We start from the raw sequence: 57,455 nt of genomic DNA on the forward strand, positions 1-57,455 counted from the left end.
ATTAAAAAGATCAATCCGTCAAGCGTGCTCGTCCCGGCGACGACGATAGGGCGCTCTGTATTCTCCAGAGTCGCTGCCCGCCTTGGCTGCGGCCTTACGGCGGACTGTACGGAGCTGCTCGTAGATAAGCGGGAGGACGGAAGCTTTTACATCAAGCAGAATAAACCTTCCTTCGGAGAAAATGTATTTGTCACGATTGTGACGAAAGAAGGCTTCTATCCCCAGATGATGACCGTAAGGCCCGGCGTGTATACGCCTTACGAGGCAGCCGCAGATGGCAAGGCCAAAGTGGAATATCTGGACGATATCGTCCTTCCGGAATCTGGCATAGAGGTAGTGGGCGTCCGGCCTGCTTCCAGTGATACGGACAGCATCCTCTCGGCTGAGGTGGTAGTCGTGGGAGGCCGGGGAGCAGAAAGCGAAGAGAATTTTGCACTGCTTGAAAAGTTTGCCGATAAGCTTGAAGCGGCAATCGGGGGCACGAGGCCTCTGGCGGATACCGGAATGATTCCGTTTGAACACCAGATCGGGCAGACCGGATTTACGATACGGCCGCGTATCTGCATCTCCCTTGGCGTATCGGGGGCTATCCAGCATACGGAAGGAATCAAAGACACGAAGCTGTTTGTCGCGATTAATGAGGATGAGAACGCACCTATCTTCAATGTATCCGATTATGGTATCATCGGCGATATGAAAGAAGTGCTGCAGTCCTATCTGGAGCTATGACAGTACGTCTGATTGACGGATCCCTCCAGAAGATATAATATAGACGTATACCAGACCAGGGAGAGATATCTTGCATATAGATATCTTTTTCTGGTTCAACGTCAGATAGATAATGAAAGGAAGTAGATGAGATGGATTTATTAGAAGTTATGAGGAAACGACGCAGTATCAGGAATTATACGGACGAGCCGGTAAAGGAAGCAGACCTGCAGAAAATCATACAGGCCGCCCTGCTGTCAGAATCAGGAAAGGCAAAGCGCCCGTGGGAATTTATCGTCGTCCGCAATAAGGAAGTGCTGGAGTGCCTGTCCCTGTGCAGGGAAGGCGGAGTAAAAATGCTGAAGGAGGCACAGTGCGCCATAGTAGTGGTCGGGGATGCCGATATGCAGGACGTATGGGTAGAAGACTGTTCCGTCGCCATGGCACATATGCATCTGATGGCCTCCAGCCTCGGTGTTGGGAGCTGCTGGATACAGGGCAGGCTAAGGAAGTCAGAAGAGGGTACGACGACAGAAGAATACGTCAGGGAGAAGCTTGGATTCCCGGAGAATTTCAAGCTGGAGGCGATACTGTCTCTTGGAATGCCTGCCGTGAAAATGCCGGCTTATGATCTGGAAGAGCTGCCGATGGAGAAAGTCCGGATAGTTGAGTAAATAGAAGTTTAAGTAAAGTGGCTGCGGACTGGGAGCCGGGTGGCATCTGCTCCGATGCGTCCGAAGCTCCGACTAGTCCACGGTCTCCTAACTTTGCGGGAGAGTCGCTGATAGCAGCTCCTCTCCCGCAAACCAAGGATTCCGGGACGGATTCCCGCCTCTACCGCTTACACCTGCGCATCTCCCACCCGGCTCCCCGCCCGCTATCTACTTCACTTAACAAGGGCGAGGGCGGCTGTGTGATGTTACTGGCCAGCGGATGGCCGCTGGCTGCGTCAGTTGAGTGATAAAATATCGCAAGCTTAATGTGAATAACACAAAGAGCAGATGAATGATAAGAGTTTTGCTAGTCCAGATGAATCAGGCTGGCGAATATGTTCGTTGTTAAGCATTTGCAGCGAGGCGCGCACACCGTTGCTGCAAAAAGAGCCGGAACCAGGCAGGGGATGTCATCTCATATGACATCCCCGTACCTGATTCCGGCTCTTCTTCATTACGATTACTTTCAACTAAGGTTAACAACCTGCTTAGCCCCTTATCATTATGCTGACACGACGAAAGCCCTTCCATCAGCCAATCGTGTTACACATCCACCCCCGCCCGTGCCAGTAAAGCAGATAGCCGAGGGGGAGGTATGGGACAGATGCGAAGGTGTAAGCGGGAGGGGCGGAGAATCCTCACCAGATTCCTTGGCTTGTGGGGTGAGAGCCGTTGTCGGCGAACATCCCACAAGCTTAGGAATCTGTGTGATAGTCGCAGTTCCCGGACGCATCGGAGCATCTGTCCCATACCTCCCCCTCGGCGTCTTAGTTTACTAAACTCCCATTACAGGAGGAAACAGGAGCTGTATGTGGAGCATGCCTTCTGCATACATCACTTTTATGCTGCCGCCCATCTGTTCTGTGAGCGTTTTGGCTATGGACAGGCCTAGTCCTGTAGATTTGTTTGCTGTCTTGACCGTATAATACCGGTCAAGCAGTCTGCCTGCCTGAATTTCGTCGAGGTCTTCGGCATGGTTGGTAAACTCGATATTGCCTGATTCATATAAGGTGATCAGCAGATTTCCGTCACTGTACTTGACTGCGTTGCTTATTATATTGCCGAATATACGGTATAACGCGTTTTTGTCAAGCCCACGTATAACGGCTTTTTCGGGTATGGCGACGGATGGTGTTATTTTACAGCCTTTCAGTACGGCGTAATATGCCGATATGCTTTCTTCAAGAATACGGTTGAGACTTACAGGCTCGCTGTTTTGCGCTATATGGCCGGACGTGGTGACCGAGTAGTGGAAGAGCTCTTGTGTCATCTGATTCAGGACGTCAGTGCGGTCTCCAATAATAGAAAGGCAGCGCCGGACCTCTTCAGGCATCTCTTTCTGGTCCAGCATATCCAGGTAGCCTCGTATGGCGGTAAGCGGTGTCCTGATATCATGAGATATGTTTGCTATGGCATCCTTCACATTCGCGTCGCCCTGTTGGAAACGCTGCCTTTCGTCTCTGAGAAGACGAAGCTGCGAATTGATAGTATCGGCCAGTTCTCTCATATACGGGTCACGGCTCGAGATGTCGATAAGCGTATTCGTCTCAGTTTCAAGCTTTTCTGAAAAGGCTTCTTTTATTTCCGCGGCTGATTTATGCAGTACGTGTATTTTGTACGATAGCAGGATGACTATGATAATGAGGATGACAGCCAGGACACACAACAGGATTGTCATAGGAGCTCCTTTACTTGATATCTTTTTGGCGGAACACGATGATTCCGGCGCCGGTTGTAACGATTGTAATTATAACAGAGTATACTGGAAGCTGCCAGAGATGTACGGCAGACATAGAGGAATACTGCAGGCTCTGGCCCGTGGGCAGGATATCCATAAGTGCTTCATACACTTTGCGCTTCGTGCCGGACACGTAGGCCGGGTTGGGATGGGCCTCCTGTTCCACGACATTTCCGTCATCATCTGTGTAAGAATAGCCTTCGTACATCTCAGGGGAGTTGAGGGCGGAGAAGAGGTATATCGCGGTAAACAGCAGGATGAACACAGTCATCACTACGGTTACGGCTGCAACGGCCTTGTTCTGGATCATCATGCTGAGGAAGGTGAAGACAGAAGTGAAGGCGATCACCATGATGAGCGTTCCGGACAGGATGGCAAGCACGGTCTCTGGTTTTGTATGAAAAAAGCCGAATAAAGGGATGCCTATGCCTGCGGCAGTGATAAGGAACGCCAACGTCATAAGAAGCCCCGCGGCTGTACATACGATCAGGTCGGCTAGGTATATACGCCCTCGCGTATGGCCGACCATAAGCTTATTGCGGATGGTGCCCTCACTGTATTCGGTACCGAGAAACAAGCAGCAGAATACGGCGGAGGTGATTCCAACGATTATGGCATATGAGAAAAAGGCATCGTCGATATAAAACTTTTTACCATATCTTATGGAATCCATGTAATTGCCAAACATGATGAAAGCTCCGTAACCGGCCATAAATAGCATACCGAGCCAGAATACTCTATCTTTTTTCAGACGTGCAAAGTTAGCACATAATAATCTATTCATATCTATTACCTCCCAGCAGACTGATATAATAGCTCTCCAGCGTTTCATCGTGCTGGTGTATGGCAGATACGCTGCAGCGTTCCTCCGCAAGCGCCAGTACGAGGGCCGTGATATCGACGGCGGAAAAGATATCTGCGCCCGTATCGGACAGCACCTGATATTCGAGATGCATATGGTCTAGCATTCGTGTGAGTACGTTGATGTCAGTCACTTCCATGCGGGTACATTTCCTGCACGCCGCATCGAGTTCCTGGGCGCTTATCTCCTTTACCATGCAGCCCCGGTCGATGAAGCCATAATGAGTTGCCAGGCGGGACAGCTCGTCGAGGATATGGCTAGATATGAGGACGGTAATCTGCCGTTCCCGGTTCAGCTTCAGGATGAGTTCGCGTATCTCTATGATTCCTTGTGGATCCAGTCCGTTGACCGGTTCGTCAAGCACGAGGAAGTCTGGGCTTCCGGCCAGTGCCACTGCGATTCCGAGCCGCTGGCGCATGCCGAGGGAGAAGTTCTTGGCTTTCTTTTTCCCTGTACCTTCAAGGCCGACCAGCATTAAAAGATCTGGGATGTCATCAAATGACGGCAGGCCGAGGATACGGTACTGTTCTCTTATATTGTCTTCAGCGCTCATATCAGGATAGATGGACGGCGTCTCCACGACGGCCCCCATCCTCCTTCTGCATCTGGAGATCTCTTTATCTGTATCTTTGGTGCCATACAGCCGGTATCCGCCTGATGTGCATTGCTGCAGTCCGCATATGAGCCGGATCAGGGTCGTCTTTCCGGCTCCGTTTTTGCCTATGAATCCGTATATGGCCCCTTTTGGCACATGCATGGTCAGACGGTCCAGCGCCTTAAAATGTTTGTAATGCTTGCTCAATGAATCTGTAGTCAGAACATAATCCATGTGTTAAGCCTCCTTCTTTGTTGATACAGACAGTTTAGCTTATAATGGTTAAGGAAGCGGTTAAGAGAAGGGTAAAGATATCGTTAAGATATCAGTCTTCTTTCATTTTAAAGCCAATGCCCCACACAGATTCGATGCAGTCTCTGCTGCCCGCATCCAGAAGCTTTTTCCTTATATTGCTCATATGCACCTTCAGGGAACTTTCGGTGCAGTCCGGCGTGTCTTCGCTTATGCGTTCCAGTATGGCAGACTTGGTACATACGTGCGATGGATTCTGCATCAATAACTTTAAGATGGCGTATTCGGTCCGTGTCATCCTGACCGGCCGCCCGCATACAGCGACCGTGTGCGATGCCGTATCCACGGTTATATCGTCAAATACCAAGTTCGGGGACATGTCCTTGGCGGCTGCGTTCCGAAGCTGTACGGTGATTCTCGCCAGCAGCTCCTTCGTGTCAAAAGGCTTTGTGATATAATCGGCAGCTCCGCGAAGCAGCAGAGATACCTTGTCTTCTACCTCTGCTTTGGCGCTCATGATAATCACAGGTATCCCTTTGATTCGGGGCAGCACTTCCTCACCGCTCAGGCCGGGCAGCATCAGGTCAAGGAGAATCAGGTCCGGCCTGCAGGCGGACAGAAGGAGCAGCGCCTCTGTTCCGGAATAAGCGAGGGTTACACGGTAGCCCTCGCTGCCCAGCAGCTCTTCGAGCATGGTTCCTATATGCATATCGTCGTCGACAATCAGTATGTGTTTCATTGCGGTTTCCTCCATCCGGTACGAGACCTTGCAGGCATGGCGGGCCTGCATAAATAATTTCCTATATCAGGATACTATACTTGTTTTAGCAGGTCAAATAAAGTAAACTGGATAAGGGACATAAACCATATTTTCCGTAAAAGAGACACTTGACAAAAACACAATAAATTGATATCATTAAAAAACAGAACGCACTCTGTTTTAGTGGTGGAAGAAAAGAGGTGCAGTATGCAGAGAGTATATTCATTGCTGGTAGACAATAATCCAGGTGTGCTAAGCCGGATTGCCGGATTGTTCAGCCGACGCGGCTACAGTATCGACAGTATCACGGCAGGCGTGACAGCAGATCCGAGGTTTACGAGGATCACGATAGTGGCAAGCGGGGATGAGCTGATTCTATCCCAGATCGAGAAGCAGGTCAGAAAGCTTGAGGATGTAATTGAAATCAAGGTTCTGAAGCCGGAAGATTCCGTCTACCGGGAGCTTATCATGGTCAAGATACTTGCAGACCCCGCACAGCGGGCAGAAATCGTATCGCTGGCCGACATTTTCCGGGCGAAGATCGTGGATGTGGAGAAGGAGTCTCTCATGGTGGAACTGACCGGAACCCAGTCCAAGCTGGAGGCGTTCCTGAATCTGCTGGACGGATACGAGATACTGGAACTGGCGAGAACCGGAATAACCGGGCTGTCACGCGGCATCAAAGACGTGACGATCATAGAGTAGCATGAACAATTGGAAGCTAAAGGAATCACCCTTTAACGATAAAAGTAATGAAAGCAGGAGGAATACATATGTCAGCAAAAATTTATTATCAGGAAGACTGTAATTTATCCTTATTAGAAGGAAAGACGATTGCCGTCATCGGTTACGGGAGCCAGGGACATGCGCATGCCCTTAACTTAAAAGAATCCGGATGCAATGTAATCATCGGTCTTTATGAAGGAAGCAAGTCATGGGCCAAAGCAGAGGCTCAGGGGTTCGAGGTGTTTACAGCGGCAGAAGCGGCAAAGAAAGCAGACATCATCATGATTCTCATCAATGATGAAAAGCAGGCTGCCATGTACAAGAATGACATCGAGCCGAACCTGGAAGAAGGCAACATGCTCATGTTCGCACATGGCTTTGCAATTCATTTCGGACAGATCGTAGCGCCAAAGAATGTAGACGTTACGATGATTGCTCCAAAAGGGCCTGGGCACACGGTAAGAAGCGAATATCAGGCAGGAAAAGGTGTTCCTTGCCTCGTTGCGGTAGAGCAGGACGCTTCCGGCAAAGCACTTGACAAAGCGCTTGCATATGCACTTGGAATCGGCGGAGCAAGGGCAGGCGTGCTGGAGACGACATTCAGGACCGAGACCGAGACCGACCTCTTCGGAGAGCAGGCCGTATTGTGCGGAGGCGTGTGCGCATTGATGCAGGCAGGCTTCGAGACACTGTGCGAGGCAGGATATGACGCGAGAAACGCATACTTTGAGTGTATCCATGAGATGAAGCTGATTGTGGACCTGATCTATCAGTCAGGATTTGAAGGGATGAGATACTCCATCTCCAATACGGCAGAGTACGGCGATTACATAACAGGGCCGAAGATTATCACAGACGACACGAAGAAAGCGATGAAGAAGATCTTAAGCGATATCCAGGACGGCACATTCGCCAAAGACTGGCTGACAGAAAACGCTTGCGGTGCACCACATTTCAGAGCAATGAGAAAACTGGCCACCGAACATCCGTCAGAAAAGATAGGAGCAGAGATTAGAAAGCTCTACAGCTGGAGCGACGAAGACAAGTTAATCAACAATTAATTTTGAAAGGGGTCAGACCCCTGCGTATGCAGGGGGTCTGACCCCTTTCAAAATTCCCGCCGTTTTCTGAATACTTACATAGACATATCTACAGTCAAATGCCGGTGCAATAATGCGAGGGAAGCGGCCCGGGTGCTGGCGGAGCCGTATCTATCGTCGACACAGGTCGATACGGTCGTCTGTCTGGACGGCATGGAGACGGTCGGAGCGTTTCTGGCCGAAGTGCTGATGGAGCCGGGTTCGATATCTGTCAATGGCGGAAGCAACATATCAGTCGTCGCGCCGGAGCAGAACCAGCTCGGTCAGATGATGTTCCGGGACAACACGAAGCGGATGATACGCCGTCCCTTCCCCGGAAGGAATAGACTTCACATCAATGAGAGGCAGCAAAAAAACAGCCACTGACGGGATGGCTGTTCTTTATAGATTCTCTATTCTAATTAAGCAATCGTGTTTACAGCTTTTGTTAAACGGGAAATCTTTCTTGAGCAGGTATTCTTGTGATATACGCCTTTGCCGCCTGCCTTGTTGATCTCTCTGATTGCAGTCTTAAGAGCGTCTGCAGCTACAGCCGCATCTTTATTAGCAACAGCAGTCTCAACTTTCTTGACACAGGTCTTAACTTTAGATTTGATTGCCTTATTTCTAGCAGCTTTCGTTTCGTTTACTAAGATTCTTTTCTTTGCAGATTTGATATTAGCCAACTCGTCCACCTCCAATATCTTATAAATTCTTTTTTTTCGATTTCATATTCGTTAGATCCGGACACGGACGTTCTAACGGAACATACTCATTTATTTTATTCCAAGGAATACATAATGTCAATACATATTTCTCAAAATATTGTAAAAACTAGCACTTAAATGACGACTAAAGCGAGGGTGTGGAAATGATTGAGAAGTATAGCATCAGAACAGACCTGGCATTGGAACAGAAAGAGCGTTTCGAGTCAGATAATGTTGAAGTACAAGGGGTTGTATTAGAAGAAAGTTATGATGAAGAACGTGAGATAAGGATTACCACGGTTAAGATCGAGACAGAAAAGGGTGCCAAGACGATGGGAAAGCCTGTCGGAACCTATATTACGATGGAAGCGCCGAATCTGGCCGTCCCGGATGAGGGGTATCACGAGGAAGTGTCCGAAGAGCTCATGAAGTTCCTCCAGAAGTTCATCGATAAGGACAAAAAGGATTATTCTGTCCTTGTGGTCGGGCTCGGCAACCGTATGGTCACGCCGGACGCACTTGGCCCTTATGTAGCCGATAATCTTAACATCACGAGGCATATCGTGAAGGAGTACGGGAAATATGCCATGGGGGAAGAAGAGGTACATCTTATCAGCGCCATCGTACCTGGCGTCATGGCCCAGACCGGCATGGAGACGGTAGAGATAATCCGGGGCGTAGTCAAAGAGACAGAACCGGATATTATCATCGCGATTGACGCGCTTGCCGCAAGAAGTTCAAAGCGTCTCAACCGTACGATTCAGATCGCGGATACGGGCATCAATCCGGGTTCCGGAGTGGGGAACCACAGGAACGCGATAACAGAAGAGACAGTGGGCGTCCCGGTCATAGCAATCGGCGTTCCGACCGTAGTAGATGCGGCCACGATCGTAAACGATACGATGGAGAACCTTATCGCCGCGCTGGAGACCTCAGAGACGCTTCGGGGAGTGGGCGTCGTGATGCAGGGATACAATGCCGCGGAGAAGTATGAGCTCGTAAAAGAACTCATATCCCCCCATCTGAACGGGATGTTCGTGACGCCGAAAGATATCGATGAGACGGTCAAGCGGATCAGCTTTACCATATCAGAGGCGCTGAACATGCTGTTTGCATAAAGGCGGCACCGGTGCCCGCAGGCCCAGGCACCAGCTGCTGCAGTGCAGATGGAGGTTTATTGCTGAGGACATGCACATAATCACGATGACAGCATCATATAGTGTTAAAACAGCAATAAATTGAAATCAGAGTAGGTGCGTGGTTTAATTTTGAAAGTAAGACATCGGTTCAATAAAATAGTCATTGCAGTGCCCGTATGCATTCTGGCAGTCTATGCCGGGATGCATACGCATATAGACCCGGCGGGAAAGGTCAAGTATGAACTGAGCGAGATGCTCATGGAAGAATCACAGCAGATATATCTCCCTGGATTTGCTTATACCCAGGGGAGCAGGGGAAGTTCCTTCAGAGACTGGGTGACGACGGCAGCCATGAATATGATGCCGCTCGGCACCTATGTAGAAGGAAAGTCAAACATACATACGGATGTAGAAGATAAAGAGACGTACGAGATGATACTGGCACAGCAGGCCAACGACGAGAATGCGGTCGATGAAAACGGCAAGCTAATCCAGAATGACGAAAAAGCGCAGAACGAAGAGGCCGTACAGACGTCGGGGACTAAGATTGATACATCTATAGAAAAGCTGAAGAACTTCGAGTATCTCGTCGGCAATTTCTATGTGATCGACGGTGGTACGATGACCTCGGCAGATGAGCTGAATGCAGAGAAGCTGATGGCAAAGGATATGAAGATAGACGAGAAGTCCGACGGTCCAAAGGTCCTCATCTACCATACCCATTCACAGGAAGCATTTGCAGACTCGACAGATGGGGATACGAGCACGACCATCATGGGCATGGGCGACTATCTGTCCAGTCTTCTGAATGACAAGTACGGCATCCAGACGATGCACCATGAAGGTGTCTACGACCTCGTGGACGGCGAGCTGGACAGGAGCAAGGCTTATCAATTGGCAGAGCCGGAGGTCCAGAAGATCCTGGAGGAGAATCCGAGCATAGAAGTTGTCATCGACCTGCACCGGGACGGCGTGGCGGAAGGGACGCATCTCGTGACGGAGGTAAACGGAAAGCCGACGGCCCAGATAATGTTTTTTAACGGTCTGAGCAGAACGAAAGCCAACGGGAACATAGACTACCTGAAGAACCCGTACATAGAGGATAATCTTGCATTTTCACTTCAGATGCAGGTTTCCGCCGCAAACAAATACCCCGGGTTCACGAGACGGATATACCTGAGGGGATATCGTTATAATATGCACCTGAAGCCAAAGACGCTGCTCATAGAGGCAGGGGCGCAGACAAACACGGTGGAAGAGATGAGAAATGCGATGGAAGTCCTGGCGGACACACTAGATAATGTGCTGACAAAGTAAAATGTGTTTGATTAACCCTATATTTTGTGCTACTATAATGAAAGTATGGAATTTTCTGCCGTTTTGGAGGCGGAAATTGATGAAGATACACATGAAAGGAACCAGAGGGAATGACAAAGAAAAATATATATGATGCTGACAGTATTTCTATATTGGAAGGGCTTGAGGCAGTCCGGAAAAGACCAGGCATGTATATTGGAAGTGTCTCCACGAAAGGGCTGAACCACCTGATCTACGAGATCGTAGACAATGCGGTGGATGAACATCTGGCAGGCTGCTGTGATGAGATACATGTGACGCTGGAAAAAGACGGTTCGGCAACCGTAACTGACAATGGTCGAGGCGTCCCGATAGGGCTTCACGCGAAAGGAGTATCGGCAGAGCGTATCGTATATACCACGCTTCATGCAGGAGGCAAGTTTGACGATTCATCGTACAAGACGAGCGGGGGGCTGCATGGCGTGGGGTCTTCTGTCGTAAACGCGCTTTCTGCTTATATGGATGTGCAGGTAAGCAGGGAAGGATATATCCACCATGACCGTTACGAGCGCGGCAAGCCTGTCATAGAGCTTAAGGACGGCCTTCTTCCGACCATCGGGAAGACGAAGAAGACCGGCACGAAGGTGAATTTCCTTCCGGATGATACCATATTTGAAAAGACGAGGTTCCGCGCGGATGAAGTTAAGAGCCGGATGCACGAGACCGCCTATCTGAACCCGGCGCTTACGATTATCTTTGATGATCTGCGGGGAGAGGCTCCCGAGCATATCGTGTATCATGAGCCGGACGGTATCCTTGGCTTTATCAAGGAGCTGAACCAGAAGAATGAAGCCATCCACGAGCCGGTGTATTACAAAGGGACGGCTGACGGCATCGAGGTGGAAGCCGCATTCCAGTATGTCAATGAGTTCCATGAGAATGTGCTCGGCTTCTGCAACAATATATATAATGCCGAGGGCGGCACCCACCTGACCGGATTTAAGACGACATTCACGACCGTCATGAACCAGTATGCGAGGGAGCTCGGTATCCTGAAGGAGAAGGATGCCAATTTTACAGGTGCGGATATACGTAACGGCATGACGGCTATCGTCTCGATCAAGCATCCGGATCCGAGGTTTGAAGGCCAGACGAAGACGAAGCTGGACAACCCCGATGCCGCCAAAGCAGTCAGCAAAGTGACGAACGATGAGATAACAAGATACTTCGACCGGAATCTGGACAACCTTAAGAAAGTCATCTCATGCGCGGAAAAGGCGGCCAAGATTCGTAAGACCGAAGAGAAGGCCAAGACGAACCTTCTAACCAAGCAGAAATATTCCTTCGACAGCAATGGTAAGCTTGCCAACTGTGAGAGCAGGGATGCCGGGAAGTGCGAGATCTTCATCGTGGAGGGAGACTCCGCCGGAGGCTCCGCAAAGACAGCGAGAGACCGGATGTTCCAGGCCATACTTCCGATTCGAGGTAAGATCCTTAACGTGGAGAAGGCGAGCATAGACAAGATACTTGCCAATGCGGAGATCAAGACGATGATCAATGCATTCGGGTGCGGATTTTCGGAAGGGTACGGCAATGATTTCGATATCAGCGGCCTGCGCTATGATAAGATTATCATCATGGCGGATGCCGATGTGGACGGCGCCCATATCTCCACGCTGCTTCTGACCTTGTTCTACCGGTTCATGCCGGAGCTTATCTACGAAGGCCATGTATATGTAGCTATGCCTCCGCTCTACAAAGCCATACCGAAGAAGGGGGAAGAAGAATACCTGTACGACGACAAGGCATTGGAGCGCTACCGCAGGTCGCACGAAGGCCCGTTTACGCTGCAGCGTTACAAAGGTCTTGGCGAGATGGATGCACAGCAGCTCTGGGAGACGACCCTGAATCCGGAGACACGGCTGCTGAAGCGTATAGAGATTGAAGATGCCAGGATGGCGTCCGGCGTGACCGAGATGCTCATGGGGACGGAAGTTCCTCCGAGAAGGACATTCATCTATGAAAATGCGACCGAGGCAGAACTGGATATATAAGAGGAGAAGATAAAATGCAGGATTCACAAATCATAAGAACCGAATACTCGGATCTGATGAAGAAATCATATATCGATTATGCGATGAGCGTCATCGTGGCCAGAGCCCTGCCTGATGTGCGGGACGGGCTGAAGCCGGTACAGAGGAGGACGCTCTACGATATGCACGAGCTCGGTATCCGCTATGACAGGCCATACCGGAAATGTGCCCGTATCGTGGGAGATACGATGGGCAAATACCACCCCCACGGCGACAGCTCGATCTATGACGCGCTTGTAGTCATGGCGCAGGAGTTTAAAAAAGGCATGATTCTTGTAGACGGCCACGGGAACTTCGGATCGATCGAGGGAGACGGCGCGGCCGCCATGAGGTATACGGAAGCACGCCTGGCCAAGCTCACGCAGGATGCATATCTGGCGGATCTTGACAAGGATATTGTAGACTTCGTCCCAAACTTTGACGAGACGGAGAGGGAGCCGGAGGTGCTGCCCGTGCGCGTTCCCAACCTGCTCATCAATGGGGCGGAAGGTATCGCGGTGGGTATGGCGACAAGCATTCCGACCCATAACCTGGGGGAAGTGGTCGATGCCGTAAAGGCATACATGAAAAATGATGAAATCAGCACAAAGCAGCTGATGAGATATATAAAGGGGCCGGATTTCCCTACCGGAGGGATCGTGGTCAATAAGGACGAACTGCCGGACATCTATGAGAGCGGGGCAGGCAAGATCAAAGTCCGGGGAAAAGTTGAGACAGAGGATATGAAGGGCGGCAAGAAGCGGCTTGTGGTGACAGAGATTCCTTATACGATGATCGGAGCAGGAATCGGCAAGTTCCTCAATGACGTGTGCTCCCTTGTGGAGTCGAAGAAGACGAATGACATCGTCGATATCTCGAACCAGTCATCCAAAGAAGGGATACGTATCGTCATCGAGTTGAAAAAGGGCGCGGATGTAGAGAATCTGACGAATATGCTCTACAAGAAGACACGTCTGGAAGACACGTTCGGCGTCAATATGCTTGCAGTCGCCGGAGGCAGGCCGGAGACGATGGGGCTTAAGCAGATCATCGAACACCACGTGGACTTCCAGTTCGAGCTGGCCACCCGCAAGTACAAGAACCTTCTCGCAAAAGAGCTGGACAGAAAAGAAATCCAGGAAGGGCTTATCAAAGCATGTGATGTCATCGATCTCATTATAGAGATTCTGAGGGGAAGCCAGTCGGTCAGGGATGCGAAGGCATGTCTTACGAAGGGCGTGACAGAGAACATCAGATTCAAGACATCCATATCTAAAAAGATGGCAGCCATGCTCCGCTTTACCGAACGCCAGGCATCCGCAATATTGGAGATGCGGCTATACAAGCTGATCGGACTGGAAATAGAAGCGCTCCAGAAGGAACACGAAGAGACGCTTAAGAATATTGCCGCATATGAAGATATCCTGAATAATTATGACTCCATGTCAGAAGTCATCATGGAAGATCTGGACAGAATCAAGAAAGAATATGGGCGGCCCCGGCGCACGGCAGTCGAAAATGCCGCGGCGGCGGTATTTGAAGAAAAGAAGATAGAAGAGCAGGAAGTCGTGTTCCTTATGGACCGCTTTGGCTATGCAAAGACCGTAGACAATGCGGTATATGAGCGGAATAAAGACGCGGCCGATGCAGAGAACCGGTATGTGCTCTCCTGCATGAATACAGGGAAGATCTGCATCTTTACCAACACAGGCAGGATGCACCAGATAAAAGTGCTGGACCTGCCTCACGGCAAATTCCGGGACAAAGGCCTGCCGGTCGATAATGTGAGCAATTATGACAGCACGCAGGAGACGATAGTCTATCTGTGCGATGCGCAGCAGATGCAGATTGCCAGGCTGCTGTTCGTGACGAAGGCCGGGATGGTCAAGAAGGTGGACGGCATGGAATTCCAGGTTGCCAAGCGTACGATTGCGGCCACGAAGCTCCAGGACGGGGACGAGCTGGTAAGCGTGCAGGTGATAAATGACTGCCAGAATATCGTCCTGCAGACGACAGACGGCTATTTTCTGCGTTTCCCCGCGGCAGAAGTGTCGGAGAAGAAGAAGGGGGCTATCGGCGTCAGAGGAATCAAGCTCCACAGGAACGACGAAGTGGAACATGCCTATCTCTTTGAAGAAGGAACGGAGGCTAAAGTGGTGTACAAGGAGAAAGAAGTGACGCTCAACAGGCTGAAGCCAGGTAAGAGAGATACGCAGGGAGTGAAAAACAGAGGATAAAATCGGCGGGGGATACCTCCCCTGTGCCGGAAGCTGCCAGGAAAGTAAAGTTTTTCCTGTATTTCCTTGCATTTACGCTGAAACGGTGCTATACTAAGTAACAGTTACATAAAGAAGACGGCAGAAGAGTGAACGGAAGTTCACTCTTCTTTGTTGGTAGGAAAGGAAGTTGGAATTGTCAAAGAGAGAAATATACGAACAGAAGACGGAAGAGATCCTTCTCCCGATAGTGGAAGAATACGGGTTTGAGCTGGTGGATGTCGAGTATGTGAAGGAAGGCAGTACATGGTATCTGCGTGCATACATCGACAAGCCGGGCGGCATCAATATCGATGACTGCGAGAAGGTGAGCCGAAGGCTGTCCGATATACTGGATGAAAAAGATTACATGGATGACGCTTATATTATGGAAGTAAGCTCCCCGGGGCTCGGGCGTCCGCTGAAGAAGGAAAAAGACTTCAGGAGGAGCCTTGGAGAGGAAGTCGAGATAAGGACCTACCGCATGATGGATAAACAGAAGGAATTTTTCGGGATACTGAAAGATTATGATGACAGTACAGTTACGATATTGCAGGAAGACGAGACCTTAAAAACATTTGCCAAAAGCGACATCGCGCTTATTCGCTTAGCGTTCGATTTTTAGATTTCAGGAGGAGAAAAAGTAATGAACACAGAGTTATTAGAAGCGTTAAATATTTTGGAAAAAGAAAAGGATATCAGCAAAGAGACACTGTTGGATGCAATTGAAAATTCATTGCTGAATGCTTGTAAGAACCATTTCGGAAAAGCGGACAATATAAAAGTCATCATGGACAGGGAGACATGTGATTATAAATTATTTGCCGAGAAGACGGTAGTGGAGGAAGTGGAGGATGACCTGGAGCAGATAAGCCTTGAGAAGGCGAGAGAGATTGACAGTACCTTTGAGCTTGGCGATATCGTGCAGATTCCGATAGAATCCAAATCTTTCGGCCGGATTGCCACGCAGAATGCAAAGAACCTGATCCTGCAGAAAATCCGGGAAGAAGAGAGAAAAGTCGTATACGACCAGTACTTTGAGAAAGAAAAAGATATCGTGACAGGTATCGTCCAGCGCTATGTAGGCAAAAATATCAGCATTAACCTCGGCAAAGCAGATGCCATGCTTACGGAAAACGAGCAGGTCAAAGGTGAAGTGTTCAAGCCGACAGAACGCATCAAGCTGTATGTCGTGGAAGTGAAGAATACGACCAAAGGGCCGAAGATCCTCGTCTCCCGTACACACCCCGAGCTTGTGAAGCGACTTTTCGAGTCCGAGGTGACGGAGGTCAAGGACGGCACGGTCGAGATCAAGAGCATTGCAAGAGAAGCCGGAAGCAGGACGAAGATAGCCGTGTGGTCTAATGACCCGGATGTGGATCCGGTAGGGGCCTGCGTCGGAATGAACGGGGCGAGGGTGAATACGATCGTCAACGAGCTCCGCGGTGAGAAGATCGACATCATCAACTGGAGCGACAATCCGGCTATTCTGATAGAGAATGCCTTAAGCCCCGCCAAGGTCATCTCCGTTATGGCAGATCCGGACGAAAAAGCGGCAAGCGTCATCGTTCCGGATTACCAGCTGTCCCTGGCAATCGGTAGAGAGGGGCAGAACGCGAGGCTTGCAGCCAGGCTTACGGGCTATAAGATTGATATCAAGAGCGAGACGCAGGCAATCGAGTCAGGGGAACTGCCTGAGAATTATATGGAACTGAGTGAAGGTGTCTATGAAGAAGAGATGTATGAGGACGGCTTTGACGGCGAATATGCCGAGGAGTATCCGGAAGATTATGAGGAAGGCACCGAAGAGATAGAATTTACAGAAGCAGAGGATTAGGGTGATCGTTTGAGCAGCAATAGGAAAGTGCCTATGCGCAAATGCGTAGGTTGTCAGGAAATGAAGGGTAAAAAGGAAATGATTCGGGTTATCCGCACGGAAGAAGGAGACTTTCTTCTGGACGCGACCGGCAAGAAGAACGGAAGGGGCGCTTATGTATGCCCGACGAGAGGGTGTCTTGAAAAAGCGGTTAAAAATAAAGGCCTGGAGCGTTCGTTTAAACAGTCTATTCCAAGAGAAGTATACGAAAAACTGGAAAAGGAGATGGAATCGCTTGGGCCAGAATAAGATATTGTCTCTGATAGGGATCGCCACGAAAGCCGGCAAGACGGCAAGCGGCGAATTCTGTACGGAGAAGGAAGTAAAGTCGGGGAGAGCCGCGCTGGTGATCGTGGCAGGGGATGCATCTGATAACACGAAGAAAAAATTTCAGAACATGTGTGACTTCTATGAAGTGCCAATCTATTTTTATAAAGATAAAGATACCTTGGGGCATGCAATGGGAAAAGAATTCCGGGCATCTCTTGCGGTACTTGACGAGGGATTTGCAAAAGGAATCAGGAAACATATGGATACGGAAGATGATACGATTGCATAAAGGAGGTAGTTAGTATGTCAAAAATCAAAGTGTATGAATTAGCAAAGGAGCTTGATGTCCACAGTAAGGATATCATCGAGTTCCTGGGCAAGAAAAATATAGAAGTTAAGAGCCATATGAGCACGCTGGAGGATACAGACGCGGATATGGTGAAAAAGGGCATGGGAAAAGCGGAGTCGCAGGATAAAGAGGCAGCTGCGCCGAAAAAGAAAAATATCGTGCATGTGTTCCGTCCGCAGAACACGCAGAATGCCGGCAGGCATGGAAACCGGCAGGGCGGAAGACAAGGGCAGCAGGCACAGGGCAGGCCGATGCAGGTGAACAATGGACGTCCGGCGAAGCAGCAGCAAGGTACGCGTCCGGCACAGGGGCAGGACAGACCGCAGGGTACGCGTCCGGTACAGAACCAGGACAGACCGCAGGGGACACGTCCGGTACAGGGGCAAGACAGGTCGCAGAACGCGCGTCCGCCACAGTCTCACGACAGGCCGCAGGGTTCCCGTCCGACACAGGGACAGGACAGATCACAGGGCAGCCGTCCGTCACAGAATTACGACAGGCCGCAGGGAGGACGCCCGGCACAGGGGGCAGACAGGAATAACGGCCGTGGTGAACGCCAGGGCAGCCGTCCGCAGAATGGCCGTCCGCAGAATGGCAGGCCGCAGGGAGGACGCCCACAGGGTGACAGGCCGCAGGGGAGCCGTACGGGACGTCCACAGAGCAGTGACAGGCCGTCTTATCAGAACGACAGGAACCAGGGCAGAAGACCAGGTGAGAGATACGACCGCCCCGGCGATAAGAAGAACACATCCAGCCCTTCTCCCGCACTGGAAGGCCAGAAGCCGCAGCGCAGCAAGGGCAAGGGAAAAGATGACTATAAGAAGAAAGATTACCGCCGTAACGAGGACGGCAGGAATAAAGGCAAGAAGCAGAAGGCTGACAACAAGAAAGATATCCAGAAGCCACAGCAGAAAGTAGTAAAGGTGGAGGAAGAAATCAAGGCAATCATCATTCCGGAAGTTCTTACGATCAAAGAGCTGGCTGATAAGATGAAGATTGTTCCTTCTGTCATCGTGAAAAAGCTGTTCCTCCAGGGGAAGATAGTCACGGTGAACCAGGAGATCGACTACGCTACCGCGGAAGAGATTGCACTCGAGTTTGATGTGCTCTGTGAAAAAGAAGAGCAGATTGATGTAATCGAAGAGCTTCTAAAAGAAGAAGACGAAGATGAGAAGAAGATGAAGAAACGTCCGCCGGTCGTATGTGTCATGGGCCATGTCGACCATGGCAAGACGTCCCTTCTGGACGCCATAAGGCACACCAATGTGATAGACCGCGAAGCAGGTGGAATCACGCAGCATATCGGCGCCTATGTCGTGGAGGTGAACGGAGAACGTATCACGTTCCTTGACACACCGGGACATGAGGCATTTACGGCCATGCGTATGCGGGGTGCCAGCTCTACAGATATCGCGATACTCGTGGTTGCGGCGGATGACGGTGTGATGCCACAGACAGTGGAGGCTATCAACCATGCCAAAGCTGCCGGAATCGAGATCGTGGTGGCGGTCAACAAGATAGATAAGCCGAGTGCCAACATAGACAGGGTAAAACAGGAACTGGCTGAATACGAGCTGATTCCGGAGGACTGGGGCGGAAGCACGGTATTCGTGCCGGTATCTGCGAAGTCCGGTGAAGGGATTGCAGAGCTGATGGAGATGATCATCCTCACGGCAGAAGTCATGGAACTCAAAGCGAATGCGAACAGACGTGCCAGAGGGCTCATCATCGAGGCGGAACTCGACAAAGGCAAAGGGCCGGTGGCAACGGTACTTGTACAGAAAGGGACGCTTCATGTGGGAGATTCTATCGCAGCCGGCTGTGCCTATGGAAAAGTACGTGCTATGATGGACGACAAGGGCAGACGTGTCAAAGAGGCAGGCCCGTCCGTTCCGGTAGAAATTCTCGGACTGAACGATGTGCCGAATGCAGGAGAAGTATTCGTTGGCTGTGCAAATGATAAAGAGGCAAGAAGCTTTGCGGAGACATTCATCTCACAGGGCAAGGTGAAGCTGCTAGACGAGACAAAAGCAAAGCTGTCGCTGGATGATCTGTTCACACAGATTAAGGAAGGCAACCTGAAGGAACTGGGCATCGTTGTCAAGGCGGACGTCCAAGGCTCCGTCGAGGCGCTGAAGCAAAGCCTTCTGAAGCTTTCAAATGAGGAAGTGGTTGTAAAGATCATCCATGGCGGCGTAGGAGCGATCAATGAATCTGATGTGAGCCTTGCATCCGCGTCTAACGCGATTATCATCGGGTTCAACGTACGTCCGGATGCGACTGCCAAAGAGACGGCGGAACGCGAAGGTGTTGACCTGAGGCTCTACCGTGTCATTTACAATGCGATAGAAGATGTAGAAGCGGCGATGAAGGGTCTGCTGGATCCGGTATTCGAAGAGAAGGTTCTCGGCCATGCCGAAGTCCGACAGACATTCAAGGCATCCGGCGTCGGTACGATTGCCGGCTCCTATGTTCTGGACGGTACTTTTGAACGTGACTGTTCCGTAAGGATCACAAGAGACGGAATCGTCATCTTTGACGGACCTCTTGCATCTCTGAAACGTTTCAAAGATGATGTAAAAGAAGTAAGAGCAGGATATGAATGTGGATTTTTATTCCAGAATTTCAATGATATCAAAGAAGGGGATCTGGTAGAATCCTTCAAGATGGTTGAAATACCGAGATAATGCATGGGACTGCTCTGGAAAAGAGGAGTAAATAATGAAAAAAAGAAGTATCAAGAATACAAGGGTAAATACAGAAGTGCAGAGGGAACTGAGCAGTATCATAAGGGGCGGCATCAAAGATCCAAGAGTGGCGCCCTGGACCTCTGTCGTAGCGGCCGAAGTCGCTCCTGACCTGAAGACATGCAAGGCATATATAAGCGTACTTGGAGATGAAGAGGCTCAGAAGGAGACGATAAAAGGGCTGCAGAGCGCAGAGGGATATATACGCAGGGAACTGGCGAGGACCCTCAACATGCGCAATACTCCTGAGATAAGATTTATCCTTGATCAGTCGATAGAGTATGGCGTAAACATGTCAAAGAAGATCGATGAAGTGACAAAAACAACAGTAAAGGATGAGACAGATGCTGAATAAGTTGTTGGCTCAGGCAGACTCTATCGCAATCGGCGGGCACGTACGGCCTGACGGAGACTGTGTAGGCTCCTGTATGGGGCTTTACCAGTATATCCGGGAGACATATGTGGATAAAGAGGTAGATGTATATCTGGAGGACATTCCGGATGTTCACAAGTTCATAGAGGCGTCAAAGGATATCCGGCATGAAATTGAACACGGAAAGATATACGACCTTTTCATCTGCCTCGACTGCGGGGATGAGGACAGGCTTGGCTTTTCACTGCCCCTGTTCCAATCCGCCAAAAGGACGTTCTGCGTAGACCACCATGTGAGCAACCGTGAATTTGCGGACGATAATTATATATTCCCGGATGCCAGCTCCACGTCAGAGCTGATATATGACCTTATCGACAAAGACAGGATATCTATGCAGGTAGCGGAGGCGCTTTACCTTGGCATCGTGCATGACACGGGAGTGTTCCAGTATTCCTGCGCATCCCCGGCCACCTTCGAGGCTGCCGCGGACCTGCTGAGGAAAGGGATCGATGGCCCGAAGATTATTGAAGATACGTTTTATGAAAAGACGTATGCCCAGAACCAGGTGCTTGGCCGTGCACTCCTTGAGAGCATCCTGCTCTTAGACGGCCGGTGCATCGCCTCATATATTACGAAGGAGCAGATGGAGTTCTATGGCGTGGATGCCAAAGACCTGGACGGCATCGTGAGCCAGCTGAGGGTTACGAAAGGGATAGAGGCGGCTCTGTTCATGTATGAGCTGGAGCCGAATGTGTACAAAGTCAGCCTCCGCTCCAAAGACACGGTCGACGTGAGCAGGATTGCCCAGTATTTTGGCGGCGGCGGCCATAAGAAGGCAGCCGGCTTCAGCATGGCAGGCACGCCCCATGACGTGATGAACAACGTGATAAGACAGATTGCGCTACAGCTGTAGAGCACAGTAATAGAGAGGTAAGAAAACATATGATACACGGAGTAATCAATGTGTATAAGGAGAAAGGCTTCACTTCACACGATGTCGTAGCCAGACTCAGAGGAATTGTAAGACAAAAGAAGATAGGACATACAGGAACGCTTGATCCGGATGCGGAGGGCGTTCTTCCCGTGTGCCTTGGCAAGGCAACCCGGCTCTGCGATATGCTTACGGATAAAGATAAGACATATGAAGCAGTACTGCTGCTTGGGATGGAAACAGACACGCAGGATATTTCCGGCGGCGTCATCGAGAAGAGGAGCACGTCACACCTGGGAGAAGAGGCGGTACGGATGGCTATTCTTAACTTTACCGGTGAATATGCGCAGATACCGCCCATGTATTCTGCGGTGAAGATAGGCGGAAGGAAGCTGTACGAGCTGGCTAGGGAAGGGAAAGTAGTCGAACGGAAGGCTAGGAAGGTCTGCATATACGATATCCGCATTCTTGATATGCGGCTGCCGAAGGTTAGGATGGAGATACGCTGTTCAAAGGGAACGTACATCCGTACCCTGTGCCACGATATCGGACAGAGTCTTGGCTGCGGGGGCTGCATGGAGCAGCTGATCCGTACGCAGGTGGGACGTTTCGGTATAGCAGGCAGCAAACGCCTGTCAGAAATTGAAAAGATGAGGGACGACGGGACGCTCGCAAAAGCGGTCGTGCCGGTGGACGAGATGTTTCCGGACTACAGGAAGGTCGTGGCCGACCAGATACAGGAACCTCTTGCATACAATGGCAATGCATTTCCGGGCAGGCGGGCACAGGACAAGGCGGATGGGTTTGAGGACGGTGAATATGTCAGGGTCTATGACAGGGATGGACATTTTATCGCCGTTTATGAATACCGCACGGCAGAAGATACGTTCAAAGTAAAAAAGATGTTTTTTGACAGAAACAGTAGATAGAGGAAAAGCTATGCAATATATAAAAGGTCTGGAAGCATATCACGCGGACGGCCGCAGCGCGGTTACGCTTGGAAAGTTCGACGGGCTGCACCTGGGGCATAAGAAGCTGATAGATATGGTGAGGGAATATGGAAGGCAGGACGATATTAATAGCATTGTCTGTGCCTTCGACATGAGTGCTTTATATGAGAAGAAGGGAATCGCACTGGAAGTCCTGATGACGAAGGACGAGAGAAGAGGCCGCCTGGACGGTGAAGTGGACGTCCTTGTGGACTGTCCATTTACAGAAGCGTTCAGCCAGATGGAGGCGGAGGCATTCATAGAAGAGGTGATCCAGAAGAGATTCCGTGCCGCATATGTGGTCGTGGGAACAGATTTTCATTTCGGACACAAAAAGCGCGGAGATATCCACATGCTCCAGGCATACGCCCGGAAATACGACTATGAGCTCGTCGTCGTCGAGAAGGAACGGCGGGAAGGACACGTCATAAGCAGCACGTATATAAGACAGCTGCTAAAAGAAGGGAATATGCCGATTGCACGGGAACTGCTCGGATATCCGTACGGCCTGCAAGGTGTTGTAGAACATGGCAGGAAGCTTGGAAGGACGCTGGGATTTCCTACGTTCAATGTCGCTCCCGCGGAAGAAAAGGCCATGCCACCCAACGGCGTATATCTGAACCGGGTACAGGTTGACGGAGCCTGGTATGAGGGCATAGCCAATATCGGCATTAAGCCGACCGTCTCGGATGAGAACCGGATGCTCGTGGAAAGCTATCTCTTTGACTATTCCGGTGATGCGTACGGCAAAGAAGTGAAGATAGAACTGCTCGCGTTCTGCAGGCCGGAACAGAAATTTGCAGATGTGGAAGAGATGAAGGAATGCGTGGCCGCGGACATTGCCTCCGGAAGACGGTATTTTGGGAAGACGGACACGGATTAGTTAGAGGAGAATACAAATGAGTATAACAACGTTTTTCTTACTGCTTGGGGGGCTGGGGCTGTTCCTCTTCGGAATGAAGCTCATGAGCGAGGGACTTGAGAAAGCAGCGGGAGCCAAGATGAGAGGGATCCTGGAATTCTTTACGAAGAACAGGTTTGTCGGGATGCTGGTCGGCATTCTGTTTACGGCGGTCGTGCAATCGTCGAGCGCGACGACGGTCATGGTAGTAAGCTTCGTCAATTCGGGACTTATGAACCTGCTTCAGGCAACAGGGGTAATCCTTGGCGCCAACATCGGTACGACGGTCACAGGACAGCTGATTGCGTTCAACCTGTCCGACATCGCGCCGCTGTTTGTCATCATCGGCGTCATTATGGTCATGTTCTGCAAGAAGCTGAATATAAAGCGGGCAGGAGAAGTGATACTGGGATTTGGTATCCTGTTCATGGGGCTGGGCATCATGGGAGATGCCATGTCTTCCCTGCGGGAATCCCCTCATATCGTAGAGCTGTTGAAATCGCTCAGGAATCCTTTTGCCGCGATTCTGACGGGCTTTGTCATCACGGCAATCCTACAGAGCTCTTCGGCCACGGTAGGTATCGTCATACTGATGGCATCCCAGGGGCTGCTGGCTTTTGCCATCTGTCCGTTCCTCATTCTCGGATGCAACATCGGTTCCTGCGTATCTGCTCTCATAGCCAGCCTTGGAGGGAAGAAAGATGCCAAGCGTGCCGCCATGATACATTTCCTGTTCAATGTCGTCGGCTCGGCTTTCATACTTATCGTTCTGCTCATCGGCATCACGCCGATTACAGATGGGCTGCTGAGGCTATCCGGAGGGAACGCGGCCCGCGCCGTAGCCAATGCCCATACTTTGATCAAGATATGTGAAGTAATCCTTCTGCTTCCGTTCATGAACTGGATTGTAAAAGCTACATATAAGATCGTGCCGGGCAAAGACGTATCGTCGGAGGATGGATTTGAATTACAGTTTATCGGAGAAGGGTCTATCGTGTCACCGGCGACTGCCGTAGTTGACGGGATACGTGAAATAGAACATATGGGCAAGATCGCAATCGCCAATCTCAAGACAGGTATGGACGCCCTCTGTTCTCTAAACGAGGAAGAAATCAATACGGTATATGGCAGGGAAAAATATATTGATTTCCTGAACAAGAAGATTACGGATTATCTCGTGCGCGTCAATGAGATAGAACTGCCCCTTGCAGATGCCAAGCTCATCGGAGGCCTGTTCCATGTGGTGAACGATATCGAACGCATCGGGGACCATGCAGAAAATTTCGCCGATTCCGCAAGGATGCGTATCGCCGACGGAGTGGAATTCAGCGATAAGGCGAAAAAGCAGCTCCATGACATGACTGCCATGGTCGTAGAGATCCTGGAATATTCGCTGGACATGTTTACGAACCGCAACCAGGAGCACATGCAGGAGATACTGGATCTGGAAGATGAGATTGACGACAGGGAGAAGAAGCTGCAGCGGTCCCACGTAAAGCGGCTCACGAAGAATAAATGTACGCCGGAGGCGGGCATGATATTTTCTGATACGATATCCGGGCTGGAACGTGTTGCGGACCATGCGACCAATATCGCGTTTGCGATCCTGGAGCCAGAAGATAATGAGGAGGATGACGAAGAAGATTAAAGCCGGTGAGAAAATACTGCTTTACTTCCATGTCCCTCTATGGTATACTACATGGGTATGAACAGCCGGTGTTCGGTAATTGGATGACTCCAGCCATTGCTTAATACCAGGCGGTGCAATATAGAATATAGGAGGAAGAACAAATGGTTTCTAAAGAGCAGAAAGAACAGATTATTGCCGAATATGGCAGAGGTGAGGGAGACACAGGCTCTCCGGAAGTACAGATTGCCATCCTGACGGCAAGAATCAATGATCTTACAGATCATTTTAAAGCAAATCCTAAGGACCACCATTCAAGAAGAGGGCTTCTTAAGATGGTAGGGCAGAGAAGAGGTCTGCTTGCTTACTTGAAGAACAAAGATATCACAAGATACCGTTCTTTGATCGAGAGACTTGGATTGAGAAAATAACCGGGTTTCGATGAAGTGCTGTTTACAGGGCGCTCTCCGTGAGGAGGGTGCCCTTATTTGATTCTCATTCGCCGTCGGAGCTGACAGATTCCAGCACGGAGATATACAGCATGACGAGAGCAGAAGAGAGCAGAAGGCCCCCGGCGATATCCGTAAGCCAGTGGACACCGGACAGGAGCCTTCCGATTACCGTCACCACGATAATAAGGACAGACCATATGTCTAACAGGATGAGCAGCCGCCTTTTTCCACGGAACAGATGCCGGTACTGCACCATTGCCGTCGCCATGACGCAGACGGCTGCCATCGTATGGGAGGACGGGTAAGACCGCTCCGGATCTTGAGACAGAATGACAGGCCTGTAATTGACCGCCACTAATTCAAAAAATATATAGAAGGCGATGACCGCAATGTAAAATACGCCGAGAAGCAAAAGCCCGGGGTCTACCTTTTTGATGCTTCTTCTGACGAGCTGGTACGCCCCAAGGAACGCGAATCCAAGGGCAGCAGCGACTACGGCGACACCGAGCCAGTCGGTGATGTCGTACCAGAGCATATTGACGCCCGTAAGCTCCGATACATACTGGTTGACGGTCGCGAAGCCCACCCGGGTGTGCTCCGGTCCCACAGGCCTGACATCCACTACTTTCACAAGGACAGTGAAGATTGCAAACAACAGGAAGACCTTTGAAGTAAAGAAGAAAAACAAGAGTACCGTCACATAGCGTTCTCTTGCCGCGGCAAAGAGGCAGACAGCCAGTCCGCCCAGCACGGCAGAACATCGGCATACGATACCGGCCGCAGCCTCTTTCTCCAGGCGGGTGAGCAGAAGTTCAGCACTCCCCAGCAGGATAATGGCCAGAAATACGGACCAGTATATAAGGAGATTATACTTCGTCTATTATGCCTGTCCGGGCAAAGAATATCAACAGCATATTTTGTTAAATAAATAACATAATCCTGTTGCAATTCAGACGATTATTCAATATAATAAGCTCAGATTGATAAAAATTTAACCAATAGAGGAGGATGACATGTTAGAACAATATTATTATGAAAAGGCGGATGAAGTAATTGCCTCACACGGCTCGGACCATGCGTCGCTCATTCCTATTATTCAGGACATACAAAGCGAATACCGCTATCTGCCTCCGGAGCTTTTGAGCTATGTGGCGGGGAAGCTCGGCATTACAGAGGCGAAAGCCTACAGTGTGGCGACATTCTACGAGAACTTTTCATTTGAGCCAAAGGGAAGATATGTCATTAAAGTGTGCGATGGGACGGCCTGTCACGTCAGGAAGTCTATCCCGATTCTTGAAAGGCTCTACAGTGAGCTTGGGCTGTCCAAAGAGAAGGTGACGACGGACGACATGCTGTTTACGCTGGAGACCGTATCCTGTCTCGGCGCCTGCGGGCTTGCGCCGGTGCTGACGGTAAATGACAAGGTATACCCGGCCATGACGCCGGATGCTGCTGCAGAACTGATTCATGAATTGAGAGGAGCGTAAGGATGCAGAAGATAGAAAATGTAGAGAAGCTGCAACAAGTCAGGGAGACTGCAAAGACAGCCATCACACAGAGCAGATGCAGAATACTGATCTGTGCAGGTACCGGATGCCTGGCCGGCGGTTCCGGTGAAATATATGACAAGATGTGCAGCCTTGCGCGGGAGTGCCCGGATGTAGAGGTCGAGTTCGGACCTGAGATAGCCCATGGAGATAATGGCATAGGCATCAAGAAGAGCGGCTGCCACGGGTTCTGCGAGATGGGTCCGCTCATGCGGATCGAGCCGATGGGGATCTTGTATACGAAAGTGTCTGTGGACGACTGCGAGGCGATTTTTGAAAGGACCATAAGGAACGGAGATGTCATCCGGCATCTGCTCTATAAGCAGGACGGTATAGAGTACCAGCGGCAGGAAGAGATACCGTTCTACAAGAGGCAGACAAGGCTCGTCCTGGAACACTGCGGACATATCGATGCAGAGCACATCGAAGAATACATAGCACACGGCGGATACGAGGCGCTAGGCAAGGTCCTCTTCGACATGAAGCCCGAAGAGGTGGTGCAGGAGATACTTGACTCTAACTTAAGAGGGAGGGGAGGCGGCGGCTTCCAGACCGGATATAAGTGGAGCCAGGTGGCCAGACAGAAGGAGAGGACGAGATATGTGGTCTGTAACGGCGATGAGGGAGATCCAGGCGCGTTCATGGACAGAAGCATCATGGAAGGCGATCCACACAAGATGATAGAGGGTATGATGATCGCGGCTTATGCGGTAGGCGCACAGGAAGGATATATCTATGTGCGGGCGGAGTACCCGCTTGCGATCAGCCGCCTGAAACTCGCCATCAGACAGGCGGAAGAAAGAGGGCTGCTCGGAGAAGACATCCTTGGTTCCGGATTTTCTTTCCGGCTCCATATCAACCGGGGTGCGGGTGCATTCGTGTGCGGCGAGGGAAGCGCCCTTACGGCATCGATCGAAGGCAGCCGGGGCATGCCGAGGGTAAAGCCTCCCCGCACGGTGGAACAGGGGCTGTTTGCCAAGCCGACCGTACTGAACAATGTGGAGACCTTTGCCAATGTCCCTATGATTATAAGCAGAGGGGCGGACTGGTACAAGACGATTGGTCCGGAGAACAGCCCCGGAACGAAGGCATTTGCCCTTACAGGAAGTGTAAAGAATACGGGCCTTATCGAAGTACCGATGGGGACGACGCTCCGTGAAGTCATCTTTGATATCGGAGGCGGCATCAAAGGTGACGGCGGCTTCAAGGCAGTCCAGATAGGCGGGCCTTCCGGCGGCTGTCTGATTACGCAGCATCTTGATGTCAATCTGGACTTTGACTCGCTGAAGAAGATGGGGGCCATGATAGGTTCCGGAGGCCTTGTCGTCATGGACGACCACACATGCATGGTAGAGGTCGCACGCTTCTTCATGAATTTTACCCAGAATGAAAGCTGCGGCAAATGCGTACCGTGCCGGGAAGGGACGAAGCGGATGCTGGAAATACTGGAACGCATCGTGCAGGGCAACGGCAGGGAAGCGGATCTGGATACACTGGATGAGCTTGCCAGGACCATTACCGGGACGGCGCTCTGCGGCCTTGGGAAGAGCGCGGCGCTACCGGTCATGAGTACGCTTAAGCTGTTCCGCGAGGAATACATGGAACATGTGGCGGAGAAAAAGTGCGTATCCCACACTTGTACGGCTCTGCGTAGATTTGTCATCAGCCCACAACGGTGCAAGGGCTGTTCCAAATGTGCCAGAAACTGCCCGGCGGGGGCCATCAGCGGCAAGATCAAAGAACCGTATGTCATCGACGATTCGAGATGTATCAAGTGCGGCGCATGCGAGAGTGCGTGTGCGTTCGGTGCAATCCATATAGAAGCATAGGAGGAAAGAGACATGAAATATATGACAATCAACAACCGGAAGGTGGCGTTCGATGATGAAAAGAATGTACTATCTGTCATCCGGAAGTCCGGAATCGATCTTCCTACGTTCTGCTATCATTCGGAACTGTCGACCTACGGCGCGTGCAGGATGTGCGTGGTGGAAGATGACAGAGGGAAGGTGTTCGCCTCCTGCTCCGAGACTCCAAGGGAGGGGATGGTGATATACACGAACACGCCAAGGCTCCAGCATCACCGGAAGATGATTCTGGAACTGCTGCTTGCATCCCACTGCAGAGACTGTACGACATGCCGCAAGAACGGTGTCTGTACGCTGCAGAAGCTGGCACAGCAGCTTGGCGTAAGCTATGTCAGATTTGAGAACAACAAGCCGCAGCTTCCGCTGGATGAAAGTTCGGACTGTATCGTACGTGACCCGAACAAATGTATCCTCTGTGGCGACTGTGTCCGCACATGTGATGAGATACAGGGGCTCGGCGTGCTGGACTTCGCGTTCCGGGGCGCCAGGATGCAGGTGATGCCTGCCTTCAACAAAGACCTAGCAAAAACGGACTGTGTAGGCTGCGGACAGTGCAGGGCCGTCTGCCCGACCGGCGCTATCACGATCAAGCAGAACATACGCCCGGTGTGGGAGGCAGTTGCCGATAAGGATATCCGTGTCATCGTGCAGATAGCACCTGCCGTCCGCGTTGCAGTTGGTGACAAATTCGGCATACCGAAAGGAGAAAATTCACTCGGGAAACTGGCGGCGGCGCTTCGGCGCATGGGATTTGACGAGATATACGACACGAACTTCGGCGCTGATCTTACAGTGATGGAAGAGTCTGAGGAATTGCTGGAACGTCTCGAGTCAGGTGATAACCTGCCCCTGTTTACTTCCTGCTGTCCGGGCTGGGTGAAATTCTGCGAGAACAAGTACCCCGGCCTGCGAGAGCATATATCTACGTGCCGCTCTCCGCAGCAGATGTTCGGCGCCGTGCTGAAAGAGGAGGCGCGCATGGACAAAGAGGAGAAGAGAAAGACCGTGGTCGTATCCATCATGCCATGTACAGCCAAAAAGGCTGAAATCAGGCGGCCGGAGCATAAGACGGACGGAGAGCAGGACGTGGACTATGTCCTTACGACGACAGAAGTGACACGTATGATAAAAGAGGCGGGCATCGACCTTGCCCAGATGCCATCCGAGGCGCTGGATATGCCATTTGGGCTGTCCTCGGGCGCAGGCGCTATCTTCGGCGTGACAGGCGGCGTGACGGAGGCCGTCCTGCGCAGGCTCGTCGGAAGCAGCAGGCAGGAGGACCTTGAAGACATCAGCTTTACCGGAGTGCGGGGGATAGAAGGAATCAAAGAGGCAACGGTGGCACTCGGAGAGCGGGAAGTGAAGATTGCAGTAGTTAACGGGCTTAAGTGTGCCGACGAGTTGATGGGCAAGATTCAGTCCGGTGAATTATATTATGATTTCGTGGAAGTCATGGCATGCAGGCGCGGCTGCATCACCGGAGGAGGACAGCCGGTGCCGATAGGGGCGAGGACGAAGAAGGCAAGGCTGGAAGCGCTGTATAAGATAGACACGGTGGCACAGATCAAGCTGTCCAACGAAAACCCCATCATTCAGACGCTTTACAGAGGGCTGCTCAAAGGGAAAGAGCATAAGCTGCTCCACAACGAAAGATAAGCAGTGCAAGATTGACGGGCAGGGCGCCGGAGACCGGAGGCCCTGCCTTGTTTTACGGATAAAGCTGATTTGCGGAAAAGAGAAAAAGCGGTAGCACAATTGCAGCAAATGTGTTATAATATCATAGATTGTGGACAGGATTGACAGATCCGAGACCACTGAAAAGTATATTTTTGGCTGAAAGTATGTTTTTCAGTAGTTTCGGCGTCTCCTGTCACACAGAAATGTTTGAGATAGAAGGAGAACGATATGTATAAGAAATTTGAGATGGAACTGGCCGGAAGGACGCTCCGTGTAGATGTGGACAGGGTTGCGAAGCAGGCCAACGGAGCAGTGTTCATGCACTACGGAGATACGACGGTACTCTGTACCGCCACAGCTTCTGAGAAGCCGAGGGAGGGAATCGACTTCTTCCCGTTAAGCGTAGAGTACAATGAGAGATTATATTCTGTAGGCAAGATTCCGGGAGGATTTAACAAGAGAGAGGGCAAGGCTTCCGAAAATGCGGTGCTCACATGCCGTGTCATCGACAGGCCGATGCGGCCGTTATTTCCGAAGGATTACCGTAATGACGTGACGCTTGAGAACCTTGTCATGTCAGTGGATCAGGACTGCAGCCCCGAGCTGACTGCCATGATTGGTGCGGCGATCGCTACGACGATTTCCGATATTCCGTTTGACGGGCCGATATCTACGACTCAGGTAGGACTTGTGGACGGTGAGGTCGTATTCAACCCGACCGCTGCCCAGAAAGAAGCTTCCGACATGGCGCTCACCGTGGCGTCCACGAAAGATAAAGTAATCATGATTGAAGCCGGTGCCAATGAAGTTCCGGAAGACAAGATGATTGAAGCCATCTTTGCCGCACATGAGCTGAACCAGAAAGTGATTGCTTTTATAGACACCATCGTTGCTGAGTGCGGTAAGCCGAAGCATACGTATGAAAGCTGTGCGGTTCCGGAAGAGCTGTTCGATGCGATTAAGGAACTTGTTCCTCCACGGGAGATGGAAGAGGCAGTATTTACCGATGACAAGCAGACGCGTGAGGAAAATATCCGTGTCATCACAGATAAGTTAGAAGAGGCATTTGCAGACAAGGAAGAGTGGCTGGAGGTGCTCGGCGAAGCAGTATACCAGTACCAGAAGAAGACCGTCCGAAAGATGATATTAAAAGACCACAAGCGCCCGGACGGCAGGGCTATCGATGAGATAAGGCCGCTGGCTGCAGAGACCGACCTGATTCCGAGAGTACATGGTTCTGCCATGTTCACACGTGGACAGACGCAGATATGCACGGTCACGACGCTGGCGCCGCTGGCGGAAGCGCAGAGGCTGGACGGACTGGACGAGGCAGAGACATCCAAGAGATATATGCATCATTATAATTTCCCGTCATACTCCGTCGGAGAGACAAGACCGTCAAGAGGACCCGGACGCCGTGAAATCGGCCATGGCGCGCTGGCAGAGAGAGCACTCATACCAGTGCTGCCGAGCGAGACAGAATTCCCATACGCGATCCGTACGGTATCGGAGACGTTTGAATCGAACGGTTCCACGTCCCAGGCAAGCATCTGCGCATCTTCGATGTCTCTCATGGCTGCCGGTGTTCCGATCAAGGCTGCCGTTGCTGGCATCTCGGCAGGACTTGTGACAGGGGATACGGACGATGACTATCTCGTATTGACGGATATCCAGGGGCTGGAAGACTTTTTCGGCGACATGGACTTCAAGGTCGCGGGAACCCATAAGGGAATCACGGCCATCCAGATGGACATCAAGATCCATGGCCTTACAAGACCGATAATCGAAGAGGCAATCACGACGACAAAGAAAGCCAGAACTTTTATCCTGGATGAAGTGATGAATAAGACGATTGCCGAACCGAGAGCAGAGGTAGGACCATATGCGCCAAAGATTATCCAGATGCAGATCGACCCGCAGAAGATAGGCGATGTAGTGGGCCAGCGCGGTAAGACGATCAATGCTATCATAGAGCAGACAGGCGTCAAGATCGACATTACGGATGACGGTGCAGTCTCTATCTGCGGCGTGGAGGCAGACAGCATGGCCGAGGCGAAGAGGCTCGTCGAAATCATCGTCACGGACTTCGAGGCAGGACAGATTCTCGAAGGAAAGGTAGTCAGCATCAAAGAGTTTGGCGCATTCCTCGAATTTGCACCGGGCAAAGAAGGCATGGTTCATATTTCCAAGATTTCAAAAGAGAGGATCAATCATGTAGAAGACGTACTGACACTTGGTGATATAGTTACGGTCGTGTGCCTTGGCAAGGACAAGATGGGACGTATCTCTTTCAGCATGAAAGATGTCGCAAAATAGATGCAGGAAGAACCACAGAATACAGGGAACTGTTTCTGTGGTTCTCTTTACATAAAGGGCCTGCTTGCCATAAGCAGATATCATAATCTAGAAGGAGGATGTGCAAGATGAAAGTGTATATCGTAGGGATGGGAGCCCTCGGCGTCATGTATGCAGACTATACTAAGGAACACGGCGGTGACGTGTCATTCGTCATGAACGGAATAAGCAGCGAAGATATCATAGCGACCATCAGAAGTGGAGATGTTTGCAGGGACAGTCATCCCTGTGTGCGATAGGCATGGCATACCGGCGCCGGCCAACAGGAAGCTGTATGAGATGGTGAAGGCAATAGAAGAAGAGTACCCACAGGAATAGGGCCGCAGGCAGCGGCTGGAGGCGGATGATATGTACCAATACGAACAGAAGAGCAGGCCCACCGGTAGAAGCAGAAGGCTGGAGGTGCATGCGGGACAGAGACAGGAACCTGTTATCCAGAGACATAAGTTTGATGCAGTGTACAATCTTGTGTGGGGGAGACGCGCGCATTCACGCGATATTCCAAAGATTATACACAGGTTCTGGGCCGGCGGAGCGATGAGCAGGCAGTCCTTTGAGAACATCTTGGGAATGCAGGAAAGAATCAATGACCAGAACCAGTCGGACAGGCGGAGATTCTGGAAGGAAAAGTGGAAACAGATCCTCTGGACCGTGAGGGACATCAATCAGATAAGGGCAGACGGGCTGGACGGCCAGCTGGAACGATTGAGTGCAAGTGGAGTCATAGTCATGGACGCCGGCGAACTGTTGCCCGGCATGACGGAGATAACAGATATGGCCGAATCTGGATATATGGCAAGAGTTGTAGGCAGCATGGAAGATTTAAGCAAGGAGCATCCCGAATTCATAGATCTGAAGTTTCTGTCGGATACGGTGCGTCTCATGGCGGTCAGCTTACATGGCGGCATATATATGGACACGGATATCGGCGCCGGTTCGGTGGACCTGTCTGTACCGCTATATCACCGTGACAGCAGCGCCATGATACCGCTGGCAGGAGTACAGGTACAGAACAGTCAGGCATATGAGCGGCAGAAAACCGGTGACAGGTTCGGCCCTATGCCCCCGGAACTAGCCAGATCCGGCATCACCCAGGAGGACTGGAACCTGTTCCAGAGTACGCTCGCTGACGTACCGAAGCCTGTGTTTAACTACTTTTTCGCAAGCCGTCCCCAAAATCCCAGGATAGTAGCGGCGGCAAGCCGAATGCTGGCAGATCCGCTGGAAAGCGGCATGAATGTCATGGATGCTTTATTTACCGATGCTGACAGGCCCGAAGAATGGATGGTGCAGTGGCTGCTGGATCTGCAGTGGGCAACTTCGGCCAGCGATACACAGGAAGGGACATAAAGATTGCATGTCACTTGTATAGCGAAGGGGAACTTATAGAACTGGATATGTATAAGTATGACGATTATGGCAGGCTGATAGAACCTGTCTGTTATGATGGAGATGAGGAGTTATTGCTTTCTTTTGCTTTATCTGGAAACTAATGCGGCAGGGGGGTTGTAAAAAATAGTCAATAAGGTATTGTTATAGATAAGGAATGACCAATGCGGTCAAACCGGTCTGAACAATGTAAGGCGTGAGGAGATGAATGAGAAGTTTTATACGCTATCGGAGGAAAAGCAGCAGAGCATCATCAATGCGGCCATGGAGGTATTCTCCCAGAATGATTACAAACGGGCTTCTACAGACTTGATAGCATCTAAGGCGGGGGTGTCCAAAGGGCTTCTGTTTTATTACTTTCATAATAAGAAAGAGCTGTATTTATATCTGTATGACTATGTGATGGATGTGATGAAGGAACAGGTGGTGGATAAGAAATTTAATGAGATAACCGATTTCTTCGGGCTGCTCTCCTATGCCTCCGAAAAGAAGGTCAAAGTGCTGCGCAAGAATCCGTACATAACAGACTTTGCCATGCGGGCGTTTTACTCAGAGAAGGAAGATGTGTCGGATGAGCTGAAACAGATCAACTTATCTCAGATAGAAGTCATGTATCAAATGTATTTTGGCAATATCGACGCCTATAAGTTCAAAGACGATGCAGAGCCGTACACGGTCATGAAGATGCTCATATGGATGGCGGACGGCTATCTGCATGACCTTAGGATGTCGGGTAAGCCGATGGATGTAGATATGCTGCTGGATGAGTTTGACCGATGGACGGATATGTTTAGAAAGCTCGTATATAAGGAGGAATACTTGGATGGGCGTGATTGATATCAACAATATAACAAAAGACTACGGGAATGGGCGAGGAGTCTTTGATGTGAGCTTCACCGTAGAAAAAGGTGAAGTCCTGGGCTTCCTCGGTCCTAACGGGGCAGGCAAGACTACGACGATCCGCCAGCTTATGGGGTTCATCAAACCTGACAGCGGAAGCCTGTCAATCCAGGGGATGGACTGTTTCAAAAAAGCGGATAAGATTCAGAAATCAGTCGGATATCTTCCGGGAGAGATCGCATTCATAGATTCTATGAACGGTATGGAGTTCATAAGCTTTGTGGCGAAGCTGAAGAAGATGAATGGGATGGGCCGGGCACACGAACTGATGGAGATGTTCGAGCTGAACGCGTCGGGGAAGCTGAAAAAGATGTCCAAAGGGATGAAGCAGAAGATAGGCATCGTCTGTGCCTTCATGGACACGGGGGCAGATATCCTGATTCTTGACGAGCCGACGAGCGGCCTGGACCCGCTCATGCAGAACCGGTTCGTGGAACTGATACTCGCGGAAAAGAGACGAGGCAGGACGATCCTCATGTCTTCTCATATGTTCGAGGAAGTTGAGCGTACCTGCGGCCGGGCGGCAATCATCCGGGACGGCAGGCTCGTCGCGATGGAAGATATGGGGAAGCTGAGAGAGGGCAGGCAGAAGACGGTGGAGTTCACCTTTTCAAAAGCGGCGATGGCAGCAGAGTTTGCGTCCGGTTTTCCGAAGGCCGCCTGTCAGGGCGGGTCCAGGACAGTGACCGCGCAAGTCGGCCGGAATCTGGATGCCTTTGTAAAAAAGGCCGGCATGTATACGGTGACGGATCTGAACGTGCGCACGCAGAGCCTGGAAGAATTCTTCCTGCATTTCTATGGAGAGGGGGCATCGGAATAATGAATACGACGTTATTTAAAAAAGAAATAAAATCCAACTGGATACTGCTGGCCATCTTTCTGGCAGTGCTCAGCGTGTACGGCAGCATGATCACCATGATGTTCGACCCGAAGATGGGAGACGGCCTTCGTGCGATGGCAGACAGCATGCCGGGCATGTTCGCGGCATTCGGAATGACGAACGTGGGAGCCACCCTGCTCGAATTCGTATCAAGCTATCTGTACGGCGTACTGTATGTCGCTTTTCCAGGTGTCTTTATCATAATCCTGGCAAACAGGCTGGCGGCCCGCTATGTAGACAACGGCTCCATGGCATACCTGCTGGCAGCACCGGTGAAGAGGTGGAAGATCATGCTGACACAGGCGCTGTTCCTTCTGTTGTGCCTTGTCATCATGGTCGGGTTTGCGACCGGGCTGATTCTTATATTCAGCGAAATGCTGTTTCCCGGCGAGATGGACGTGAAAGCATTCCTGCGGCTCAATACCGGCCTACTGGGCCTGCTCGTATTCTTCGGCGGGGCCGGCATGTGCGCTTCCTGCTTCTGCAATGAATCGAAGAATGCGTCCGCCATAAGTACGGCGGTCGTAGTATACTCCCTGCTGCTGCAGATGATATCCAGGGTGGGAGAGAAGTTTGAAAGCCTGAAATATGCCACCCCGCTGACACTGTTCGATATCGACGAGCTGAGCGCGGGGGACGGCGAGGCATGGCTGATGTGCGTCGTCCTGTATGCGGCCGGAATTGTACTGATGGCTGCCGGCATAGCGAGATTCAGCAGAAGAGACCTGCCGCTTTAGGCGGCAGGTCTCTGTTATCGGAAGGACACATCAATGGCACATATCTCACTTTTCGTACCGACCCTCATATTCGGACCGAATACGCCGACACCGGAGGTGACGATATTGTGCATCTTACCTTTCTTCAAGTACCCGTATGCATTTTCCCACATAAGCTTTATCGTCACGTTGCCGGGGAACATCTGTCCGTCGTGCGTATGCCCGCACAGATCCAGATCCACCCCTGCATGTGCAAGCGCATCCAGCTCCTTCGGCTCATGGTCGATGACGATGACGGGCTTATCCATATCCATATCTTCTGTCAGTTCTTCCGCAGTCCTGCGTTCATCGATTCCTCTGCCGGGCCGTTCTTCATCCGCCCTGCCGTACAGATAGAAGGAATCCTCAACAAGCACGCCCTCGTCTCTGAGCAGGGTGATGCCGGAGTCTGTGAGGAACTGGTCCATACGGGGATCGCTTACTTTCTTTTCATCATGGTTGAACGTAAAACCGGCGAGAATCTTCTCCTGTACATCGTGATTGCCATAACAGGCGTATACGCCATAAGTGCTTTTGATACCCCGCAGAGTTGCAGCGATTTTATCCGGGCCGTCCAGGGCATCGAAGTCATTGTCGAAGAAGTCGCCGGCTATGACGACGAGATCTGGGTCTTGCGCGTTTATCTTTTTCACCATCTGCTCCATCTCATAATTACCGGTGTTGTATCCAAGATGCAGGTCAGCGGTCAGCACGACTTTCATAGAATGGATATCCCCGGCATCTTTATCTATCGCCACGTCATATTTCGTCGTGCGGATATGTTTCCCATTCCAGAAGCCGTATACGCTGACAGACAGTATGACGGCGATGCAGACGGTACCCGCCGTGACAAAGGTCCGGCGGGATGAGAGCCGCTGCCGGTCAACTTTGACAACATATTTCAGTATGACGCGGATAAGGTCGGCGGCCGCTACGGTCAGCAGGATGTAGCACACAGTCCCGAACCAGATGTTCGTGAGCGTCTTGAGCCATCTCACGGGCCAGAAAAAGGAAAGGAGGATGGAAAGGGCAAAGAAGCTGTAGACGACGAGCACGGCCGCGCGGACCGGACGTTTCTTGAAATGGCGGGTGCAGGCGCCCATCCAGCGGATGAGCCAGCGGAATACATATAGGTTCAGAAGTATATAGACCGGAGCTAGAAAAACTGCAATCATAATATGCGGACCTCTCTTTATCTTTTTATCTTCAGCCTGAATGCCCCCAGCCGGCCATGGTGCGAATCCTCGGTCATCTGAGGGCATTAAGATTGTAACATATTTGGTAATAAATTTAAAGGCTGTACATATATTGTGTAAAGAGGTGGACAAAGATGCAAAGAGACAGGATATTGAAGGTGCTGCCCATGAAAGTGCGCCGGCTCATCGAGGAAGAACAGCTCCAGTTCGACTATCTGCAGGAGATCAGGCTGAGGACAGGCAAGCCGCTTCTTATTGTTTACCGGGGAGATGAGCTTATGGCAGGGCCGGGACGTGGCAGACCCTACATCGTTACAAAGGAGGATATCAGAGAGATGATGGGATATATCAGCAATTATTCGCTGTATGCATATGAACAGGAGATGAAACAGGGATTTATAACGATTGAAGGAGGACACAGGGTGGGAATGACCGGACAGGCGATCATAGAGGACGGGAAAGTGAAAAACATAAAATACGTATCTTCCGTAAACCTGCGGATTGCGCATGAAGTGCTTGGATGTGCGGATGCAGTATTCCCGTATGTCTCATGCAACAGGCAGCTGTGCCATACGCTCGTCATATCGCCGCCCAGATGTGGCAAGACGACGCTTCTAAGAGATATGATACGCCAGATATCAGACGGAAATGCGTGGGTGAGGGGGATGTCGGTCGGAGTGGTGGACGAACGCTCTGAAATCGGAGGCTGCTATATGGGGGTGGCCCAGAACCATCTCGGGATGCGTACGGACGTACTGGACTGCTGTCCAAAGGCAGAAGGCATGATAATGCTCATACGGTCCATGAGCCCGGAGGTGCTGGCGGTAGATGAGATAGGGGCCGCGGAAGATGTACATGCTGTCGAATATGCCATGCACTGTGGATGCAAGATGCTTGCCAGCATACACGGCGCCTCTATGGAGGAGATAAGGAAGAAGCCGCTGCTTGGCAGGCTCGTACAGGAAAAACGGTTTGAACGGTATATCGTGCTTGGCAGTCACCTGCATCCCGGACAGATAGAAGGAATATATGACGGCCGGGGTTCGCTTCTGTATGAAGAACAGCCGGCGGGACAAGGGGTGTAGGCGGATATGTTGAAGATAGCTGGCGGACTGCTGCTCATTGCAGGGACGACGCTGATGGGGCTGAGAGCGGCATCCGGGATTCAGGATGAGTACAGGCAGATGCAGTATCTGCAGCAGATCATCTATATGCTGCAGAGCGAGATACGTTACAGCAGAGCTTATCTCGGTGAGGCGTTCCTCCATATCAAGGAACAGGTCCGGGAACCGTACGCGGGCTGGCTTGCGCAGATGAGCCGGAGCATGGACAAAAGAGAAGGCGGAATGTTCTCCGATATATGGGAGAAGGAGACGGAGGCATATCTGTCGGCATCCGGGCTTCCGCAGGAAGAGAGAGGACGGCTGGCGGCCCTGGGGGGACGGCTTGGGGCGGCAGACATGGATATGCAGATCAAGACGCTGGAACTGTATCAGGAACAGCTTGCTGTTTCTATGTCGGAAAAAAGAGAGGGAATGAGGACGAAGATGAGATTATGCCGCTGCCTTGGAGTCATGAGCGGCATATTTCTGACAGTCCTGCTTGTATAGAGGAGGCGTGTATGAGTGTTAATCTGATATTTAAAATTGCGGCTGTCGGGATACTGGTATCGGTACTGAGCCAGGTATTGAAGCACAGCGGAAGGGAAGAGCAGGCTTTTCTGACAAGCCTGGCAGGACTGCTTCTCGTACTGTTCTGGATCGTACCGTATATCTATGATCTGTTCGAGTCGATCAAGAAGCTGTTTTCACTTTAAATATATAAAGAGGGGTTGCCATATGAATATGGTTCAGATAGGAGTCATAGGGGTAGTAGGGACGCTGCTTGCCATACAGTTCAAAAGCGGCAAATCAGAATATGGCATCTATATCAGCGTGGTGCTGAGCCTGTTCATCTTTTTCTGCATCATCAGCAGGCTGAACATCATCGTAGATATGATGCGCACGATCAGCAGCTATATCAGCATGGACACGGCCTATATCGGGACGCTGATCAAGATGCTCGGCATCACATATGTGGCGGAATTTTCCTCCGGCATATGCAAGGATGCAGGTTACCAGACGATTGCGGTGCAGATAGAGATATTCGGAAAGCTGGCGGTGCTCGTGCTGAGCATGCCGGTACTGATGGCTCTTCTGGAGACGATTAAGGAATTTCTGTCATGAAAAAATGCATATATATAGTTATCGCCGTGCTGCTGCTGTCAGCCTCCGGCCTGGCCGGTACCGGCAGCATAAAAGAAGTACAGGCCCAGGACAGCCAGGAGGGACAGGCGGATACGGCCCAAAAGGAAGAGGCCGGCAGCGGGGAGCAGGAAGATCCGGGGGTGGTCGAGAAGCAGATTATCAGCAAGTTTGATTTTGATGATATCGATGATTCCTTAAAAGAATTGTTTCCGGAAGAGCGGCTCGACTTTAAAGAGACGCTTATGGCTGTCATCTCCGGGGACATGTCCTTGTCGGCAGACCTGCTGAACAGGCTCGTGTCAGATCAGCTTACCTATGTAGTGCGCAGCAACAAGTCCAATCTCATACATATACTGCTCATTGCCATCATCGCGGCCGTGTTCACGAACTTTTCCAACGTATTCCAGAACAGGCAGATATCAGAGGTGAGCTTCTATATGCTGTACCTGCTGTTGATCGCGCTCTGCCTGAATTCGTTTGAAATCGTCATAGACTGGGTAGAGGGCGGCATCGAAAATCTGACCTCGTTCATGGGCGTTTTCTGTCCGCTTTACTTTCTGGCGGTTGCAATCGCCAAAGGGAGCGTGACGTCCATCGCATTTTTCAACATTGTCCTGTTCCTCATATATCTCGTTGAGATGGTGATTGTGAATTTTCTGCTGCCGGCTGTCCATATATATATCATGGTCAAGGTAATCAATTATCTGTCTTCAGAAGATTATCTGAGCAAGCTGGCGGAACTGCTGCAGGTTGTAATCGTGTGGACGCTTAAGACATTGCTTGCGTGCATCATAGGGCTGAACGTGATACAGGGACTCATAAGCCCTGCCATCGACACGGTAAAAAGGAGCGTCGTCACGCGGGGAGCCGAGGCGATTCCCGGGATAGGGGATGCCATAGGAGGCGTGACCGAAGTCGTGCTCGGGACGGCAGTCCTCGTAAAGAACGGCATCGGAATGACAGGGGCGGTCATCTGCATCGCCCTCTGCGTCGCACCACTGATCCAGACTGGCATCGTCGTCATCATGTATAAGCTTGTGGCGGCCCTGATCCAGCCGGTGTCTGACAAACGGATCGTGGGATGTGTAGAGAGCGTCGGGGACGGGTGCCAGATCCTGATGCGCGTCGTGTTCACGGTCGGGCTTCTGTTCCTCCTGACGATAGCCATCGTATCGGCAGTGACGAGCGGAGTGTAAGGAGGCATTATGTTTCAATATCTATATGAATGGATCCAGAATATCGCTTTTTATATGGTGCTTGTCATGGCAGCCGTACAGGTGCTCCCCAATACGGGCTACAAAAAGTACATACGGTTCTTTACAGGGCTGGTGCTCATACTGATGCTTGCGACACCGATATTCAAGCTTTTCGGAATGGATGAGAGGCTGGCAGACGTATATGACAATGAAGCTTATAAAGAAGAGATAGAACGGATAGAAGATTCTACGAAATATCTGGAGGATGTAGATGCATCCGATTATCTTGGTGCCGGGGAGGAAGAGGAAGAAGATGAGGAGACAGGAAAGGAGACGGTAGAAGTGGAGGAGATTCATATTGGAAGATAAAAAGAAATGGATGGTGAAGATTAAGGAACTGATTCCAGGAGGGAAGCTAAAGAAAGACCAGATTCTCATCATGCTCCTGGCCGGCATACTGCTGCTCGTCATCGCCATTCCGTCCGGCGCCGGAAGCACGGGCAAAAGCAGCAGCCGGTCAGGAAGCGCAGATTCGGCATCGTCCGGTTCGGATGCCGCGAGAGATTCCTATGCGCGCGATATGGAGGCCCATCTGGAGGAAGTGCTGTCGCAGATGGCAGGGGTAGGCGATGTGACGGTGATGATAACGCTCAGATCATCTTCTGAGAAGGTAGTGGAGAAGGATGTGGAGGGAGAGTCGGAGTCGGTGACAGAGTCAGACAGCCAGGGCGGCAGCAGGACGACACAGAATTCGACCCGCGGCGAGACGACTGTATATGACGGCGGCAGCGCCCAGGACGGGTCTCCTTATATAAGCAAAGAAATAAGCCCGCAGGTAGAGGGGGTGGTGGTGCTGGCATCCGGCGGGAATAATGCGGTCGTCGTTCAGAATATAACTGAGGCAGTTCAAGCATTATTTGGCGTAGACACGCATAAAATTAAGATAATGAAGAAGAATTAAAAGAAGTGGTGAATTAGGAGGGTGAACAGTGAAACGAATATTTAGGAAAAACCAGGTGATTATTGCTGCTCTTGCTGTTATGATTGCCGCTGCAGGATATCTGAACTATTCCGGCAGATTATTCAATGACAAGGATAAGAGCACTGAGACGAGTGGAGAGCTGGCTAATAAAGAGCTTCTGGACATCTCAGATGAGGACCTGGCAAGCGCGTCGGGAGACATCCAGAGCCAGGACAGTGACAGCGAAGGGAAAGACGGCAGCGTAGACGGCACTCCCGGCGAGGCTGTACTCACAAACGGAGACGCCAGCGCGGTAGTTGCCGAGGCAAAAGTGACAAGAGAACAGGTGCGTGCCAAAAACAAGGAATCTCTGATGGAGATTATCGACAATGACAAGCTGAGCGACGAGCAGAAAAAAGATGCAGTGAACCAGATGGTACAGATGACGGACCTGGCAGAAAAAGAAGCGGCAGCAGAAACCCTTCTGGCATCCAAGGGCTTCAACGAGGCGGTCGTGAGCCTTACGGCAGAAAGCGCTGATGTCGTCGTCAATGCGGATGAATTAAGCGACGCGAACAGGGCACAGATTGAAGACATAGTATCCCGCAAGACGGGAATAGACGCGCAGAACATAGTGATAACACCGGTACGCTCTGACGGTAAATAGCCGGTGGCATGGTAAGGAGAAATATTGCTGCAGCATGAGGCATAGTCGGCCATGGCTATGCCATTTTGCTGTCCGTATCTTCGACAAAGCAGCGGAAAATTTCAATTGTAGATCAAAAGCGGGTATGTTATACTGACTAATGGTGTTTGATTGGGATATACTTACGATATATCCATATGGAACGGATTAAAATTAGGAGTGTAGACATGCCACAGATGAATAATGAAATCAAAAATGAAATAAAGAAGAGGCGGACGTTCGCTATCATCTCACATCCTGACGCGGGCAAGACTACGCTGACGGAAAAGTTCCTCCTGTACGGCGGGGCCATCAACTCAGCCGGGAGCGTGAAAGGCAAAGCGACCTCGAAACATGCGGTCTCTGACTGGATGGAAATCGAGAAGGAGAGGGGAATCTCGGTCACCTCGTCCGTACTCCAGTTCAACTACGACGGGTACTGTATCAATATACTTGATACGCCGGGGCATCAGGATTTTTCGGAGGACACTTACCGGACGCTTATGGCTGCTGATTCGGCCGTTATGGTCATTGATGCGTCAAAGGGTGTGGAGGCGCAGACGAGAAAGCTGTTCAAAGTCTGTACGATGCGCCATATCCCGATATTTACATTTATCAATAAGATGGACCGGGAGGCCATGGATACCTTTGAGCTTCTGGACGATATCGAGCAGGAGCTCGGAATCGCCACCTGTCCGGTCAACTGGCCGATAGGCTCGGGGAAGAACTTCAAAGGGGTGTACGACCGCGCGGAAAAGGAAGTCGAACTCTTCTCTGATACAAAGAAGGGGACGACACAGGGTGAAGTGCGGAAGGTAAAGTTCAATGACCCGGAAATCGCGTGGCTCATCGAGGATTCCCAGAGGGTGCAGCTGGAAGAAGAGATGGAACTGCAGGACGGTGCCGGTGCGGAATTTGACCAGGAGCTTGTGAGCCGGGGAGAACTTTCCCCTGTATTTTTCGGCTCCGCCCTTACGAACTTCGGCGTCGAGACATTCCTTCAGCATTTTCTTAAGATGACATCGCCACCGCTTCCAAGGATTGCGGACAAAGGCGAGATAGATCCGATGGAGGAGCCGGATTTCTCCGCGTTTGTCTTTAAGATCCAGGGGAATATGAATAAAGCGCACCGTGACAGGATTGCATTTATGCGTATCTGCTCCGGGGAGTTCGAGGCAGGCATGGAAGTGTACCATATGCAGGGAGGCCGGAAGGTCCGGCTGTCCCAGCCTCAGCAGATGATGGCGAGCGAACGCAAGATGATCGACAAAGCCTATGGGGGAGATATCATAGGCGTGTTCGACCCTGGTATCTTCTCTATCGGTGATACGTTGACCACATCGGCAGAACGGTACGCATATGAAGGCATACCGACCTTCGCGCCGGAGCATTTTGCAAGGGTGCGCCAGGTGGATACGATGAAGCGCAAGCAGTTCATCAAGGGAATCAGCCAGATCGCCCAGGAAGGCGCTATCCAGATATTCCAGGAATATAATACGGGCATGGAAGAGATCATCGTCGGAGTCGTCGGAGTGCTGCAGTTCGATGTGCTCAAGTACAGACTGGAGAACGAGTACAATGTAGAGATCCGCATGGACAGCCTTCCGTATGAATTTATCCGCTGGATTGAAAATGAGGATATAGATATGGCGAAGCTGGCGGGAACATCTGACATGAAGAAAGTCAAGGATTTGAGAGGCCGGCCGCTGCTTTTGTTCGTCAACGAATGGAGCATCCGCATGACACAGGAGCGCAACGAAGGGCTGGCCCTGTCCGAATTTGGCCGCTAAACATGTTTGTTCGTCTTTAAATGTTCAATAAAGTTTGCAAATAAGTGCAAATTTGTTATAATAAAAAGAAGCGTAAAACCAGACAGGAGGTTTATGGATTATGGGAAAAGAAGAGAGAGATGCATATACGATAAAAGCAGATGAGAATCTGGGCGAAGTGAAGATTGCCGACGAGGTAGTGGCTATCATCGCCGGACTTGCCGCGATGGAAGTGGAAGGCGTGGCGTCCATGGCGGGCAATGCCACGAGAGAGCTGATAGGGAAGCTTGGCATGAAGTCTCTTTCCAAAGGCGTGAAGGTGGATGTGCTGGAGGGAATCGTGACGGTCAGCCTTGCGCTGAACCTGAAGTACGGCTACAGCATCAAAGACGTCACAGGCAAGGTTCAGGAGAAGGTAAAGACCGCAATCGAAAACATGACGGGCCTTGACGTGGCTGATGTAAATATCCGCGTGGCCGGAGTGCAGATGCCGGAGGAAGCATAAGTGAAGAGAACGCAGTTGAGAGAACATATCTTCAAGATGGTGTTCTGTATGGATTTCTGCCGGGAAGGGGAGATACCGGAACAGCTTGCGCTCTATGCGGGACAGCTTGAGAGTGCCGGAGAGGAAGACTTGGAGTACATCAGCGGGAAATCCCGTAAGATTGCGGCAAGGACAGAAGAGATTGACAGGCTTATCAATGAGCATGCCACGGGCTGGAAGACGGGCAGGATGAACAAGGTTGACCTTACCATCCTGCGGCTCGCCGTATATGAGATGAAATGGGATGAGGACGTGCCGACCGGAGTTGCCATCGATGAAGCGGTAGAGCTTGCGAAGAAATACAGCGGTGAAGAGGGGCCCGCGTTTATCAATGGCGTGCTTGCGAAGCTGGCTGATTAACCGGGAGTAAGTAGACGATGCAGAATGTATATACAGTAAAGCAAGTGAACGCATACATTAAAAATATGTTTACCCAGGACTACATGCTCGGCCGCATCTACGTGAAGGGCGAAGTCTCTAATTGTAAATATCACACTTCGGGACATATATATTTTTCGTTAAAGGATGAGTCTGGAACGATTGCCTGTGTCATGTTTGCAGGGCAGCGAGGCGGGCTCTCTTTTCGTATGGGCGAAGGTCAGCAGGTCATCGTGATGGGGGCCGTAAACGTGTACGAGAGGAGCGGTTCCTATCAGCTCTATGCAAAAGAGATCCGTCTCGACGGGGAAGGCGTCCTGTATGAGAAGTTCCAGATGCTGAAGCGTGAGCTGGAAGAGATGGGGATGTTTGCTTTGGAATATAAGAAGCCGATTCCGGCCTATGCACAGAGGATTGGCGTCGTCACCGCGCCGACCGGCGCTGCGGTGAGGGATATCATGAATATTACCAGGCGGCGTAATCCATACGTACAGCTTATCCTGTACCCTGCCAAGGTGCAGGGAGAGGGTGCGAAGGAGAGCATCGTGCGTGGCATCCGGATGCTCCAGCAGGCGGAAGTGGATGTGATGATTGTCGGCCGCGGCGGCGGTTCTATCGAAGACTTGTGGGCATTCAACGAAGAAGAAGTGGCGCGGGCAATCTTCGACTGCCCTGTGCCGGTCATATCTGCGGTAGGGCACGAGACGGATACGACGATAGCGGATTATGTGGCGGACCTTAGAGCACCTACTCCGTCGGCCGCGGCGGAGCTGGCGGTATATGATTACGGGAAGCTGAGCGGTGAACTTGCAGAAGCCAAGGTGCGGCTGTCCCGGCTTATGAGGCAGAAAATCCAGTTGGAAAGGCTGCGGATGAGGGAATATCAGACGAAGCTCAAGTATCTGCACCCGGAGCATAAGCTCAGAGAGCAGCAGCAGAGGCTGTCCGATATGGAGGACAGGCTTCGCGCCGTCATGCAGGGAAAGCTTACCGACGCCAGGCACAGGCTTGCCGTATATGTTGAGATGATGAAGGGCCTGTCACCGGTTGGCAAGCTGAACCAGGGCTATTCTTACGTACAGGGGACATCCGGCAGGGCGGTAAAGAGCATCCGGGACATTAAAGCGGATGACAGGCTGTCCATCTATGTGACGGACGGTATCATACACGCGGTCGTGGACGAGGTGAAGGAGGTTGAACATGGCTAAAGAAGAGAAGGAGAGGAAAGATCAGACGCTGAATGAGGTATTCGGGGAACTGGAGGAAGTGATAAAAGGGCTGGAAGCAGAAGACGTATCGCTTGAGGAATCTTTCCGTCTGTATCACAATGGCATGGATATGCTGAAAAGATGCAGCGATAAAGTAGATAAGATTGAGAAACAGATGCTCGTTCTGGACGAAGAGGGAGAGACGCATGAATTCTAAAAATGAGTTTAATATACAGAGTACACGTAAAGTGGAGGAGATAGAGGCGATGCTCCAGAACTATCTTCCGAAGCAGAAAGGATACCAGAGCATCATCATGGAGGCCATGTCCTACAGCCTGCTGGCGGGAGGCAAACGGCTCCGGCCGATGCTCATGAAGGAGACGTATGATCTGTTTGACGGGACGTCGAAGGCGCTGGAGCCGTTCATGGCGGCGATAGAGATGATCCATACGTATTCTCTCGTCCACGACGATCTCCCCGCCATGGACAATGACGAGTACCGGAGGGGGCGTAGGACGACCCATGTAGTCTACGGGGAAGATATGGGCATCCTAGCGGGAGACGCTCTGCTCAACTATGCATTTGAGACGGCATTCAAGGCCTTCGTCACAGAGCCGGAGGACAGCCTGCTCATAGGAAGAGCGCTCGGCGTGCTTGGGGAGAAGGCCGGCATCTACGGCATGATCGGCGGACAGGTGATCGATGTCAAAGAGACGGGGCATGCGATATCCAAAGAGGTGCTCGACACGATATATGAGCTTAAGACTGCAGCCCTGATTGAAAGCGCCATGATGATTGGCGCCATACTGGGGGGAGCTTCGGAAGAAGAAGTAAAAGCGGTAGAGCAGATTGCGAGGAATGTCGGGATCGCGTTCCAGATTCAGGATGATATCTTGGATGTGGTGAGTTCATCCGAGGTGCTCGGCAAGCCGGTGCACAGCGATGAAAAGAATGATAAGACGACGTATGTCACGCTGCTTGGAATCGAGGAGGCGGCAAAGACTGTGGAAGAGCTGTCACAGAAGGCGGTGGGCCTGCTGCATCAGCTTCCGGGCGAGAATGCCTATCTGGATCAGCTGCTCATGCAGCTGATCCACAGGGACAAATAGAGAGGGTGCCTGATTATGTTAGAACGCATACGGAAAGAAAACGATATCAAAGAGCTTGATATGGAGGAACTATATGAGCTGTCCGGCGAGATCCGCCGGTTTCTCATAGAGAAGATCAGCAAGACGGGCGGACATCTTGCGTCCAACCTCGGGGTGGTGGAGCTGACGATGGCCATGCACCTGATGTTCGACCTTCCGGAAGACAAGATTATCTGGGATGTCGGCCACCAGTCCTATACGCATAAGCTTCTCACCGGGCGGAAGGCCGGCTTTGACGATTTGCGCAAATATGGCGGGATGAGCGGCTTTCCGAAGCGGAAGGAAAGTGAATGTGACGCCTTTGACACAGGCCACAGCTCCACGTCCATCTCTGCAGGCCTCGGCTATGTGGAAGCGAGGGATATCAGAGGGGAGGACTACAGCGTCATCTCCGTCATCGGCGACGGTTCGCTGACCGGCGGCATGGCCTATGAGGCGCTGAACAATGCGTCCCACCTGAAGAAGAACTTTATTATCGTGCTCAATGACAACCATATGTCCATATCAGAAAATGTCGGCGGCATGTCCAAGTATCTGGCGAAGCTGCGCACGGCAGATTTCTATACCGGATTGAAGAGAGGGGTTACGAACACGCTTCACAAAGTGCCCGTCGTTGGGGACTCTGTGATTGAAAAGATCCACAGGACGAAGAGCAGCATCAAACAGCTCGTCGTTCCGGGGATGTTCTTTGAAGATATGGGAATCACATATCTGGGGCCGGTGCCGGGACATAACCTGCCTCTTTTGTGTAAGGCGTTTAAAGAAGCAGGTAAGATCAACGGCCCGGTACTTCTCCACGTCCTGACAGAAAAAGGGAAGGGATATGGCCCCGCGGAGGAATATCCGGAGAAATTCCATGGAATAGGGCCTTTTGACATCGAGACGGGAGATGTACTGTCGAAAAAGGAGAAAGATACGTACACGGATGTCTTTGGAAAGGTGATTTGTGACATTGCAGCGCATAATCCGGATGTAGCTGCCATAACGGCCGCCATGGCGGACGGTACCGGGCTTGACCGGTTCCGGAGAATGTTCCGGAAGAGGTTCTTCGACGTGGGGATCGCGGAAGCCCATGGCGTGACATTTGCCGCAGGTCTGGCCGCGGGAGGGGTCAAGCCGGTATTTGCCGTATATTCTTCCTTCCTACAGAGAGCCTATGACCAGATCATCCATGACGTGGCGCTCCAGAACCTGCCGGTCGTATTTGCGGTAGACAGGGCGGGTCTGGTCGGCAATGACGGTGAGACGCATCAGGGAATCTTCGACCTTTCTTATCTGAGCAGCATACCGAATATGGTCGTCATGTCTCCGAAGCATAAGTGGGAGCTGGCTGATATGCTGCGCTTTGCGGTGGCATATGACGGGCCTGTAGCCGTGCGTTACCCGCGGGGGACAGCCTATGACCGGTACGAAGAATTCCGTGCGCCTGTCGTATATGGCAGGAGCGAGATGATATATGAAGAAGAGGATATCGCGGTCTTGAGCGTGGGGCATATGTTTGAGGAAGCGGTGGGCGTGTGGAAGTCGCTGAAAGAGAAGGGGTACCGGTGCACCCTTGTCAATGCGAGGTTCGTGAAGCCGCTGGACGTAGAGATGGTGGAGCGGCTTGGCAGAAATCACCGCCTGCTTGTCACGATAGAAGAAAATGTGCAGAGCGGGGGCTTTGGCGAGCATGTCCTCGAGTTCGTATCCAGAAGGAAGGTTCCGCTACACGTGCTGACGGCTGCTCTGCCGGACGATTATGTGGAACACGGCAATATAGACGTGCTGCGCAAAGAGACGGGAATCGACCGGCAATCGATAGCGGAACGTATTATAGAAACATACACGAAAGTTGTGGAAAGCATATGAAAGAACGGTTGGATGTATTACTTGTAAAGAGGAACCTGGCGGCGTCCAGAGAGAAGGCCAAGGCAGTCATCATGTCTGGCAGCGTGTTCGTGGAGGGCCAGCGGGAAGACAAGGCCGGCACTACATTTCCGGAAGAGGTCCGGATAGAGGTGCGAGGGAGCACGCTTCCGTATGTGAGCAGGGGCGGGCTGAAGCTTGAGAAGGCGCTTCAGAACTTTGATGTAAGCGTGGACGGCAAGGTCTGTACGGACGTAGGGTCCTCCACAGGCGGTTTCACAGACTGTATGCTTCAAAACGGCGCGGTGAAGGTATATGCCATCGATGTCGGAAGGGGGCAGCTCGACTGGAAGCTCAGACAGGATTCCAGGGTCGTCTGCATGGAGAAGACGAATATCCGGTATGTAACGCCGGAAGACATCGGAGAGCCGGTAGAGTTCTCCTCCATCGATGTGTCTTTTATCTCTCTGACAAAGGTGCTGGAACCTATCCGTAATTATCTTTCGGACGACGGGCAGATTGTCGCCCTCATCAAGCCTCAGTTTGAGGCGGGCAGAGATAAGGTGGGAAAAAAGGGCGTTGTGAGGGACCCTGGCACGCACATCGAGGTGATTGGAAAAGTGATCCGGTATGCAATGTCCATAGGATTTGCGGTACTGAACCTGGAATTCTCTCCGATCAAGGGGCCGGAAGGCAATATTGAATATCTTGTCCATCTGGAAAAGTGTGGGGAAACAGACAGGATTTCTGATATGATAGATATTGAAAAGACGGTGGGACAGGCTTTTGGCTCGCTGGCCAAAGGCTAATATAAGAATACTTGAGGGTGCGTATGGACAGATTTTATATAGTGACGAACGATGGAAAGGATCCGGACCGCCAGGTTACGGGAAAAGTAAAACGGCTCTTGGAAGACGGCGGGAAGACTTGTATATTGTGTGAGAAAGATGAGCAGAAAGTGATTATTCCGGAGAGCGTGCCGGATGCGATCGACTGTGCGGTTGTCATAGGTGGGGACGGAAGCCTTATTGAGGTCGCAAGGCTTTTCAGAGACCGGAACGTACCGGTCCTTGGCATCAACATGGGGACGCTCGGATACCTTACCGAAGTGGAGCTCTGCCATCTGGACGATGCGATGCGGCAGATTCTGCGGGGCGACTATGCCAAAGAAGAACGTATGATGCTGGAGGGTATATTTGAAGACGGGAGCAGCGATGTCTCTCTCAATGATATCGTCGTATCCAGAAAAGGTGAGCTCAGGGTCATCCATTTCAGGTTGTATGTGAACGGAGAACTGCTCAATGCCTATGAGGCGGACGGGGTAATCATCTCCACGCCGACCGGCTCTACTGCGTATAACCTGTCGGCCGGCGGGCCTATCGTAGAGCCGACGGCTTCTATGATCGTGATCACGCCGATATGCTCGCACGCGCTTAACACGAGAAGCATCGTGCTGTCCGCCGAAGATGAGATCGTGATTGAGATCGGCAAGGGCAGGCATGATACGACAGAGGAAGTGTTCGTCACGTTCGATGGGGCAGACACGGTGAATCTGGAGACAGGAAGCAGCGTTACGATCAGGAAGTCGGAAGCTGTCACGGAGATTATAAAGCTGAGCCAGGTGAGTTTTTTAGAAACGCTGCGCAGAAAGATGAAAGGAAACTAACATCATGAAAGTAAACAGACATGCGAAGATTATTGAACTTATCAACAAATACCATATAGAGACACAGGAAGAGCTGGCGGATTATCTCACGAACGAGGGCTTCAAGGTTACGCAGGCTACCGTCTCCCGGGACATACGCGACCTTAAGCTTACCAAGGTTCCCTCCGAGAACGGAAAACAGCGCTATGCAATCCACCAGAGCGCCCAGAGCGGCATGAGTGAAAAATATATGCGCGTGCTCAAAGACGGCTATGTCTCTATGGACATGGCACAGAACATACTAGTCATCAAGACGGTGGCCGGCATGGCGATGGCCGTGTGTGCCGCCATTGACGCGATGAAGTGGAATGAAGTGGTGGGAAGCATCGCGGGGGACGACACGATCATGTGCGCAATCCGCAGTGTGGATGATACGGTCCGTGTTATGGACAAAATAAGCAAAATTGTCTTGTAGGAGGCAGTATGTTACAGAATTTACATGTGAAAAATCTTGCCCTCATAGATGAGATTGAAGTGGACTTCAAAGAAGGGCTGAATATACTTACAGGAGAGACCGGGGCCGGCAAATCTATCATTCTCGGGTCTGTCAGCCTAGCGCTCGGCGGCCGGTACACGAAAGACATCATACGTGCGGGTGCGGATTATGGATTTGTGGAGCTAGCATTTGTCGTGGAGAATGAGCGGCAGGCAGAGAAGCTGAAAGCGCTTGACATATTTCCGGAGGAAGGGATGGTCGTGCTGAGCAGGCGTCTCATGGCAGGGAGAAGCGTGAGCAGAATCAACGGGGAGACGGTGCAGATGGGGCTTCTAAGGGAAGTGTCCTCTATTCTGATTGATATCCATGGGCAGCACGAGCACCAGTCGCTGCTCTACAAGAAGTATCATCTGGAAATCGTAGACGCATTTGCAAGAGACTATATCGGCTCCGTGAAGGACGAGACGGCTCGGGCGTATCATACTTACAAGGCGCGCAGAAAAGAGCTGGAAGAAGCGGATATGGATGAGGCACAGAGGGCCAAGGAGCTCGCCTTCCTTAAGTTCGAGGCGGACGAGATAGAGAAGGCAGAGCTTAAGCCAGGGGAAGACGAGGAGCTGGAGGCTTTGTACCGCCGCATGGCAAACGGCAGGAAGATTGCCGATGGCGTTGCGGAGGCACATACCTTTACAAGCGAAGGAGAATCCAGCGCGAGCGAAGCGCTCAGCAGGGCCATACGTGCACTCTCCGAGGCGTCTGAATATGACGGGCGCGCGCAGGAGCTCTATCACCAGCTTGTGGAAGTGGACAGCCTGCTGAACGATTTCAACAGAGAGCTGTCCGATTACAGCAAATCATGCGAATTTTCCGAAGAAGAGTTCGTAGAGACGGAGAACCGCCTGAATGAAATCAATCATTTAAAACAAAAATATGGGAATACTATAGATGAAATCCTGGCTTACTGCAGGGAACAGCAGGACAAGATCCAGAAGCTCGAGGATTATGAGCAGTATATAGATACATTAAAAAAATCTTGCGACACGGCGGAAAAAGAGCTGAAGAAGCAGGCGGGCAGGCTGAGCCGTCTGAGGAAAGAACAGGCGGCGATTCTGGAGAGGGAGATTAAAGAAGGTCTGATGGAACTGAACTTTGAAGATGTCAGCTTTGCGATACATTTTGAGGAGCTGCCTGACTATACGGTCCAGGGCACGGATGATGTGGAATTCATGATATCGCTCAATCCGGGCCAGCCCGTGAGGCCGCTCATCAATGTGGCCTCGGGCGGCGAGCTGTCGAGAATCATGCTGGCAATCAAGACCGTCATGGCAGACCGGGACGACATAGAGACGCTGATCTTTGATGAGATTGATGTCGGTATCAGCGGGCGTACCGCGCAGAAAGTGTCCGAGAAGATGGCGGTCATAGGCAGGAAACATCAAGTGATCTGCATCACCCATCTCGCACAGATAGCCGCAATGGCGGACTGCCACTTCGTCATCGAAAAGACAGCCACAAAAGAGAGTACGAAGACCGATATCCTGCCGCTGGATGAGGAAGCGTCAATAAACGAGCTGGCAAGAATACTCGGCGGAGCCAGAATAACAGATACCGTGATGGAAAATGCCAAAGAAATGCGGGAACTTGCAAAACAGACAAAAAAATCCAGAGTGAAATCCTGAAAAACTCATATACTAAGACAGACATGAAAGTGTCTGTCTTTTTTCGATATTGTCATAGGGGTCTGACCCCTATGACAATTCTATACAATTTCAGGAGGGTTTGGTATGCGGAGATACTGGTACAAGAAAATACTTATCATTATTGTTACTTTCACGATTGCGGTGGGCGGAAGCTACTATCTTATCGAGGACCAGCACAGCCAGCTGAGGCAGGAGGTGAGCGCGAGCGCTGAGTCCAAGCGGATGGTGATTCCCGGAGGGATGCCCATCGGCATCTATCTGGAGACGGAGGGCGTGATGGTTCTCGGCACGGATTCGGTCACGTCTGTGGACGGAATGGATTATGAGCCGGCGGCCCACCTTGTAAAGTCAGGCGATTATATCGTGGGGCTGGACGACGAAGAGATCAACAGCAAATCAGAACTGATAGCAGCGATGAAGAAGCTGGATGAGGACGAGGTGGTGCTGAAGGTGCGCCGGACGGACAAGTACATCAATATCAAGCTGAAGCCGGTACAGTGCGGCACGAGGGATTATAAGCTCGGCATATGGGTACGAGACAATGCACAGGGGCTCGGCACGATTACCTTCCTGAATACGGACAGCCAGTTTGGAGCACTCGGGCACGGGATCCACGATGTGGATACGAACGAACTTCTGGAAATCAATGACGGGACACTTTACACGACGAGCATCAAAGACATCCAAAAGGGTGAGAATGGCGTTCCGGGAGGTATGGAGGGCATTATCATCTACAATAACTATAACGTGCTCGGAAGCATAGAGAAAAATACGGAATCTGGGATATTTGGCCGTATTGAGCGGATTGATGCGCTTTTTTCAGACCAGACGCCGATTGAAGTCGGTAATAAAGATGATATCGAAGAGGGAGATGCTGTCATACGATGTTCCGTTGACGGCAAAGTAAAAGATTATGATATTCGTATTACAAAAATCGACAAAAACACCAAAGAAGTAAACAAGGGAATTGTCATTGAAGTTACAGATTCTGAGCTCCTTAAATTGACCGGAGGAATCGTACAAGGCATGAGCGGAAGCCCGATAATCCAGAATAACAAATTAATCGGGGCGGTTACCCATGTGTTCGTTCAGGATTCTACGAAAGGGTATGGCATTTTCATAGAGAATATGTTGAATTATGTAGAATAGTCTGTAAACTGTCGATTGGTGTCAAATTTTTACGACAGTAATTTCTTGCTTTGCCATATGGCGAAATATATAATAAATTCTGACGGTTTTTATATGAGGAAGGGAGGCTTTACGCCAAATGGGAGAGATAAACGTAGCGATAGCCGACGACAATGAGAGAATCTTGGATTTGCTTGGCGATATCATAAGCAATGACAAGGAGCTTACACTTGTCGGTAAGGCGAATAATGGGGAGGACATGTATGAGCTTATTAGGCAGAAACAGCCGGATGTTGTCCTGTTGGACCTGATAATGCCGAAAATGGACGGTCTGAGTGTCATGGATCTTGTCAACGAAGATAAGGAGATAAAGAAACACCCGGACTTTATTGTCGTAACAGCGGTAGGACAGGAAAGAATTACAGAAGATGCCTTTAAGAAGGGCGCGAACTACTATATCATGAAACCGTTTAACAACGATATGGTACTGAACAGGATAAAACATGCGAACCATGTGATAAGACATGAGATGAAACAGATGTCTCCGGGAGAAACAACTTTAAGCCGTCAGCCGGAAGTCAATCTGGAAACGAGAGTAACAGACATGATACATGAGATTGGTATACCTGCCCATATCAAAGGATACCATTATCTGAGGGATGCGATCATTATGGCAGTGGAAGATATGGATGTGTTGAATGCCATAACGAAAGTTCTGTATCCTACAGTAGCCAAGATGCACCAGACGACAGCAAGCAGAGTCGAAAGGGCGATACGCCATGCGATCGAGGTTGCATGGAGCAGAGGAAAACTGGATACGCTCGACGACTTGTTCGGGTATACAGTAAGCAACGGAAAGGGAAAACCAACGAATTCAGAATTTATCGCATTGATAGCTGACACGATTCGCTTGGAATATAAAAACAGATAAGACTTTCCTTCTGAAAAAAAATACGGTATAATAATACATATCGTGAGGTTGGGAGGAAAATCTGATGGAAAAAATATTATTTGCGGCTTCTGAGTCAGTACCCTTTATAAAGACGGGGGGACTGGCCGATGTAGTCGGTTCTTTGCCAAAGTACTTTGATAAAGAAAAGTATGACGTACGAGTGATGTTACCGAAATATATGTGCATGAAGGATGAATGGAAAGAAAAACTTACGTATTGTACCCACTTCTATATGGATCTGAACTGGAGGACGCAATACGTAGGGATACTGGAATTAGAATACGATGGAATAACGTTCTATTTTATAGATAATGAATACTACTTTAATGGATTTGCGCCATATGGGGATATGTATTCGGATATTGAAAAGTTTGCATTCTTTTCAAAAGCAGTTCTCAGCGCCCTGCCGCTGATTGATTTCAGACCTGACATTTTGCACTGCCATGACTGGCAGAGCGGTCTCGTACCGGTATACCTGGATAATTTCCGATATGGAAATGAATTCTACAGGGGCATAAAGACAATCATGACCATACATAACCTGAAGTTTCAGGGAACATGGGATACGAAGAGAGTAATGGATATAACCGGGCTGCCGAGATACTACTTTGCACCGGATAAGCTGGAAGCGTATAAAGATGCCAATTATCTCAAAGGGGGCATCGTATACGCTGACCGGATTACAACAGTGAGCAGCTCTTATGCAGAAGAGATCAAGACGCCGTTTTACGGAGAGAAGCTGGACGGGCTCATGAACGCGAGAGCCAACAGCCTGTCCGGCATCGTGAACGGCATTGACTATGAAGACTATAATCCGGCGGACGACCCGCACATTGAGAAGAATTATACGGTAGACAATTTCCGAAAGGAAAAGGTGAAAAATAAGATAGCCCTTCAGAAAGAGCTGGGTCTGGAGGCCGACCACCGCGTGATGATGATCGGAGTCGTGTCAAGGCTGACAGACCAGAAGGGATTCGATCTGATATCTTATGTCATGGATGAACTGTGTCAGGATGCGGTACAGCTCGTGGTGCTTGGCACGGGTGAGGAGCAGTATGAAAACATGTTCCGGCACTATGCCTGGAAGTATTCGGATAAGGTATCTGCGAATATATTCTATTCAGAGCCGATGTCCCATAAGATATATGCTTCCTGCGACGCATTCCTGATGCCGTCACTGTTCGAACCGTGCGGACTGAGCCAGCTCATGAGCCTGCGCTACGGAACGGTTCCGGTTGTAAGAGAGACGGGCGGCCTGAAAGATACGGTCGAGGCGTATAATGAGTATGAAAAGACGGGAACCGGATTCAGCTTCATGAACTACAATGCCCATGAGATGCTCGGTACGATCCGCTATGCAGAACGTATCTATTACGATAAGAAGAGAGACTGGAACAAGATAGTGGAAAGGGGCATGCAGAAGGATTTCTCCTGGAAGAATTCTGCAAAGCAATATGAAGATTTATACGAAAGCATACTCTGTTAACAGCAGTGGAGAAGATTACATCAAGAGGAGAACAGATGAAGATAAAAGAGATACTGAAGGATAAGGAACCACACATTTCGT

General features: G+C 50.8%; 62 protein-coding genes (2 of these 62 running past the window's edge). 54 read left to right on the forward strand and 8 right to left on the reverse strand.

All coding sequences use genetic code 11. The features are described 5' to 3' along the window. The 3 genes from E1963_RS02925 to E1963_RS19390 form a co-directional block, all read left to right on the forward strand. Positions 1-729, forward strand: partial view of an electron transfer flavoprotein subunit alpha/FixB family protein gene (locus E1963_RS02925; protein WP_132275063.1) — the 3' portion only. The gene continues 255 nt to the left of window position 1, outside the view; the window shows 729 of its 984 coding nt (coding positions 256-984); its start codon lies off the left edge, out of view; its stop codon occupies positions 727-729. A gap of 131 nt (positions 730-860) precedes the next feature. Next, positions 861-1,382, forward strand: coding sequence for a nitroreductase family protein (locus E1963_RS02930; protein WP_132275065.1), 522 nt, complete (start codon positions 861-863; stop codon positions 1,380-1,382). Between the two features lie 17 nt (positions 1,383-1,399). Beyond that, a complete protein-coding gene (locus E1963_RS19390; protein ID WP_145964152.1) occupies positions 1,400-1,669 on the forward strand; it encodes a hypothetical protein in 270 nt (89 codons plus the stop codon). Positions 1,670-1,923: 254 nt separating this feature from the next. On the opposite strand, the gene E1963_RS19395 is transcribed toward E1963_RS19390, so the two are convergent. The 5 genes from E1963_RS19395 to E1963_RS02950 all read right to left on the reverse strand — a co-directional run bounded on the left by E1963_RS19395 (position 1,924) and on the right by E1963_RS02950 (position 5,607). Continuing rightward, entirely contained in the window at positions 1,924-2,154 is a 231-nt protein-coding gene (locus E1963_RS19395; RefSeq protein WP_145964153.1) for a hypothetical protein, read from the reverse strand. 42 nt (positions 2,155-2,196) lie between these two features. Continuing rightward, entirely contained in the window at positions 2,197-3,099 is a 903-nt protein-coding gene (locus E1963_RS02935) for a sensor histidine kinase (RefSeq protein ID WP_132275068.1), read from the reverse strand. A gap of 10 nt (positions 3,100-3,109) precedes the next feature. After that, positions 3,110-3,943 carry an ABC transporter permease gene (locus tag E1963_RS02940; RefSeq protein ID WP_132275071.1) on the reverse strand — a complete coding sequence of 278 codons (834 nt, stop codon included), beginning with the start codon at positions 3,941-3,943 and terminating at the stop codon, positions 3,110-3,112. Next, on the reverse strand, positions 3,936-4,850 hold the full coding sequence (locus E1963_RS02945) for an ABC transporter ATP-binding protein (protein WP_132275073.1): 915 nt from the start codon (positions 4,848-4,850) through the stop codon (positions 3,936-3,938). The genes E1963_RS02940 and E1963_RS02945 overlap by 8 nt, the downstream gene beginning before the upstream one ends. 91 nt (positions 4,851-4,941) lie before the next feature. Further along, a complete protein-coding gene (locus tag E1963_RS02950; protein ID WP_167482093.1) occupies positions 4,942-5,607 on the reverse strand; it encodes a response regulator transcription factor in 666 nt (221 codons plus the stop codon). Positions 5,608-5,835: 228 nt separating this feature from the next. On the opposite strand from E1963_RS02950, the gene ilvN reads away from it, so the two are divergent. The 3 genes from ilvN (at position 5,836) to E1963_RS02965 (ending at position 7,820) form a co-directional block, all read left to right on the forward strand. Further along, complete coding sequence (ilvN, locus tag E1963_RS02955; protein ID WP_049728187.1) at positions 5,836-6,333, forward strand: acetolactate synthase small subunit; 498 nt, start codon at positions 5,836-5,838, stop codon at positions 6,331-6,333. A 68-nt stretch (positions 6,334-6,401) separates the two neighbouring features. Continuing rightward, positions 6,402-7,415 carry a ketol-acid reductoisomerase gene (ilvC, locus tag E1963_RS02960; protein ID WP_066575540.1) on the forward strand — a complete coding sequence of 338 codons (1,014 nt, stop codon included), beginning with the start codon at positions 6,402-6,404 and terminating at the stop codon, positions 7,413-7,415. A 132-nt stretch (positions 7,416-7,547) separates the two neighbouring features. Continuing rightward, complete coding sequence (locus tag E1963_RS02965) at positions 7,548-7,820, forward strand: hypothetical protein (protein WP_243117538.1); 273 nt, start codon at positions 7,548-7,550, stop codon at positions 7,818-7,820. A 35-nt stretch (positions 7,821-7,855) separates the two neighbouring features. Here E1963_RS02965 and rpsT read toward each other — a convergent pair whose 3' ends face one another. Next, positions 7,856-8,119: a 30S ribosomal protein S20 gene (gene rpsT / locus E1963_RS02970; protein ID WP_132275076.1), complete on the reverse strand. Its 264-nt coding sequence runs from the start codon at positions 8,117-8,119 to the stop codon at positions 7,856-7,858. 185 nt (positions 8,120-8,304) lie between these two features. On the opposite strand from rpsT, the gene gpr reads away from it, so the two are divergent. From gpr to rpsO, 15 genes are all read left to right on the forward strand, one after another. Next, positions 8,305-9,258: a GPR endopeptidase gene (gene gpr / locus E1963_RS02975; protein WP_132275079.1), complete on the forward strand. Its 954-nt coding sequence runs from the start codon at positions 8,305-8,307 to the stop codon at positions 9,256-9,258. A 177-nt stretch (positions 9,259-9,435) separates the two neighbouring features. Then, positions 9,436-10,596 carry a stage II sporulation protein P gene (gene spoIIP, locus E1963_RS02980; protein WP_132275342.1) on the forward strand — a complete coding sequence of 387 codons (1,161 nt, stop codon included), beginning with the start codon at positions 9,436-9,438 and terminating at the stop codon, positions 10,594-10,596. 110 nt (positions 10,597-10,706) lie between these two features. Further along, a complete protein-coding gene (locus tag E1963_RS02985; protein WP_132275081.1) occupies positions 10,707-12,629 on the forward strand; it encodes a DNA gyrase/topoisomerase IV subunit B in 1,923 nt (640 codons plus the stop codon). A gap of 14 nt (positions 12,630-12,643) precedes the next feature. Then, positions 12,644-14,884 carry a DNA gyrase/topoisomerase IV subunit A gene (locus E1963_RS02990; RefSeq protein WP_132275084.1) on the forward strand — a complete coding sequence of 747 codons (2,241 nt, stop codon included), beginning with the start codon at positions 12,644-12,646 and terminating at the stop codon, positions 14,882-14,884. A 175-nt stretch (positions 14,885-15,059) separates the two neighbouring features. Beyond that, entirely contained in the window at positions 15,060-15,527 is a 468-nt protein-coding gene (locus E1963_RS02995) for a ribosome maturation factor RimP (RefSeq protein ID WP_132275086.1), read from the forward strand. 21 nt (positions 15,528-15,548) lie between these two features. Beyond that, on the forward strand, positions 15,549-16,739 hold the full coding sequence (gene nusA, locus E1963_RS03000; RefSeq protein WP_132275089.1) for a transcription termination factor NusA: 1,191 nt from the start codon (positions 15,549-15,551) through the stop codon (positions 16,737-16,739). A 33-nt stretch (positions 16,740-16,772) separates the two neighbouring features. Further along, complete coding sequence (rnpM, locus tag E1963_RS03005) at positions 16,773-17,027, forward strand: RNase P modulator RnpM (protein ID WP_132275091.1); 255 nt, start codon at positions 16,773-16,775, stop codon at positions 17,025-17,027. After that, positions 17,014-17,337: a L7Ae/L30e/S12e/Gadd45 family ribosomal protein gene (locus E1963_RS03010; protein ID WP_066575598.1), complete on the forward strand. Its 324-nt coding sequence runs from the start codon at positions 17,014-17,016 to the stop codon at positions 17,335-17,337. The genes rnpM and E1963_RS03010 overlap by 14 nt, the downstream gene beginning before the upstream one ends. A gap of 14 nt (positions 17,338-17,351) precedes the next feature. Next, a complete protein-coding gene (infB, locus tag E1963_RS03015; RefSeq protein WP_132275094.1) occupies positions 17,352-20,084 on the forward strand; it encodes a translation initiation factor IF-2 in 2,733 nt (910 codons plus the stop codon). Between the two features lie 34 nt (positions 20,085-20,118). Continuing rightward, complete coding sequence (gene rbfA / locus E1963_RS03020; protein WP_132275097.1) at positions 20,119-20,499, forward strand: 30S ribosome-binding factor RbfA; 381 nt, start codon at positions 20,119-20,121, stop codon at positions 20,497-20,499. Continuing rightward, a complete protein-coding gene (locus E1963_RS03025) occupies positions 20,489-21,430 on the forward strand; it encodes a DHH family phosphoesterase (RefSeq protein WP_201271982.1) in 942 nt (313 codons plus the stop codon). Before rbfA ends, E1963_RS03025 begins: the two co-directional genes overlap by 11 nt. 29 nt (positions 21,431-21,459) lie before the next feature. Then, positions 21,460-22,377, forward strand: a complete 918-nt coding sequence (gene truB, locus E1963_RS03030; RefSeq protein WP_132275103.1) for a tRNA pseudouridine(55) synthase TruB — start codon at positions 21,460-21,462, stop codon at positions 22,375-22,377. 10 nt (positions 22,378-22,387) lie between these two features. After that, on the forward strand, positions 22,388-23,320 hold the full coding sequence (locus E1963_RS03035) for a bifunctional riboflavin kinase/FAD synthetase (RefSeq protein WP_132275105.1): 933 nt from the start codon (positions 22,388-22,390) through the stop codon (positions 23,318-23,320). 16 nt (positions 23,321-23,336) lie between these two features. Beyond that, positions 23,337-24,986: a Na/Pi cotransporter family protein gene (locus E1963_RS03040; RefSeq protein WP_132275108.1), complete on the forward strand. Its 1,650-nt coding sequence runs from the start codon at positions 23,337-23,339 to the stop codon at positions 24,984-24,986. Positions 24,987-25,129: 143 nt separating this feature from the next. Then, on the forward strand, positions 25,130-25,396 hold the full coding sequence (rpsO, locus tag E1963_RS03045; RefSeq protein ID WP_006444064.1) for a 30S ribosomal protein S15: 267 nt from the start codon (positions 25,130-25,132) through the stop codon (positions 25,394-25,396). Between the two features lie 64 nt (positions 25,397-25,460). Here rpsO and E1963_RS03050 read toward each other — a convergent pair whose 3' ends face one another. Then, a complete protein-coding gene (locus E1963_RS03050; RefSeq protein WP_243117539.1) occupies positions 25,461-26,168 on the reverse strand; it encodes a phosphatase PAP2 family protein in 708 nt (235 codons plus the stop codon). A gap of 262 nt (positions 26,169-26,430) precedes the next feature. Between E1963_RS03050 and E1963_RS03055 the strand changes: the two genes are divergently transcribed. The 10 genes from E1963_RS03055 (at position 26,431) to E1963_RS03095 (ending at position 36,770) form a co-directional block, all read left to right on the forward strand. Beyond that, the gene (locus tag E1963_RS03055; protein ID WP_132275110.1) at positions 26,431-26,904 is read left to right on the forward strand and encodes a complex I 24 kDa subunit family protein; all 474 of its coding nucleotides are present in this window, start codon (positions 26,431-26,433) and stop codon (positions 26,902-26,904) included. 2 nt (positions 26,905-26,906) lie between these two features. Next, complete coding sequence (nuoF, locus tag E1963_RS03060) at positions 26,907-28,793, forward strand: NADH-quinone oxidoreductase subunit NuoF (RefSeq protein ID WP_132275113.1); 1,887 nt, start codon at positions 26,907-26,909, stop codon at positions 28,791-28,793. A gap of 12 nt (positions 28,794-28,805) precedes the next feature. Further along, on the forward strand, positions 28,806-30,488 hold the full coding sequence (locus E1963_RS03065) for a [FeFe] hydrogenase, group A (RefSeq protein ID WP_132275116.1): 1,683 nt from the start codon (positions 28,806-28,808) through the stop codon (positions 30,486-30,488). A gap of 249 nt (positions 30,489-30,737) precedes the next feature. Next, entirely contained in the window at positions 30,738-32,825 is a 2,088-nt protein-coding gene (locus E1963_RS03070) for a polyribonucleotide nucleotidyltransferase (RefSeq protein ID WP_132275118.1), read from the forward strand. A gap of 107 nt (positions 32,826-32,932) precedes the next feature. After that, on the forward strand, positions 32,933-33,103 hold the full coding sequence (locus tag E1963_RS19550) for a hypothetical protein (protein WP_167482094.1): 171 nt from the start codon (positions 32,933-32,935) through the stop codon (positions 33,101-33,103). Further along, the gene (locus E1963_RS03075) at positions 33,093-33,182 is read left to right on the forward strand and encodes a hypothetical protein (RefSeq protein ID WP_167482095.1); all 90 of its coding nucleotides are present in this window, start codon (positions 33,093-33,095) and stop codon (positions 33,180-33,182) included. Before E1963_RS19550 ends, E1963_RS03075 begins: the two co-directional genes overlap by 11 nt. Positions 33,183-33,212: 30 nt before the next feature. Beyond that, positions 33,213-34,214, forward strand: a complete 1,002-nt coding sequence (locus E1963_RS03080; protein ID WP_132275124.1) for a glycosyltransferase — start codon at positions 33,213-33,215, stop codon at positions 34,212-34,214. A gap of 243 nt (positions 34,215-34,457) precedes the next feature. Next, positions 34,458-35,090, forward strand: a complete 633-nt coding sequence (locus E1963_RS03085; RefSeq protein ID WP_132275127.1) for a TetR/AcrR family transcriptional regulator — start codon at positions 34,458-34,460, stop codon at positions 35,088-35,090. Further along, positions 35,077-35,973 (forward strand): ABC transporter ATP-binding protein, encoded by an 897-nt coding sequence (locus E1963_RS03090; protein ID WP_132275130.1) that lies wholly within the window; start codon positions 35,077-35,079, stop codon positions 35,971-35,973. Before E1963_RS03085 ends, E1963_RS03090 begins: the two co-directional genes overlap by 14 nt. Then, positions 35,973-36,770: an ABC transporter permease subunit gene (locus E1963_RS03095; RefSeq protein ID WP_201271983.1), complete on the forward strand. Its 798-nt coding sequence runs from the start codon at positions 35,973-35,975 to the stop codon at positions 36,768-36,770. Before E1963_RS03090 ends, E1963_RS03095 begins: the two co-directional genes overlap by 1 nt. 14 nt (positions 36,771-36,784) lie before the next feature. Here the strand turns inward: E1963_RS03095 and E1963_RS03100 are convergent, their stop codons facing one another. Next, entirely contained in the window at positions 36,785-37,963 is a 1,179-nt protein-coding gene (locus E1963_RS03100) for a metallophosphoesterase (protein WP_132275135.1), read from the reverse strand. 155 nt (positions 37,964-38,118) lie between these two features. Between E1963_RS03100 and spoIIIAA the strand changes: the two genes are divergently transcribed. The 23 genes from spoIIIAA to metF form a co-directional block, all read left to right on the forward strand. Further along, positions 38,119-39,069: a stage III sporulation protein AA gene (gene spoIIIAA / locus E1963_RS03105; protein ID WP_132275138.1), complete on the forward strand. Its 951-nt coding sequence runs from the start codon at positions 38,119-38,121 to the stop codon at positions 39,067-39,069. A gap of 6 nt (positions 39,070-39,075) precedes the next feature. After that, positions 39,076-39,594, forward strand: coding sequence for a stage III sporulation protein AB (locus tag E1963_RS03110; protein WP_132275140.1), 519 nt, complete (start codon positions 39,076-39,078; stop codon positions 39,592-39,594). Positions 39,595-39,605: 11 nt separating this feature from the next. Further along, positions 39,606-39,800: a stage III sporulation protein AC gene (gene spoIIIAC, locus E1963_RS03115; RefSeq protein ID WP_049728145.1), complete on the forward strand. Its 195-nt coding sequence runs from the start codon at positions 39,606-39,608 to the stop codon at positions 39,798-39,800. Positions 39,801-39,822: 22 nt separating this feature from the next. Further along, positions 39,823-40,209 (forward strand): SpoIIIAC/SpoIIIAD family protein, encoded by a 387-nt coding sequence (locus E1963_RS03120; protein ID WP_132275143.1) that lies wholly within the window; start codon positions 39,823-39,825, stop codon positions 40,207-40,209. Further along, positions 40,206-41,426, forward strand: coding sequence for a stage III sporulation protein AE (locus E1963_RS03125; protein ID WP_132275145.1), 1,221 nt, complete (start codon positions 40,206-40,208; stop codon positions 41,424-41,426). Before E1963_RS03120 ends, E1963_RS03125 begins: the two co-directional genes overlap by 4 nt. A 9-nt stretch (positions 41,427-41,435) precedes the next feature. Continuing rightward, positions 41,436-41,795 carry a stage III sporulation protein AF gene (locus E1963_RS03130; RefSeq protein ID WP_132275148.1) on the forward strand — a complete coding sequence of 120 codons (360 nt, stop codon included), beginning with the start codon at positions 41,436-41,438 and terminating at the stop codon, positions 41,793-41,795. After that, on the forward strand, positions 41,785-42,387 hold the full coding sequence (locus tag E1963_RS03135; RefSeq protein WP_330570665.1) for a hypothetical protein: 603 nt from the start codon (positions 41,785-41,787) through the stop codon (positions 42,385-42,387). The genes E1963_RS03130 and E1963_RS03135 overlap by 11 nt, the downstream gene beginning before the upstream one ends. A 28-nt stretch (positions 42,388-42,415) precedes the next feature. Next, on the forward strand, positions 42,416-43,054 hold the full coding sequence (locus E1963_RS03140; RefSeq protein ID WP_132275154.1) for a SpoIIIAH-like family protein: 639 nt from the start codon (positions 42,416-42,418) through the stop codon (positions 43,052-43,054). A gap of 206 nt (positions 43,055-43,260) precedes the next feature. Then, entirely contained in the window at positions 43,261-44,862 is a 1,602-nt protein-coding gene (locus tag E1963_RS03145) for a peptide chain release factor 3 (RefSeq protein ID WP_132275157.1), read from the forward strand. Positions 44,863-44,962: 100 nt separating this feature from the next. After that, positions 44,963-45,346 (forward strand): Asp23/Gls24 family envelope stress response protein, encoded by a 384-nt coding sequence (locus E1963_RS03150; RefSeq protein ID WP_066575699.1) that lies wholly within the window; start codon positions 44,963-44,965, stop codon positions 45,344-45,346. After that, positions 45,347-45,745 carry a transcription antitermination factor NusB gene (nusB, locus tag E1963_RS03155; protein ID WP_132275159.1) on the forward strand — a complete coding sequence of 133 codons (399 nt, stop codon included), beginning with the start codon at positions 45,347-45,349 and terminating at the stop codon, positions 45,743-45,745. Between the two features lie 17 nt (positions 45,746-45,762). Continuing rightward, the gene (gene xseA / locus E1963_RS03160; protein WP_132275162.1) at positions 45,763-46,971 is read left to right on the forward strand and encodes an exodeoxyribonuclease VII large subunit; all 1,209 of its coding nucleotides are present in this window, start codon (positions 45,763-45,765) and stop codon (positions 46,969-46,971) included. Next, positions 46,964-47,188 carry an exodeoxyribonuclease VII small subunit gene (gene xseB, locus E1963_RS03165; RefSeq protein WP_066575712.1) on the forward strand — a complete coding sequence of 75 codons (225 nt, stop codon included), beginning with the start codon at positions 46,964-46,966 and terminating at the stop codon, positions 47,186-47,188. The genes xseA and xseB overlap by 8 nt, the downstream gene beginning before the upstream one ends. Continuing rightward, on the forward strand, positions 47,178-48,080 hold the full coding sequence (locus E1963_RS03170; RefSeq protein ID WP_132275165.1) for a polyprenyl synthetase family protein: 903 nt from the start codon (positions 47,178-47,180) through the stop codon (positions 48,078-48,080). Before xseB ends, E1963_RS03170 begins: the two co-directional genes overlap by 11 nt. A 15-nt stretch (positions 48,081-48,095) precedes the next feature. Further along, positions 48,096-49,970, forward strand: a complete 1,875-nt coding sequence (dxs, locus tag E1963_RS03175; RefSeq protein WP_132275168.1) for a 1-deoxy-D-xylulose-5-phosphate synthase — start codon at positions 48,096-48,098, stop codon at positions 49,968-49,970. Continuing rightward, entirely contained in the window at positions 49,967-50,776 is an 810-nt protein-coding gene (locus tag E1963_RS03180) for a TlyA family RNA methyltransferase (RefSeq protein ID WP_132275171.1), read from the forward strand. Before dxs ends, E1963_RS03180 begins: the two co-directional genes overlap by 4 nt. Before the next feature lie 23 nt (positions 50,777-50,799). Then, the gene (locus tag E1963_RS03185) at positions 50,800-51,633 is read left to right on the forward strand and encodes an NAD(+)/NADH kinase (RefSeq protein WP_132275173.1); all 834 of its coding nucleotides are present in this window, start codon (positions 50,800-50,802) and stop codon (positions 51,631-51,633) included. Positions 51,634-51,637: 4 nt separating this feature from the next. Continuing rightward, a complete protein-coding gene (argR, locus tag E1963_RS03190; protein ID WP_066575736.1) occupies positions 51,638-52,087 on the forward strand; it encodes an arginine repressor in 450 nt (149 codons plus the stop codon). A gap of 8 nt (positions 52,088-52,095) precedes the next feature. Next, entirely contained in the window at positions 52,096-53,787 is a 1,692-nt protein-coding gene (gene recN / locus E1963_RS03195) for a DNA repair protein RecN (RefSeq protein WP_132275175.1), read from the forward strand. 105 nt (positions 53,788-53,892) lie between these two features. Beyond that, positions 53,893-54,957, forward strand: coding sequence for a SpoIVB peptidase (gene spoIVB, locus E1963_RS03200; RefSeq protein WP_132275176.1), 1,065 nt, complete (start codon positions 53,893-53,895; stop codon positions 54,955-54,957). Between the two features lie 118 nt (positions 54,958-55,075). Continuing rightward, positions 55,076-55,867: a sporulation transcription factor Spo0A gene (gene spo0A, locus E1963_RS03205; RefSeq protein ID WP_049728127.1), complete on the forward strand. Its 792-nt coding sequence runs from the start codon at positions 55,076-55,078 to the stop codon at positions 55,865-55,867. A gap of 64 nt (positions 55,868-55,931) precedes the next feature. Beyond that, positions 55,932-57,374 carry a glycogen synthase GlgA gene (gene glgA / locus E1963_RS03210; RefSeq protein WP_132275178.1) on the forward strand — a complete coding sequence of 481 codons (1,443 nt, stop codon included), beginning with the start codon at positions 55,932-55,934 and terminating at the stop codon, positions 57,372-57,374. A 35-nt stretch (positions 57,375-57,409) separates the two neighbouring features. Continuing rightward, positions 57,410-57,455 carry the beginning of a methylenetetrahydrofolate reductase [NAD(P)H] gene (gene metF / locus E1963_RS03215; RefSeq protein ID WP_066575743.1) on the forward strand. 824 nt of this gene lie beyond the right edge of the window, so 46 of the gene's 870 nt are visible here — the first part of the coding sequence; the start codon lies at positions 57,410-57,412; its stop codon lies beyond the right edge, outside the window.

The sequence above is a fragment of the Extibacter muris genome (genome assembly GCF_004345005.1).
Taxonomy (GTDB): domain Bacteria; phylum Bacillota; class Clostridia; order Lachnospirales; family Lachnospiraceae; genus Extibacter; species Extibacter muris.

What these genes read in the sequence shown, in the direction of transcription:
- E1963_RS02930 (WP_132275065.1), top strand. Translation starts at nt 861, where the DNA reads ATGGATTTATTAGAAGTTATGAGGAAACGACGCAGTATCAGGAATTAT.
- E1963_RS19395 (WP_145964153.1), bottom strand. Translation starts at nt 2,154, where the DNA reads ATGCGTCCGGGAACTGCGACTATCACACAGATTCCTAAGCTTGTGGGA.
- E1963_RS02935 (WP_132275068.1), bottom strand. Translation starts at nt 3,099, where the DNA reads ATGACAATCCTGTTGTGTGTCCTGGCTGTCATCCTCATTATCATAGTC.
- E1963_RS02940 (WP_132275071.1), bottom strand. Translation starts at nt 3,943, where the DNA reads ATGAATAGATTATTATGTGCTAACTTTGCACGTCTGAAAAAAGATAGA.
- E1963_RS02945 (WP_132275073.1), bottom strand. Translation starts at nt 4,850, where the DNA reads ATGGATTATGTTCTGACTACAGATTCATTGAGCAAGCATTACAAACAT.
- E1963_RS02950 (WP_167482093.1), bottom strand. Translation starts at nt 5,607, where the DNA reads ATGAAACACATACTGATTGTCGACGACGATATGCATATAGGAACCATG.
- ilvN (WP_049728187.1), top strand. Translation starts at nt 5,836, where the DNA reads ATGCAGAGAGTATATTCATTGCTGGTAGACAATAATCCAGGTGTGCTA.
- ilvC (WP_066575540.1), top strand. Translation starts at nt 6,402, where the DNA reads ATGTCAGCAAAAATTTATTATCAGGAAGACTGTAATTTATCCTTATTA.
- gpr (WP_132275079.1), top strand. Translation starts at nt 8,305, where the DNA reads ATGATTGAGAAGTATAGCATCAGAACAGACCTGGCATTGGAACAGAAA.
- E1963_RS02985 (WP_132275081.1), top strand. Translation starts at nt 10,707, where the DNA reads ATGACAAAGAAAAATATATATGATGCTGACAGTATTTCTATATTGGAA.
- E1963_RS02990 (WP_132275084.1), top strand. Translation starts at nt 12,644, where the DNA reads ATGCAGGATTCACAAATCATAAGAACCGAATACTCGGATCTGATGAAG.
- nusA (WP_132275089.1), top strand. Translation starts at nt 15,549, where the DNA reads ATGAACACAGAGTTATTAGAAGCGTTAAATATTTTGGAAAAAGAAAAG.
- rnpM (WP_132275091.1), top strand. Translation starts at nt 16,773, where the DNA reads ATGCGCAAATGCGTAGGTTGTCAGGAAATGAAGGGTAAAAAGGAAATG.
- infB (WP_132275094.1), top strand. Translation starts at nt 17,352, where the DNA reads ATGTCAAAAATCAAAGTGTATGAATTAGCAAAGGAGCTTGATGTCCAC.
- rbfA (WP_132275097.1), top strand. Translation starts at nt 20,119, where the DNA reads ATGAAAAAAAGAAGTATCAAGAATACAAGGGTAAATACAGAAGTGCAG.
- E1963_RS03025 (WP_201271982.1), top strand. Translation starts at nt 20,489, where the DNA reads ATGCTGAATAAGTTGTTGGCTCAGGCAGACTCTATCGCAATCGGCGGG.
- truB (WP_132275103.1), top strand. Translation starts at nt 21,460, where the DNA reads ATGATACACGGAGTAATCAATGTGTATAAGGAGAAAGGCTTCACTTCA.
- E1963_RS03035 (WP_132275105.1), top strand. Translation starts at nt 22,388, where the DNA reads ATGCAATATATAAAAGGTCTGGAAGCATATCACGCGGACGGCCGCAGC.
- E1963_RS03040 (WP_132275108.1), top strand. Translation starts at nt 23,337, where the DNA reads ATGAGTATAACAACGTTTTTCTTACTGCTTGGGGGGCTGGGGCTGTTC.
- rpsO (WP_006444064.1), top strand. Translation starts at nt 25,130, where the DNA reads ATGGTTTCTAAAGAGCAGAAAGAACAGATTATTGCCGAATATGGCAGA.
- E1963_RS03055 (WP_132275110.1), top strand. Translation starts at nt 26,431, where the DNA reads ATGTTAGAACAATATTATTATGAAAAGGCGGATGAAGTAATTGCCTCA.
- nuoF (WP_132275113.1), top strand. Translation starts at nt 26,907, where the DNA reads ATGCAGAAGATAGAAAATGTAGAGAAGCTGCAACAAGTCAGGGAGACT.
- E1963_RS03065 (WP_132275116.1), top strand. Translation starts at nt 28,806, where the DNA reads ATGAAATATATGACAATCAACAACCGGAAGGTGGCGTTCGATGATGAA.
- E1963_RS03070 (WP_132275118.1), top strand. Translation starts at nt 30,738, where the DNA reads ATGTATAAGAAATTTGAGATGGAACTGGCCGGAAGGACGCTCCGTGTA.
- E1963_RS19550 (WP_167482094.1), top strand. Translation starts at nt 32,933, where the DNA reads ATGAAAGTGTATATCGTAGGGATGGGAGCCCTCGGCGTCATGTATGCA.
- E1963_RS03080 (WP_132275124.1), top strand. Translation starts at nt 33,213, where the DNA reads ATGTACCAATACGAACAGAAGAGCAGGCCCACCGGTAGAAGCAGAAGG.
- E1963_RS03085 (WP_132275127.1), top strand. Translation starts at nt 34,458, where the DNA reads ATGAATGAGAAGTTTTATACGCTATCGGAGGAAAAGCAGCAGAGCATC.
- E1963_RS03090 (WP_132275130.1), top strand. Translation starts at nt 35,077, where the DNA reads ATGGGCGTGATTGATATCAACAATATAACAAAAGACTACGGGAATGGG.
- E1963_RS03095 (WP_201271983.1), top strand. Translation starts at nt 35,973, where the DNA reads ATGAATACGACGTTATTTAAAAAAGAAATAAAATCCAACTGGATACTG.
- E1963_RS03100 (WP_132275135.1), bottom strand. Translation starts at nt 37,963, where the DNA reads ATGATTGCAGTTTTTCTAGCTCCGGTCTATATACTTCTGAACCTATAT.
- spoIIIAA (WP_132275138.1), top strand. Translation starts at nt 38,119, where the DNA reads ATGCAAAGAGACAGGATATTGAAGGTGCTGCCCATGAAAGTGCGCCGG.
- E1963_RS03110 (WP_132275140.1), top strand. Translation starts at nt 39,076, where the DNA reads ATGTTGAAGATAGCTGGCGGACTGCTGCTCATTGCAGGGACGACGCTG.
- spoIIIAC (WP_049728145.1), top strand. Translation starts at nt 39,606, where the DNA reads ATGAGTGTTAATCTGATATTTAAAATTGCGGCTGTCGGGATACTGGTA.
- E1963_RS03120 (WP_132275143.1), top strand. Translation starts at nt 39,823, where the DNA reads ATGAATATGGTTCAGATAGGAGTCATAGGGGTAGTAGGGACGCTGCTT.
- E1963_RS03125 (WP_132275145.1), top strand. Translation starts at nt 40,206, where the DNA reads ATGAAAAAATGCATATATATAGTTATCGCCGTGCTGCTGCTGTCAGCC.
- E1963_RS03130 (WP_132275148.1), top strand. Translation starts at nt 41,436, where the DNA reads ATGTTTCAATATCTATATGAATGGATCCAGAATATCGCTTTTTATATG.
- E1963_RS03145 (WP_132275157.1), top strand. Translation starts at nt 43,261, where the DNA reads ATGCCACAGATGAATAATGAAATCAAAAATGAAATAAAGAAGAGGCGG.
- E1963_RS03150 (WP_066575699.1), top strand. Translation starts at nt 44,963, where the DNA reads ATGGGAAAAGAAGAGAGAGATGCATATACGATAAAAGCAGATGAGAAT.
- xseA (WP_132275162.1), top strand. Translation starts at nt 45,763, where the DNA reads ATGCAGAATGTATATACAGTAAAGCAAGTGAACGCATACATTAAAAAT.
- xseB (WP_066575712.1), top strand. Translation starts at nt 46,964, where the DNA reads ATGGCTAAAGAAGAGAAGGAGAGGAAAGATCAGACGCTGAATGAGGTA.
- E1963_RS03170 (WP_132275165.1), top strand. Translation starts at nt 47,178, where the DNA reads ATGAATTCTAAAAATGAGTTTAATATACAGAGTACACGTAAAGTGGAG.
- dxs (WP_132275168.1), top strand. Translation starts at nt 48,096, where the DNA reads ATGTTAGAACGCATACGGAAAGAAAACGATATCAAAGAGCTTGATATG.
- E1963_RS03180 (WP_132275171.1), top strand. Translation starts at nt 49,967, where the DNA reads ATGAAAGAACGGTTGGATGTATTACTTGTAAAGAGGAACCTGGCGGCG.
- E1963_RS03185 (WP_132275173.1), top strand. Translation starts at nt 50,800, where the DNA reads ATGGACAGATTTTATATAGTGACGAACGATGGAAAGGATCCGGACCGC.
- argR (WP_066575736.1), top strand. Translation starts at nt 51,638, where the DNA reads ATGAAAGTAAACAGACATGCGAAGATTATTGAACTTATCAACAAATAC.
- recN (WP_132275175.1), top strand. Translation starts at nt 52,096, where the DNA reads ATGTTACAGAATTTACATGTGAAAAATCTTGCCCTCATAGATGAGATT.
- spoIVB (WP_132275176.1), top strand. Translation starts at nt 53,893, where the DNA reads ATGCGGAGATACTGGTACAAGAAAATACTTATCATTATTGTTACTTTC.
- spo0A (WP_049728127.1), top strand. Translation starts at nt 55,076, where the DNA reads ATGGGAGAGATAAACGTAGCGATAGCCGACGACAATGAGAGAATCTTG.
- glgA (WP_132275178.1), top strand. Translation starts at nt 55,932, where the DNA reads ATGGAAAAAATATTATTTGCGGCTTCTGAGTCAGTACCCTTTATAAAG.